Below are 55,213 nucleotides of genomic sequence, written 5' to 3' on the forward strand. Positions count from 1 at the left end.
CCGGGAACCGCCCGGCGGGGCGCAGTGCTGTGGTCTGGCAGAACGCCGCGGGTCAGGCCTCGGACCCGGCGGACTCGGCCTTCTTGCGGTCCTGGGCGTCGCCCTCCTCGATCACGGCCTGCGCCACGGCGGCCATGGTCATCCGGCGGTCCATCGAGGTCTTCTGGATCCAGCGGAACGCGGCCGGCTCGGTCAGCCCGAACTTGGTCTGCAGCACGCTCTTCGCCCGGTCCACCAGCTTGCGGGTCTCCAGCCGCTGGGTGAGATCCGCGATCTCCTCCTCCAGCGTCCGCATCTCGGTGTACCGGGACACCGCCATCTCGATCGCCGGCACCAGGTCGCTCTTGGAGAACGGCTTCACGATGTACGCCATCGCCCCGGCGTCCCGGGCCCGGTCCACCAGCTCGCGCTGCGAGAACGCGGTCAGCATCAGCACCGGTGCCAGGTGCGCCTCGTGGATCTGCTCGGCCGCCGAGAGGCCGTCCAGGACGGGCATCTTCACGTCCAGGATCGCCAGGTCCGGCTTGAGCTCCTCGACCAGCCGCACCGCGGTCGCACCGTCACCCGCCTCACCGACGACGGTGTACCCCTCCTCCTCCAGCATCTCCTTCAGGTCGAGACGGATCAGCGCCTCGTCCTCGGCGATGACAATTCGGGTGATCTGGGGCAGGTCGGGCTCAAGCGGCTGGGGCTGCTCGTCGGCGGTGCTCACGGGGCTCCTCGTTCCGGCGGGGTGCTGCATGCACGAGCCTACCTAGACACGGTATGTTTGAGACGCACAGGGTCGGGGGCAACCTTCGATTCTGGGGATGCCCCGGTAGCCCAGCGGGAGAGGCACGGTGCTCAAACCACCGACAGCGTGGGTTCGAATCCCACCCGGGGCACTTCACCTTCGATTTGAAGGATTCGCCACCGTTGGAGATCTTCATCACTTCGGGTGAAGCTCTCCCACTTCCCGGTATTCGGGACGGTGATCGCAGAATCTCGGCCGCATGTACGACTTGGCCACCCGGGAACGGGCGCTCGCACTGCACCGCTCCGGCCTGACCCTCAGCCAGGTGAGCCGGGCCACTGGTATCTCCCGCTCCGCGCTGCGGCAGTGGACCAGGAGGATCACCCCGCTCCCCGGGAAGACGGCCGAATGCCCGGCCCGCTCTCTGTCCGACCTTCCGCCGGCGCCGTACGCCTACCTGCTAGGTCTCTACCTGGGCGACGGCTGCATCAGTGAAGGCCGCCGGGGCGTCCACACCCTCCGGATCGCCTGCGCCAAGGCCTGGCCAGGCCTGATCGAGGAGGGTGCACTGGCGATCGCCGCCGTGCTGCCCTCCAACCGCACGTGCCGGGCCGAGGTGGAAGGGTGCGTGTATGTGGTCAGCACCAGCAAGCACTGGCCCTGCCTGTTCCCCCAGCACGGGCCCGGCAAGAAGCACGAGCGTCCGATCGTCCTCGAGGGCTGGCAGCAGGACATCGTGGACGCCCATCCGTGGGAGCTGCTCCGGGGCCTGCTGCACTCCGACGGGTGCCGGATCACCAACTGGGCCACCAGGACGGTCGGCGGGGTCACCCGGCGCCACGAGTACCCGCGGTACTTCTTCACCAACACCTCGGCCGACATCGTCCGGCTCTTCACCACCACCCTGGACGCCGTCGGCGTCGGCTGGACCGCCGTCCGGCGGCCCACCGGGGCGGTCAACGTCTCCGTCGCCCGGCGGGCGTCGGTGGCGTTGCTGGACGAGCACGTCGGGCCCAAGCGGTGACGGCGCGGCCCTCCCCCCGGAGGGCCGCGCCGTCGGTCGGCGGGGTGTCAGTTGACGGGGCCGCTGTCCTTGACGCCGGTGGCCGGGAAGGTGGCGGTGGCGGGGGCCGCGGTGTTGTCGGGGTCGGTGACCGAGAAGGTGTAGTCGCCGTCGGTGGCGCCCTGGAAGACGAACCAGGCGACCTGGTCCTGGCGGGTGGGGCGGTCGGGGTAGATGGCCTCGATCGGGGCGACGGTGGGGCCGACCTCCTGGCCGTTCGGGAGCTTGAGGCGCAGGGTGGCGCCGTCGACGGCCATCCCGGCCGGGCCGACCTTGCCGTTCAGGTCGAAGACGACCTTCAGGGCGCGCTGGCCGAGGGTGAGGGCGCCGTCGCCGCTGCCGCCGCCGACGTCCGCGCGCAGTTCGGCGGACTTGAGCGTGAGCCCGAGGCGGCCGGAGGTGAGGGTGGCCGCGGCGGGGAGCTTGAGCTCGACGGGCGCGAGGGTGACGGCGGGGCGGCCGCCCTTGCCGAGCGGGACGGCGGCCTGGGCCTGGCCGGACTCGCCGAGGACGAGTGAGGCGCCGTCGTAGCCGAAGGTGCCGTTGCCGGTGAAGGTGATGGGCAGCGGGTTGGTGGCGCCGGGGGTGGGCGGGGCGGCGGTGCCGACGTCGCCGCGGACGGGGGTGCCGCCGAGGTCGAGGGCGATGTCGGGCCAGTAGTGGACCGGGCTGGTCCGGAAGGTGTTGGTGACGGTGGTGGTGAGGACGACCTTGTAGCCGTTGCCGTCGGGGTCGGGGGTGTAGGCGGCGGTCTTGACGTCGAACCGCAGGCCGCCCCAGTAGGCGGTCCTGTCGATGGTGACGGTGCCGGCGGCGGCCTTCCCGGCCGGGCTCGCGGTGGTGGCGGCGGCGTTCGGGGCGGCGGTGGTGGCGGCCGGGGCGGCGGGTGCGGCGTCGGAGCTGCCGGTGGGGTCGCAGGCGGTGGCGAGGCCGGCGGCGAGGAGGGCTGCGGCGAGGGCGAGGGTGGTGGATCTGCGCGGTCTGCTGCTGCTCATGGCGGGTTGTCCCCTTGTGGGCGGCCCTGCTGCCGGGCCGGTCGAGGGGAACGTACCCGGGTGGGCGGGGTGTGCGGGGCGCTGTGACCGGATGGGGACGGTTCCGGTGCCCGCCCGCCGTGATCGGTGCGGGAACGTGAAGCCGCCGGCGGTGGGAGGCCGGACGCACGAGGGCGCCGCCCCCTCCCAAAGGGGCGGCGCCGGCGGGGTGTTGCGGTGAGGTCCTGCGGTGGGGTGGTGCGGGGTGCGGGGCGGTCAGTTGTCGAGTTCGCCGACGTGGTGGACGCGGACCAGGTTGGTGGAACCGGCCAGGCCGGGGGGCGAACCGGCGGTGATGATGACGATGTCGCCCTTCTGGCAGCGGCCGAGGCTGAGCAGCTGGGCGTCGACCTGGGCGACCATCTCGTCGGTGGTGGGGACGAACGGGCCGAGGAAGGTCTCCACGCCCCAGGTGAGGGCGAGTTGGCTGCGCACGGGCGGCTCGTAGGTGAAGGCGAGCACGGGGATGGGTGAGCGGTAGCGGGTGAGGCGGCGGGCGGTGTCGCCGCTCTGGGTGAAGGCGATGAGGTACTTGGCGTCGAGGAAGTCGCCGATCTCGGCGGCCGCGCGGGCGACTGCTCCGCCCTGGGTGCGGGGCTTGTTGCGTTCGGTGAGCGGGGGGAGGCCGGCGGCGAGGATGTCGGCCTCGGCGGCTTCGATGATGCGGCTCATGGTCTTGACGGTCTCGACCGGGTACTTGCCGACCGAGGTCTCGCCGGAGAGCATCACGGCGTCGGTGCCGTCGAGCACGGCGTTGGCGACGTCGGAGGCCTCGGCGCGGGTGGGCCGGGAGGCGTTGATCATGGAGTCGAGCATCTGGGTGGCGACGATGACCGGCTTGGCGTTGCGCTTGGCCAGTTTGACGGCGCGCTTCTGGACGATCGGGACCTGCTCCAGGGGGAGTTCGACGCCCAGGTCGCCGCGGGCGACCATGATGCCGTCGAAGGCGTCGACGATGGCTTCGAGGTTGTCGACGGCCTGCGGCTTCTCGATCTTGGCGATGACGGGGAGGGTGCGGCCCTCCTCGGCCATGATCCGGTGCACCTCGTCGATGTCCTTGGCGGTGCGGACGAAGGAGAGGGCGATCAGGTCGGCGCCGGTGTTGAGGGCCCAGCGCAGGTCGGCGACGTCTTTGTCGCTGAGCGCGGGGACGGAGACGGCGACGCCGGGGAGGTTGAGCCCCTTGTGGTCGGAGATGAGGCCGCCCTCGATGACGATGCAGTGCACGCGGGGGCCGTCGACGTGGGTGACTTCGAGGCAGACGCGGCCGTCGTCGATGAGGATGCGTTCGCCGCGGGAGACGTCGGCGGCGAGGCCGGGGTAGGTGGTTCCGCATCGGTCGCGGTCGCCCTGGACGTCCTCGACGGTGATCGTGAACTCGTCGCCGCGTTCAAGAAGTACCGGTCCGTCGGCGAAGGTGCCCAGCCGGATCTTCGGGCCCTGGAGATCGACGAGGATGCCGACGCTGCGGCCGGCCTCGTCGGAGGCCTTGCGGACCCGGCGGTAGCGTTCCTCGTGCTCCAGTTGGGTGCCGTGGCTGAGGTTGAATCGGGCGATGTCCATTCCGGCGTCGACCAGGGCTTTGATCTGGTCGAACGAGTCGGCGGCCGGCCCGAGGGTACAGACGATTTTTGCTCGGCGCATGTCTCTAGAGCGTAGGCATTACCGGTGCGTAACAACGAAGTTCCGCCGGGCCGCGTGGTGGCAGTTGCAGAAAGTTTTGATTAACAAACTGACACATCGTGACGTGCTGTGCGGAGAGTTGGAGTTCTCTCCGATGGACGGACCGCCGCGAGCTGCACCGACACTCCGGCGGGCGGCTCCGGAGCGGTGGTGCGGGTGAGGACGGCCCCGGCCGGTTGACGCACCGGGGTTCGGGCCCGGTCACCCGGCGCGGTCGGCGCGTCACGCCGGGGTCGCCAAGATCTCACCTGCTGGAAACGTCCGGGGGCTGGCCCCCGCACGTTCGGGCGGGCAGACTTCTACGCGCGTCACGACCTGGTCCCGCCAGTGCAACTGACGGACCGTCCGCCCCACGTTGGAGTCGTTCATGCCCCTGAACCGCCGTGATTTCGTGACCCGCTCCGCCGCCACCGCGGCCGGCGCCGCCCTGGTCGGCGCCGTCCCGGTGGCCGCCGCCACCCCGGCCGCCGCCCAGGGCGCCGACGAGGTGGCCGGACGGGCGCCGGCCAAGGAGACCTTCACCGTGATGGGCACCACGGACCTGCACGGCCACGTGCTCAACTGGGAGTACTTCACCGACTCCGAGTACGACGACAAGGCGCACAACGACGTCGGCCTGGCCAAGATCTCCACCCTGGTGAAGCAGGTCCGCGAGGAGAAGGGCTGCCACCGCACCCTGCTGATCGACGCGGGCGACACCATCCAGGGCACCCAGCTGTCGTACTACTACGCCCGGGTCGAGCCGATCACCGGCAAGCGCCCGCCCAAGCACCCGATGGCCGCCGCGATGAACGCGATCGGCTACGACGCGGCCGCGCTCGGCAACCACGAGTTCAACTACGGCATCCCGCTGCTGCGCGCCTACGAGAAGCAGCTGGACTTCCCGCTGCTCGGCGCCAACGCGCAGGACGCGAAGAGCGAGCGCCCGGCCTTCGCGCCGTACGTGATCAAGGAGCTGCACCTCGGCCACGGGCGGCCGCTGCGGGTGGGCATCCTCGGGCTGACCAACCCGGGCATCGCGATCTGGGACAAGGCCAACGTCTCGGGCCAGCTGGTCTTCCCCGGCATCGTCGAGATGGCCCGGAAGTACGTGCCGCGGCTGCGCGCGGCGGGCGCCGACGTCGTGGTGGTGGCCTCGCACTCGGGCATGGACGAGGTCTCCTCGTACGGCGACCAGCTGCCCTGGCCGGAGAACGCCTCGGTGCAGCTGGCCGAGACCGTGCCGGGGGTCGACGCCGTGCTGGTCGGCCACGCGCACAAGGAGATCCCGCAGCGGCTGGTGGTCAACAAGACCACCGGGAAGACCGTGGTGCTCTCCGAGCCGCTGTGCTGGGGCGAGCGGCTGACCTGCTTCGACTTCGAGGTGGAGTACCGGCGCGGCGCGTGGTCGGTCACCGCCGTCACCTCGCGGGTGCTGAACTCCAACACGGTGGCCGAGGACCCGGCGATCGTGAAGCTGATCGGCGCCCAGCACAAGAAGGTGGTCGGCTACGTCAACCAGGTGATCGGCACCAGCAAGACCGAACTGTCCATCGCCGAGGCCCGGTTCAAGGACGTCCCGATCATCGACCTGATCGGCCGGGTGCAGGCGGACGCCGTCAAGGCGGCGCTGGCCGGGACCTCGTACGCGGCGCTGCCGGTGCTCGCGCAGGCCGCGCCGTTCAACCGCACCGCGCTGATCCCGGCCGGCGAGGTGAAGCTGCGGGACGCCGCCGGGCTGTACATCTACGAGAACACCCTGGAGGCCCGGCTGCTCACCGGCGCCCAGATCAAGGACTACCTGGAGTACTCCGCCCGGTACTTCGCCCAGCTGGCGCCGGGCGACCCGGTCAACCTGGACACCCTGACCAACCAGCTCAACATCCCGGACTACAACTACGACTCGGTCTACGGGGTGTCCTACGACATCGACCTGACCCAGCCGGTCGGCTCGCGGATCACCGGCCTGTCGTACGAGGGCAAGCCGGTCGACCCGGCCGCCCAGTTCGTCCTCGCGGTCAACAACTACCGGGCCAACGGCGGCGGCAACTTCCCGCACGTCGCGGCCGCCACCAAGGTCTGGTCGAACTCCGACGAGATCCGCAACACGATGATCGCCTGGGTGAAGGCCAAGGGCGTGATCGACCCCACCGAGATCAGCGGCGGCACCTGGCGCCTGGTCCGTGCGGGCGTGCCGCTGTTCTAGACCGGACGGCGCGGCCCGGGACGGCGCAGCGGGGCCCGGTGGACACCACGTCCGCCGGGCCCCGTTCCGTGGTCCGGGTGTCCTGGTGGTCTCCGGGTGGCCCGGTCAGTCCAGCAGGCCGGACAGGGTGACGTAGAGGACCACCCGGTCCTCGGTGGCCCGGACGCCGACGCACAGTTCGCGCCGGTCCAGCAGCAGGCCGTTGGGCCGGCAGCTCTCCTCAGGCCGGCCGAGGGCGCGGGCGGTCTCGGCCGGGGACAGTCCTGCCGTGCTGCCCACGACGACCAGCCGGAAGCAGCTCCCGGTGCCGCAGCCGGTCTGCTGCGAGAGTTCGACCAGGCCGGGCGGCAGCGGCGGGACGTCCCGGGCGGACGGCGGCCCGGACGGCTCGGCGGTCGTGAGCACGTACAGCAGCGCGCCGAGGAGGGTGACGGCGAGCTGGGAGGCGAGCAGTCCGGCGGCGACCCGCCGACGGTGGATCCAGCGGCCTCCGCCGGGGCCTTCCTGCTGCTGTTCGAGCAGTACGCCCCCGACGGTCAGTGCCACCGCCACCAGCGCGTACAGCAGGTGTGCGTCGGCCCGGCCGACCACGGTCCAGCCGTGCTGCACGGCGACGAGCGCGCCCGCGGCGGCCACCAGGGCGACGGCGACCACCGGACCGGTCTGCCGGGTCCTGGCCAGCAGCCACCAGGCGACGGGCGGGACGGCGGCGAAGAGCAGGCCCAGCGCGCTCCACATGGCGGGTGACCCCCGGGGACGGATGACGGCAGTTCGGACGGATGACGGCAGTACGGGGGTGGGACGCCGGGCGGCGGCCGTCCGGTTGCACGGGCGGCCGCCGCCGGGGCAGTGGGCCCTTGGCCGTCAGGCGGGTTCCGGGGTGCCGCCGCTGCCGGTGCCGGTGCCGGTGCCGAGGCCGAGGCGTTCGAGGAGCAGCAGCGCCGGGACGGCGGCCAGGCTGAGGCCGCCGAGCAGGGCCCAGGGCCAGGCGGGGCCCCGGGCGAGCAGCAGGGTGAGCAGGAACGGGGCGGCGGTCTGGCCGGCCGTCCAGGAGAGCTGGTAGACGGCGAGGTAGCGGCCGCGCAGGCGGGGGTCGGCGAGGCGGACGGAGAGTTCCTCGGAGAAGGGGCCGGCGACGGTTTCGGCGAGGTTGTAGATCAGCATGGCGAGGTGGGCGCCGGCCAGTGCGGCCCAGCCGGGTGCGGCGGCGAGCAGGGCGAACAGGGCGAAGGCGAGGGCGTTGAGCAGTGATCCGGCGATCAGGACGCGGGTGGCCCGGCGGTGGCCGAGGCGGCGGGTGACGGCGGTCTGGGTGAGGACGATCTGGGCGCTGTTGAGGACCAGCAGCCAGCCGGCCAGCCAGGCCTGTTGGTGGAGGCCTTCGGTGAGGTAGAGGGCGAGCAGCAGGCTGAGGACGAGGGAGGCGAAGACGAAGCTGAGGTTGATCGCGACGAGCAGCAGGTAGCGGCGGTCGCGCAGGACGGTGCGGTAGCTGCCCTGGTGGCCGGTGCGGGTGGTGGCGGGGGTGTTGAGGGGTCGCCAGGTGGCGAGCAGGGCGGCGGCGAGGGCGAAGCTGGCGGCGTTGAGCAGGACGGTGGCGCGCAGACCGGTGGTGCCGCCGGTGGCGAGCAGCAGGGCGCCGAGGGCGCCGCCGACGGCGAGGCCGCCGTTGCGCAGGGCGCCGATCAGGGCGAACCAGCGGGGGCGGTCGCCGGGTTCGGCGGCGAGGACGACCAGGCCGGTGCTGGCGGTCCAGTAGGCGGCGGTGCCGGCCTGGGCGAGCAGGACGACGGTGATGATCTGCCAGGTCTGGTGGGCGGCGAGGAAGCCGGTGTGGGCGAGGGCGGAGAGCAGGTTGGCGGCGGCGGCGACCCGGCGGGCGCCGTAGCGGTCGATGACGGGGCCGGTGAGCAGGGCGACGGGGAGGGCGAGCAGCCGGGCGAGGCTGATGGCGGCGCCGATGGCGGGCAGGCCGAGGGTGGTGGTGCGGGCGAAGTAGACGACGGTGAAGGCGAGCAGGAGTCCGCTGCCGAGGCTGTCGACGAGGTGGGCGCCGAGGAGGTTACGCTGCCGTGCGGCCTTGGGCCGGTGGGTGCGGGGCGGGGTGTCGAGGGTCGCGCTGGTCATGCTGTCGATCGTCGGGCGGTGTGCGGGTGGGGCCCAGGGATTTCGTTCTGGTGGAATCCTCGGTGGAGTCCTGGGAGGGGTGGATGCTGACGTTGGAGTTCTCGGCGCAGGATGTGGCGCTGACCCGGTTCTCGTCCTCGCCGCTGTGGGAGGTGGTGAACAGCGTGCAGGTGTTGAAGGAGCCGGGGGCGCACGCGGTGCACCTGCCGTGGGTTCGGCAGGCGCGGGAGGCGCTGGCGGGGGTGGGGTTCGGGCTGCTGGAGCAGTTGGTGCCGGTGCCGACGGTGTACACGCCGGACTTCCTGACGCCGGTGCCGGAGGGTTGCGCGCCGACGTTGGAGGAGGAGTTGGCGCGTCTGGTGGCGACGGATCCGGCGCAGGTGCGGGTGGACCTGGGGCGGATCGAGGGCCGGTTGCCACCGTTGGTGGCGCGGTTGCGGGCGGATCCGGGGGCGGGGCTGGCGCGGCTGGCCGGGGAGGTGCGGGCGTACTGGGCGGCGGTGTTGGAGCCGCACTGGCCGCGGATCGTCCGGCTGGTGGAGGGTGAGGTGCTGCGGCGGGCGCGGCAGATGTCGGTGGGCGGGCCGGCGGCGCTGTTCGAGGATCTGCATCCGCGGGTGTCGTGGGCGGCGGGGACGTTGCGGGTGGCGCACCGGTGGTTCGCGGCGGAGCGGGTGCTGGAGGGGGGCCGGGGGCTGGTGCTGGTGCCGTCGGTGTTCGCCTGGCCGGGGGTGTATTCGCAGTCGAATCCGCCGTTGCAGCCGGGTCTGGTGTACGCGCCGCGCGGGGTGGCGACGCTGTGGGAGCGGCCGGTGGCGGTGCCGGGTGGTCTGGCGGCGGTGCTGGGGCGGGCGCGGGCGCTGCTGCTGGTGGAGTTGGCGGCTCCGGTGTCGACGTCGGAGCTGGCGGAGCGTACGGGTCTGTCGGCGCCGAACGTGTCGCACCATCTGACGGCGTTGCGCGGGGCGGGTCTGGTGGCGCGGCACCGGACCGGGCGGACGGTGCTGTACCTGCGGACGGCGGTGGCGGAGTCGCTGGTGGCGGCGGGCGGGTAGGGGTGCGGGGGCGGCCCGGGACCGGGCCGCCCCGGTGGGCGGGCAGCGCCTAGAACGGGAAGCGGCTGCGCTCGTGCTGGATGGAGATCCACTTGAGGGTGGTGAAGGCCTCCACGGTGGCGTCGCCGTTGAGGCGGCCGACGCCGGAGCTCTTCTCGCCGCCGAAGGGGACGATCGGCTCGTCGTGGATGGTGCCGTCGTTGATGTGGATCATGCCGGTCTCGATCCGCTGGGCGAGCTTGACGCCGCGCTCGACGCTGCCGGTGTGGACGGCGCCGCTGAGGCCGAACGGGGTGTCGTTGGCGATCCGGACGGCTTCGTCCTCGCCGTCGAAGGGGAGTACGACGACGACCGGGCCGAAGAGTTCCTGGTGCAGGATGGGCGCGTCGGCGGGGACGTCGGTGAGGACGACGGGGTCCATCAGGGTGCCGACGGTGGCGCCGCGCAGCAGGACGGTGGCGCCCTGGTCGACGGCGTGGTCGACCTGGGCGGTGACCGAGTCGGCCTGGGCGGAGTTGATCAGCGGGCCGATCTGGGTGGCCGGGTCGAGCGGGTCGCCGACCTTGAGGCCGGCGATCTTGGCGACGAACTTGGCGGTGAACTCCTCGGCGACGCTGCGGTCGACCAGCACCCGGTTGGCGGCCATGCAGACCTGGCCCTGGTGGGCGAAGCGGCTGAACACGGCGGCGTCGACGGCGTAGTCGAGGTCGGCGTCGTCGAGCACGATCAGGGCGCTGTTGCCGCCGAGTTCGAGGACGGTGCGCTTGAAGTGGCCGGCCGCGACCTGGGCGACGTGGCGGCCGACCTTGTCGGAGCCGGTGAAGGCGATCACCTTGGGGACCGGGTGCTCGAGGAAGGCGTCGCCGATCTCGGCGATGTCGGTGAGCAGGACGTTGAGCAGGCCGGCGGGGAGCCCGGCCTCCTCGAAGATCTTGGCGATCAGGGTGCCGCCGGTGATCGGGGCGTCCTGGTGCGGCTTGAGGACGACGCCGTTGCCGAGGGCGAGGGCCGGGGCGACGGCCTTGAGGGAGAGGAAGAGCGGGAAGTTGAACGGGCTGATCACGCCGACCACGCCGACCGGCAGCCGGTAGAGGCGGTTCTCCTTGCCGTCCACCGGGGAGGGCAGGATCCGGCCTTCGGCGCGCAGCGAGAGCTGCATGGCCTCGCGCAGCATGTCGCGGCAGAGGGAGAGTTCGAAGCCGGCCTTGAGCCGGGTGCCGCCGAGCTCGGCGATGATCGTCTCGGTGATCTCCTGCTCGCGGTCCTCCATGATCCGAAGCGCGCGTTCGAAGACCAGCCGCCGGGTGTAGGGGTTGAGCTTCCCCCAGTCCTTCTGGACCCGTTCGGCGGCGCGGTAGGCCTGGTCGACCTCCTCGACGGTGGCGACCGTGATGGCGGCCAGTTTCTCGCCGGTGTACGGGTTGAGGTCGACGATGTCCCAGGAGCCGCTGCCGGCTCGCCACTGGCCGTCGATGTACTGCAGCGACAGTTCCTCGATGTAGGACATCCGCTCCCCTTCACTGGGCACCCGGGGATCCCGGGTCCAACTGACGAGACATCATCGTACTGATGTGTCAGTCGTCTTGGGGGTCAGTCCTCCTGGAGGATGGTGTGCAGCAGGGCCGCCGTCCGCTCCGGGGTGAGGCTCTCGGCGCGCAGCCGCTGCAGCGCCGCGGCGTACTCGGCGACCTCGGCGGGGCGGTCCAGGTAGAGGGCGCCGGTGAACTGTTCCAGGTAGACCAGGTCCGGCAGGTCCCGCTCGGGGAAGCTCAGGACGGTGAACGAGCCGCTCTCGGCGGCGAGCCCGCCGCCGCCCAGCGGCATCACCTGGAGGGTGAGGTGGGGGTGGGCGGCGAGTTCGACCAGGCGGTGCAGTTGCCGGCGCATCACCTCGGGGCCGCCGCAGGGGCGGCGCAGGGCGGCCTCGTCCACGATGATCAGCAGTTCGGCGGCGGGCCGGGCGTCCAGCAGCCGCTGGCGGCGCAGCCGTACGGCGACCCGCCGGTCGATCTCGGCGGCGGGGGTGGCCGGGTTGCCGAGCCGGATGACGGCGCGGGCGTACTCCTCGGTCTGCAGCAGGCCGGGGACGAACTGGAGTTCGTAGCTGCCGATGGTGCAGGCGGCCTCCTCCAGCCCGAGGTAGGCCTGGAACCAGCCGGGTACCGCGTCGCCGTAGGACTGCCACCAGGCGGGGGCGTTGGCCTCCTGGAGCAGTCCGAGGACGGCGGCGCGGCTGTCGTCCTCGTGGACGCCGTAGAGGGTGAGCAGGTCGGCGACGTCGCGGGCCTTGAAGCCGACCCGGCCGAGTTCCATCCGGCTGATCTTCGACTCGGAGGCGCGGATCGAGTAGCCGGCCTGTTCCCGGGTGACGCCGCTGGCCTCGCGGAGCCTGCGCAGCCGGGAGCCGAGCACCATGCGCCGTGCGGTCGTCCCGCTGCCCGCCTGCTGGCCGCTCATCCCGGACCCACCTCCACCGGTCGAACCCGCGTTCTTCACCTGCGGCATCCTTTCATCCGGGAGCGCCGCAGGAACAGGAATGGACGAAAAATCAACTTCTTGACCGCGAGCGGCTTGCGGGCGCCGGAACGACGGGGTGACGGAGCAGCGGGCGACGGGCAGCGGAACGGCGCGGGCAGCAGAACGGCGCCTGCCCCATACCTGGTCGGGGAATGGGCAGGCGCCGCATACCGGCCCGGCGGCTCTGACGGGTCACGGGTACTGCAGCCGGGCCCGAGGGGGCGCCCGGCGGATCGGGTTGAGGGTAGGGGTGCCGTCAGACCGTCAGCGGACGGTCGGTCGGGCGGATCGGAGCGGGAAGCGGGGTCTTGCCGCCCAGGAACCTGTCCACCGCGGCAGCGGCGGAGCGGCCCTCGGCGATGGCCCAGACGATCAGGGACTGACCGCGGCCGGCGTCACCGCACACGTAGACACCGTTCACATTGGTCCCGAACTTCCCGTCCCGGGCAATGTTACCCCGGGCGTCGAGCTCGACGCCCAGCTGCTCGACCAGGCCGTTCTTGACGTCGGTGCCGGTGAAGCCCATGGCCAGGGTGACCAGCTGGGCGGGGAGCACCCGCTCGCTGCCCGGCACCGGCTCGAACCGGCCGTCCTTGAACTCCACCTCGACCAGGTGCAGCTCCTGGACGTTGCCGTCCTCGTCACCGGTGAAGTGCGTGGTGTTGACGGAGTAGATCCGCTCGCCGCCCTCCTCGTGCGCGGAGGTGACCTTGTAGGTCATCGGCATGGTCGGCCAGGGCTGGTGGCCGGGCCGCTCCTCGGCGGGACGCGGCATGATCTCCAGCTGGGTGACCGAGGCCGCGCCCTGGCGGTGGGCGGTGCCGACGCAGTCCGCGCCGGTGTCGCCGCCGCCGATGACGACCACGTGCTTGCCCTTGGCGCTGATCGGCGGCTCGACGAAGTCGCCCTCCTGCACCTTGTTGGCCAGCGGCAGGTACTCCATCGCCTGGTGGATGCCCTTGAACTCCCGGCCGGGCACCGGCAGGTCGCGGGCGGTGGTGGCGCCGGCCGCCAGCACCACGGCGTCGAAGCGCTCGCGCAGCTGCTGGCCGGTGATGTCCTCGCCCACGTGCACACCGGTGCGGAACCGGGTGCCCTCCGCGCGCATCTGCTCGATGCGGCGGTTGATGTGGCGCTTCTCCATCTTGAACTCGGGGATGCCGTAGCGCAGCAGGCCGCCGATCCGGTCGGCGCGCTCGTACACGACCACGGTGTGGCCGGCCCGGGTGAGCTGCTGGGCGGCGGCGAGGCCCGCCGGGCCGGAGCCGACCACGGCGACCGTCTTGCCGGACAGGCGCTCCGGGACCTGGGCGGCCACGCCGCCGCGGTCCCAGGCCTTGTCGATGATGGTGACCTCGACGTTCTTGATGGTCACCGCGTCCTGGTTGATCCCCAGCACGCAGGCCGACTCGCAGGGAGCCGGGCACAGGCGGCCGGTGAACTCCGGGAAGTTGTTGGTCGCGTGCAGCCGCTCGATCGCGCCGGTCCAGTCGTCCCGGTAGGCGAGGTCGTTCCACTCGGGGATGAGGTTCCCGAGCGGGCAGCCGTTGTGGCAGAACGGGATGCCGCAGTCCATGCAGCGGCCGGCCTGCTCGGTGATGATCGGCAGCAGGCTGCGCTCGACGTAGACCTCGTTCCAGTCCCGCAGGCGCACGTCCACCGGACGGCGCTCGGCCAGCTGCTTGGGCGTGGTCAGGAAGCCCTTGGGGTCAGCCATGTGCCGCCTCCATCATCTTGCGAGTGGTCTCGGACTCGGAGAGTCCGTCGCGCTCAGCGGCGTCCTTGGCGGCGAGCACTGCCTTGTAGTCGGTCGGCATGATCTTGGAGAAGCGGCTGACGCCGCTGCCCCAGTCGGCCAGGAGCTCGGCGGCGACGGTGGAGCCGGTCTCCTCGTAGTGCAGCTGCACGGTCTCGCGCAGCCACTCCCGGTCGTCGGCGGTGGGGGCCTCGATGCCCACCATGCCCTCGTTGACGTTGGCCGGGCGCAGGTCCAGGACGTACGCGATACCGCCGGACATGCCCGCTGCCAGGTTGCGTCCGGTCTCGCCCAGGACCACGACCCGGCCGCCGGTCATGTACTCCAGGCCGTGGTCGCCCACGCCCTCGACCACCAGGGTGGCCCCGGAGTTGCGGACCGCGAACCGCTCGCCGGCCTTGCCGCGCAGGTGGATCCGGCCGCCGGTGGCGCCGTAGCCGATGGTGTTGCCGGCGATCACGTGGCTCTGCGCGTCGGCGCCGATGGCCGCCGCCTCGCGGGCCGGGCGGACGATCAGCACGCCGCCGGACAGGCCCTTGCCGACGTAGTCGTTGGCGTCGCCCTCGAGGCGCAGCGTGATGCCGCGCGGCACGAAGGCGCCGAAGGACTGGCCGGCCGAGCCGGTGAAGGTGACGTCGATGGTGCCCTCGGGCAGTCCCTCGCCGCGGTACCGCTTGGTCACCTGGTGGCCGAGCATGGTGCCGACCGTGCGGTTGACGTTGCGGATCGGCAGCTGGATGCGGACGGCGTCGCCGCGCACCAGGGCGTCCTCGGCCAGTTCGATGAGCTGGTTGTCGAGCGCCTTGTCGAGCGCGTGGTCCTGCGCGGTGGTGTGGTGCAGGGCCGCGCCCTCGGGGAGCTCGGGCACGTGGAACAGCGGCGCCAGGTCGAGACCGGCGGCCTTCCAGTGGGTGATCGCGTCGGCGGCGTCGATGTGCTCGGCGTGGCCGACCGCCTCCTCGATCGAGCGGAAGCCCAGCTCGGCGAGGATCTCGCGGACCTCCTCCGCGATGAACTCGAAGAAGTTCACCACGAACTCGGGCTTGCCGGAGAAGCGCTCGCGCAGCACCGGGTTCTGGGTGGCGACGCCGACCGGGCAGGTGTCCAGGTGGCAGACGCGCATCATGATGCAGCCGGAGACCACCAGCGGGGCGGTCGCGAAGCCGAACTCCTCGGCGCCGAGCAGTGCGGCGATGACCACGTCCCGGCCGGTCTTCAGCTGGCCGTCGGTCTGCACCACGATCCGGTCGCGCAGCCCGTTCAGCAGCAGGGTCTGCTGGGTCTCGGCGAGGCCGAGCTCCCAGGGGCCGCCCGCGTGCTTGAGCGAGGTCAGCGGGGAGGCGCCGGTGCCGCCGTCGTGGCCGGAGACCAGCACCACGTCCGCGTGCGCCTTGGAGACGCCGGCCGCGACGGTGCCGACGCCGACCTCGGAGACCAGCTTCACGTGGATGCGGGCCGCCGGGTTGGCGTTCTTCAGGTCGTGGATCAGCTGGGCGAGATCCTCGATGGAGTAGATGTCGTGGTGCGGCGGCGGGGAGATCAGGCCGACGCCCGGGGTGGAGTGCCGGGTCTTCGCGACCCACGGGTACACCTTGTGGCCGGGCAGCTGGCCGCCCTCGCCGGGCTTGGCGCCCTGCGCCATCTTGATCTGGATGTCGTCGGCGTTGACCAGGTACTCGGAGGTGACGCCGAACCGGCCGGAGGCGACCTGCTTGATCGCCGAGCGGCGCTCCGGGTCGTACAGGCGCTCCGGGTCCTCGCCGCCCTCGCCGGTGTTGGACTTGCCGCCGAGCCGGTTCATCGCGATGGCCAGCGTCTCGTGCGCCTCCATCGAGATGGAGCCGTAGGACATCGCGCCGGTGGAGAACCGCTTGACGATCTCGGAGACCGGCTCGACCTCGTCGACGGAGATCGGGGCCCGGCCCTTGCCGTCCAGCTTGAACAGGCCGCGCAGCGTCATCAGCCGCTCGGACTGCTCGTTCACCCGCTCGGTGTACTGCTTGAAGATGTCGTAGCGGCGGGTGCGGGTGGAGTGCTGCAGCCGGAAGACGGTGTCCGGGTCGAACAGGTGCGGCTCGCCCTCGCGGCGCCACTGGTACTCGCCGCCGATCTCCAGCGCGCGGTGCGCGGCCGGGATGCCGGAGGCCGGGTACGCCTTGGCGTGCCGGGCGGCGACCTCCTTGGCGAGCTCGTCCAGGCCGATGCCGCCGAGCTTGGTGGTGGTGCCGGAGAAGTAGCCGTCCACCAGCTCCTGGGACAGGCCGATCGCCTCGAAGACCTGCGCGCCGCGGTAGGAGGCCACGGTGGAGATGCCCATCTTGGACATCACCTTCAGCACGCCCTTGCCGAGCGCCTTGATCAGGTTCTTGATGGCCTTGGCCGGCTCGACGCCCTCGATGAAGACGCCCTGCGCGACCAGGTCCTCGACCGACTCCATCGCCAGGTACGGGTTGACCGCGCCGGCGCCGTAGCCGACCAGCAGCGCCACGTGGTGCACCTCGCGGACGTCACCGGCCTCGACGATCAGCGACACCTGGGTGCGCTGCTTGGTGCGGATCAGGTGGTGGTGGACCGCGGAGGTGAGCAGCAGCGAGGGGATCGGGGCGTGCTCGGCGTCCGAGTGGCGGTCGGAGAGGACCACGATGCGGGCGCCGTCGGCGATCGCCGCGTCGGCCTCGGCGGCGATCTCCAGCAGGCGGGCGGCGAGGCCGGCGCCGCCGCTGGAGACCTTGTACAGGCCGGACAGCGTGACGGCCTTGAGGCCGGGCTGGTCGCCGTCCACGTTGATGTGGATCAGCTTGGCCAGTTCGTCGTTGTCGATCACCGGGAAGGTGATGCCGACCGAGCGGCAGTGCGAGGGCTTGGCGTCCAGCAGGTTGCCCTCGGGGCCGAGGTTGCTCAGCAGCGAGGTGACGAGCTCCTCGCGGATGGCGTCCAGCGGCGGGTTGGTGACCTGCGCGAACAGCTGCACGAAGTAGTCGAAGAGCAGCCGCGGCTTCTCGGAGAGCGCCGCGATCGGCGAGTCGGTGCCCATCGAGCCGAGCGCCTCGCCGCCGGTGCGCGCCATCGGCGCGAGGATGACCCGCAGCTCCTCCTCGGTGTACCCGAAGGTCTGCTGACGGCGGGTGACCGAGGCGTGGGTGTGGTGGATGTGCTCCCGCTCGGGGAGCTTGGCCAGCTGGATCTGCCCGCCGGCCACCCACTCCTCGTACGGGTGCTCGGCGGCGAGCCGGGCCTTGAGCTCCTCGTCCTCGACGATGCGGTGCTCGGCGGTGTCGATCAGGAACATCTTGCCGGGCTGCAGCCGGCCCTTCTTGACGATCGTCTCCTGGTCCAGGTCGAGGACGCCGACCTCGGAGGAGAGCACCACCAGGCCGTCCTCGGTGACCCAGTACCGGGCCGGGCGCAGGCCGTTGCGGTCCAGCACGGCACCGATCTGGGTGCCGTCGGTGAAGGTGACGCAGGCCGGGCCGTCCCAGGGCTCCATCAGGTTGGAGTGGTACTGGTAGAACGCGCGGCGGGCGGGCTCCATGGTGGCGTGGTTCTCCCACGCCTCCGGGATCATCATCAGCACGGCGTGCGGCAGCGACCGGCCGCCGAGGTGGAGCAGCTCCAGGACCTCGTCGAAGGAGGCCGAGTCGGAGTGGTCCGGGGTGCAGATCGGGAAGATCCGGCTGAGGTCGCCGTCGATCAGGTCGGTGGCGAGCTGGGACTCCCGGGCGGTCATCCAGTTCCGGTTGCCCTTGACCGTGTTGATCTCGCCGTTGTGCGCGACGAAGCGGTACGGGTGGGCCAGCGGCCAACTCGGGAAGGTGTTGGTGGAGAAGCGCGAGTGCACCAGGCCGAGCGCGGAGGCGTAGAGCCGGTCCGACAGGTCGGGGAAGAAGGGCTCCAGCTGGCCGGTGGTCAGCATGCCCTTGTAGACGATGGTGCGGGCGGAGAGCGAGGGGAAGTACACCCCGGCCTCGCGCTCGGCGCGCTTGCGGACCACGAACGCGACCCGGTCCAGCGCGATGCCGGACTTCTCGCCGTGGCTGACGAACAGCTGCCGGAAGCGCGGCATCACCGAGCGGGCGGTGGCGCCGAGCAGGTCGGGGGTGACCGGGACGTCGCGCCAGCCGAGCACGGTGGCGCCCTCGGCGGCGGCGATCTCCTCGATCTGCGCGACGGCGAGGTCGGCGGCGGCCTCCTCCTGCGGGAGGAAGGCGATGCCGACGGCGTAGGAGCCGGCGGCCGGCAGCTCGAAGCCGACCTTGGAGCGCAGGAAGGCGTCCGGGATCTGGGTCAGGATTCCGGCGCCGTCGCCGGAGTCGGGCTCGGAGCCGGTGGCACCGCGGTGCTCCAGGTTGCGCAGCACGGTCAGCGCCTGCTCGACGACGGTGTGGTCGGCGATGCCGGTCAGCGTGGCGACGAAGCCGACGCCGCAGGCGTCACGCTCGTTGCGAGGGTCGTACAGGCCCTGAGCTACAGGTCGCGCATCCGGAACGAGCGCGTAGGGCCGGGCGGCGGCCTGCTGGGGCTCGTTGGCGGAGTGCGTGGATGCAGACAGCATCGGCTCTCCCGTCGTCGTCATTGGCAAGAAGCTGAGCAATAGGGACGACGTTGGCCCTGATGCGATTTCGTGCAGGTTACATGATGCCGGATATCCCGAGAAGTGGAATATTGCGTCCACATCGCGGACACAATCCGCAGGTCAGACGCCGTTTCCGGGGGGCGGCCCGGGGCTGGGGAGTCAGGCTCCGGTGCGCGCGTTGCCACCAGTGTGCCCGGCGCGCCCCGGAGCGAAACAGGGCCGAAATGCGCCGGCCACACGGCCGCTCCGCGCCCGCCTGCGAATCCATCCCGACAGGTGGTCGGCGGGATGGGATTCCTCGGACGGCTACGCCTGCGGCCGAGACTAGGCCAGGCGAAAGCCGGTACCCATGTGCGGAACATCACGCATCATCCGGCATACCCATGCAACCTCATGTGTCATCGCACAGCCGCGGACCGGCGGCATCACCCCAGGTGGCCGCCGATCAGGTGGCCCAGCAGGAAGGTCACCCCGGCGGCGGCACCGCCCAGGACCAGCTGGCGCAGTCCGCTGAACCACCAGCTGCGGGCGGTCACCCGGGCGACCACCGCGCCGCACAGGAACAGCCCGACCGCCGCGACGGCCAGCGCCGGCCACAGCGCGCGGGCGCCCAGCAGGTACGGCAGCAGCGGCAGCAGCGCGCCCACCGCGAAGCAGGCGAACGAGGAGGCGGCGGCCACCAGCGGCGACGGCAGGTCCTCCGGGTCGATGCCGAGCTCCTCGCGGGCGTGCACGGCGAGGGTCCGCTCCGGGTCCACCGACAGCTGCCGCGCGACCTCGTGGGCCAGCTCCGGCTCCACGCCCTTGGCCACGTACAGCTGGGCCAGTTCCGCCAGCTCGCCCTTGGGGTTGCGGCGCAGCTCCAGGCGCTCGGCCTCGATCTCGGCCTCGACCAGCTCCCGCTGGGAGGCGACCGAGGTGTACTCCCCCGCCGCCATCGAGCAGGCGCCGGCCGCGAGCCCGGCCAGCCCGGTGATGATCACCGCGCTGCGGCCCACGTCACCGCCGACCACCCCGGTCATCAGGGCCAGGTTGGAGACCAGCCCGTCCATCGCGCCGAACACGGCCGGGCGCAGCCAGCCGCCGTTGACGTCGCGGTGGTGGCCCTCCTGGGGTATCCGCGGGTGCCCTTCGACGGCGGGTTCGGTGACGGTCACGCTCATGCTGTCCTCGGCCTCCTGGCGAGCTTCCCTCCCCCCGGCAGCCGCAGCCGGGTACGCCGAAGCGCCGTGAGCCGGGCTGCCCGCAGGGCTCTCGTGACTCGACGTTAGCCATCTGACCTGCAAGTTTCCAGCAAAGTAAGGCTGTCCGAACACGCCTTCGGCCGCCTGCGCCACGGTGGGTGCAGACGGCCGAGGAGGGCGGAGCGGCTGGTCAGGAGGGGTGGTCGGAGCTCTTCCCGGGCTTGTGCGCGGCGTCCGCGGGGGTGTCCCCGGGCCTTTCGGCGGGCCCGTCGGCGTCCTCGGACCCGGCGGGCGAGGCCTCGGGTGCGGCGCCGGCGGCGGGGGCGGTGCCGGCAGCCTCGGCGCTCTCGGCCTCGGCCCGGGCGGCCGGGTCGATGGAGTCCGGCGCCTCGCGGCCCGGGCGCTTCCTGCCGACGATCACCAGGTAGGCGACGGCCCCGGCGAAGACCAGGATCGAGGTCCAGTCGTTCAGCCGCAGGCCCAGGATGTGGTGGGCCTCGTCGATCCGCAGGTACTCGATCCAGAACCGGCCCACCGTGTACGCGGCGACGTACAGCGCGAAGGCCCGGCCGTGGCCGAGGGTGAACCGGCGGTCGGCCCAGATCACCAGCAGGGCGACACCCACGCACCACAGCGACTCGTAGAGGAAGGTCGGGTGGTAGGTGCCGGTGACGACGGTGCCGTCCGGCAGCGTCTTGTCGATCTCCAGGCCCCACGGCAGCGTGGTCGGCTTGCCGTACAGCTCCTGGTTGAACCAGTTGCCCCAGCGGCCGCAGGCCTGGGCCAGCGCGATGCCGGGGGCGATGGCGTCGGCGTACGCGGGCAGCGGTACGCCCCGGCGGCGGCAGCCGATCCAGGCGCCGACCGCGCCGAGCGCGATGGCGCCCCAGATGCCGAGGCCGCCCTCCCAGATCTTGAAGGCGTTCCACGGGTTCTTGCCGTCGCCGAAGTACAGCTGGTTGTCGGTGATCACGTGGTAGAGCCGGCCGCCGACCAGGCCGAACGGCACCGCCCAGACCGCGATGTCGCCGACGGTGTGCTTGCCGCCACCGCGGGCGACCCAGCGCTTGCTGCCGAGCCACACGGCCACGACGACACCGATGATGATGCAGAACGCGTAGGCGCGCAGCGGGACCGGTCCCAGGTACAGGACGCCCCGCGACGGGCTCGGAATGTAAGCGATATCCATGACAGGGTCGACGCTACCGTGTCCCACCCGCCACTTCGGCACCGCTGCCGGTCACAGCTTGGCCAAACAGCGGGCCGCCGCACCCGGGGCACCGGGTGCGGCGGCGGACGGCGCGGCGGTCAGGGTGAGGGCGGGGTGTTGCTCTCGGCCGCGGTGCTGGTCGGTGCGGGGCTCTGGCCGCCCGAGCCGGTGGTGCCGAGGGTCTTGCCCTGGTTGGCCTCGTCGACCCACTTCACCAGGTTGTCCGGGCTGATCTGCTCGTCCCCCTTCTTCGGGTAGACCGGGGTGCCGTTGAGCAGGACGGTCGGGGTGGACTTGTAGCTGGACTTGTCGAAGTCCTGCTGCACCGCGGACACCCAGCCGCCGTACTTGTTGTCGTTGACGCAGGCCTCGAAGGTGGGCGTGTCCAGGCCGGGGACCTGCTTGGAGAGCTCGATCAGGGTGGCCTTGTCGCCGAAGGCGTCGCTGGTCTCGTCCGGCTGGTTGCGGTACAGCACGTCGTGGTAGTCCCGGAAGTGGCCGGCGTCCTGGGCGCAGGCCAGCGCGTTGGCGCCGTACTTGGAGCCGCTGCCGCCGAGCGAGCGGTCGATGAAGGACACCACGTGGTAGTTGACGTACAGCTTGCCCTGGTCCTCCAGCTGGTCGATGGTGGGCGAGAACTGGCGCTCGAACGAGCCGCAGGCCGGGCAGCGCGGGTCCTCGTACACGGTGAGCACCGAGGGCGCGTCGGCGGGGCCGGCCGGGATCACCAGGCTCTTGTCGCCGATCGCGCCGGCGGGGGCGGCGACCGGGGTCTCCGGCTTGGAGCGCTGGTTCTGCACCACCACGCCGACCACCACGGCGACGGCGATCACGGCCAGGACCGCACCGCCCACCACCAGTTTCTTCTTGCGCCTGTCGCGCGCCTCCTCGGCAGCGCGCGCCTCGATCATCCGGTCGCGGGCGTTGCGCTTGCCTTCGCGGTTCTTCTCACTCATGGGTGCTGTGTCCATGTTCCAAGGGGGGTCGATCGGTCACCGGGGGTGGGTGGCGGGCGCGGGGCCTAGGCGGCGAGCCAGGCGTCGGCGGAGAGCTTCGTCCGCGGCCGGTAGATCAGCCACGCGGCCAGCAGCAGGAAGCCGGAGTCCCGCAGGATCTCCTGCAGGTACTCGGTCTTCGAGGCGTCCACCGTGCCGCCGCCGCCGAAGCAGCCGCAGTCGATGGAGATGCCGCGCGCCCAGGCGGAGGCGATCCCGCTGATGAAGGCGAGCAGCAGCAGGGCGGAGATCACGGCGACGATCCGGGTGCCGAGACCGATCAGCAGCAGCAGCGCGAGGGCCAGCTCCAGGAAGGGCAGGCCGTAGCCGATCGGTTTGACCAGCGATTCGGGGAGGATCTCGTAGGCCCGGACGGCCTGGGCCGCCTCGGCCGGATCGGAGATCTTCGCCAGCCCGGCCCAGCCCCAGACCACGGCGAGGGCGAGCCGGACCAGCAGGCCGAACCACTCGGCGGCCGGGCCGTCCACCGCCCGGCGCAGGCCCGTGGCCGCGCCCGGCCCGGCGGTCTGCTGACTGGCCATCACGGGCCCCCTCCTACGATCGCACCCGCCACCCGGCGGGCACGGCGTCCTGCCTGATGAACCGTAGGGGAAAAGGGGGAGTTCCTCCAGTTTCACGAATTAAGCCGAATGAGGGAGGTTAGGCGGTCAAATGTCCGATTCGAACTAAGGCTTTCGGGTGGCGCAGCGGCTCTGCCGGGTGAGTTCCTCCAGCGGCCGGCGACCGTCCGGGAGGGAGCGGTCGGCGCGCACCTCGGCGGCCAGCCGGGCCGCCTCCCCGCACAGGTACGCGTCCTGCCTGGCCCGCTCCTCGCCGCTGCGGGCGAGCGCGTGTCCCACCGCCGCGTCCACCCCCACGCAGGCGCTCAGCGCCAGGGCGGCGGCAGCGGCGCGGAGCAGGACGGAGCGCTGGGGACAGGGCACGGGCGGTCCTTCCGCGGGGGCTGGATCGTTCGGGTGCTGCACGAACCGTGGCGGCCGACAGCCACCGTGGACACGTCCCTCCGCTCAACGCCGGTCAACCCCGGCCGATGCGTGTCGGCTCCGCTGTTCACCCGTTCGGCTTGCCGGAGCGTCAGCGGGCGGCCGGCGCGAGCCGGTCGGCGAGCCCCGCGGCGTCCGCGAGGAACCAGACCTGGCGTCCCCCGTTGCACTCGCGGACGAAGTCGGCCAGCGCGGTGCCGGTGGCGGTGTGCGGCGAGATGTCGCCGAGCACGGCGAACCCCAGGCGGTAGGTGGCGAACTTCTGGACGATCCGGCCGGCCAGCCCGGTGCGCAGCCGGAAGAAGTCGTCGGGCAGCCGCCCGGCCGGGACGGCCACCCACTGGGCGCCCAGCCCGAACGCCTCGCCAATCAGGTCCAGGGCGTCCTGCTCACCGGCCAGCGGCGGCCCGTCGGGCGCGCACAGCAGGACGGGCGTGCCGTGCAGGTCGTGCAGGGTCTCGGGCATCGGGTCGGTCCTCTTCTCGGTCGGGGGCGGCAGATCGGGGTGCCGGTCGGGGCCGGGCTCCGGTCGGGGCCGGGCGCGCCGGTCCGGGCGGTCCGGGCGGTCCGTCAGTCCGGCTGGTCCGTCAGCACGGCGACCAGGCGCAGGAGTTCGGCGGTGTCCGCCACCCCTCCGATCACGATGATCTTCGCCTCGGCGCGTTCCGCGTCGTGGACGGTCTCGACCCGCACCGGCTCGCCGCCCGCCGGCCGGCTTCCGAGCGAGGCGGTGAGCAGCGTGCTCAGCCGCTGCACGGCCGCCGCGTCGATCGCCTCGATCCGCAGGACGGCGGTCACCTCACTGCGGCGGGCGGGCCGCGCGGGCTCCGGTGCGGGCAGCGGCCGGCCGGTGAAGGCCTCCAGGTCCTCCCGCGCGATCCGGTACTGCTTGCCGATCCGGACCGCCCGGAGCCGGCCGTCGCGGACGTAGCCCCGCACCGTCCGCACGTGCAGGCCCAGCAGGTCGGCCACCTGTTCCACCGAGTAGAGCTCCTGCGACATCGGGCCACCCTTCGGACTGTTCCATCACTCCCCAAAATACCATCGTTCGAGGATTGATAGGGAAGTTTGGGGAACAATACGGAGCAACGACAACGGCCCGGCGGTCCGCGCGGGGCGCGGACCGCCGGGCCGTCGAGGCCGTACGGGTGGTGCTGGTAGTAGGACTACGGGTGCTGCGGGTCAGCCGCGGCGGACGCCCGCCGCCAGGTCGGCGGCCAGCGCCCGGACCGCCGTCAGGCCGGCCTGCTCGTCGCCGTCCGCGTCCAGCAGCCGCTGGACGAAGGCCGAGCCGACGATCACGCCGTCGGCGAACCGGGCCACCTCGGCCGCCTGGTCAGCGGTGGAGACCCCGAGGCCGACGCAGACCGGCAGGTCGGTGGCGGCCCGGGTCCGGGCGACCAGGTCCTCGGCGAGGTTGCCGACCTGGGCCCGGGTGCCGGTCACACCCATCACCGCGGCGGCGTAGACGAACCCGGAGCCGGCCGCGGTGACCTCGGCCAGCCGCTGGTCCTTGCTGCTGGGTGCGACCACGAAGACGGTGTCCAGACCGTGCTCACCGGCCGCCTTGCGCCACTCGTCGGACTCCTCGACCGGCAGGTCGGGCAGGATGCAGCCCGCTCCCCCGGCCGCCGCCAGGTCGGCGGCGAACCGGGCCACGCCGTACCGGTCGACCGGGTTCCAGTAGGTCATCACCAGCACCGGGGCGTCGGTGTGCGCGGCCACCTCGGCGACGGTGCGCAGCACGTCCTTGATCTTCACTCCGGCCCGCAGCGCGATGTCGTCGGCGGTCTGGATGGTCGGGCCGTCCAGCACCGGGTCGGAGTGCGGCAGGCCGACCTCGACGATGTCGCAGCCGCCCTCGATCAGCGCGTGGATCGCCTTGATGCCGCCGTCCACGGTCGGGAAGCCGGCCGGCAGGTAGCCGATCAGCGCGGCCCGGCCCTCGGCCTTGGCGGCGGCGAGGGTGGTGCTCAGCTTGGTCTGCGTCATGGTCACTTGCCCCCGTCGGCGGCGTTGTCGTCGTAGAGGCCGAAGTACTGCGCGGCGGTGTGCATGTCCTTGTCGCCGCGGCCGGAGAGGTTGACCAGGATGGTCGCCTCCGGGCCGAGTTCGCGGCCGAGCACCAGCGCGCCGGCCAGCGCGTGGGCGCTCTCGATGGCCGGGATGATGCCCTCGGTACGGGACAGCAGGCGCAGTGCCTGCATCGCCTCGTCGTCGGTGACCGGACGGTACTCGGCCCGGCCGGTGTCCTTCAGCCAGGCGTGCTCCGGGCCGACGCCGGGGTAGTCCAGGCCCGCCGAGATGGAGTGGCTCTCGATGGTCTGGCCGTCCTCGTCCTGCAGGACGTAGGTGCGCGAGCCGTGCAGCACGCCCGGGTCGCCCTTGGTCAGGGTGGCCGCGTGCTTCGGGGTCTCGGCGCCCTCGCCGGCCGCCTCGCAGCCGATCAGGCGCACCCCGGCGTCCGGGATGAACTCGTGGAAGATGCCCATCGCGTTGGAACCGCCGCCGACGCAGGCGACGACCGCGTCGGGGAGCCGGCCGGTGCGCTCCAGCACCTGCTCGCGGGCCTCGATGCCGATCACCCGGTGGAAGTCGCGGACCATCATGGGGAACGGGTGCGGGCCCGCGACGGTGCCGAACAGGTAGTGGGTGGAGTCGACGTTGGCGACCCAGTCCCGGAACGCCTCGTTGATGGCGTCCTTGAGGGTGCGGCTGCCGGACTTCACGGCGATGACCTCGGCGCCGAGCATCCGCATCCGGGCCACGTTGAGCGCCTGCCGCTCGGTGTCGACCTCGCCCATGTAGATGGTGCAGTCGAAGCCGAACAGCGCGCAGGCGGTGGCGGTGGCCACCCCGTGCTGCCCGGCGCCGGTCTCGGCGATGATCCGGGTCTTGCCCATCCGGCGGGTCAGCAGGGCCTGGCCCAGCACATTGTTGATCTTGTGCGAGCCGGTGTGGTTGAGGTCCTCGCGCTTGAGCAGGATGCGGGCGCCGCCCGCCTCCGCGGAGAAGCGGCGCACGTCGGTCAGCGGACTGGGCCGCCCGGTGTAGTCCTTGAGCAGCGCCTCGAGCTCGGCGGCGAAGGCCGGGTCGGCCTTGGCCTTCTCGTACTCGTCGGCGACCTGCTCGACCGCGGCGACCAGGGCCTCGGGGATGAAACGCCCGCCGTAGGCGCCGAAGTAGCCGCGGGCGTCCGGGACCTGGGTACCCGGCTGGTAGTTCTCGGACATGCGAAGTCCTTGAGGTGCGTGGTGAACGGGATGGCGTGCGGTGACGTCGGTCGGTGACCTGGCGGTCAGCCGTGCGTCCTGCGCCATCGGCGGCCGGGCACCTGTCCGGGCTCGCAGCCGATCACGTACCGCACCCGCCGGCCCAGCACCCGGCGCGCGGGCGCGCGGCAGCCGCGCGGGCGGCAGCCGGGGGCGAGACGGGAGGCGAGTGACATGGTGTGCGGGTCAGCCCCGCCCGTTGTTGCGCAGCGCCGGGTGGGCGCCGGCCGCGACCAGGTCGGCCACGGCCGCCTTCGGGTCCTTGCCGGTCACCAGGGACTCGCCGACCAGGACCGCGTCCGCGCCGAGGTTGGCGTAGGAGATCAGGTCGTGCGGGCCGCGGACGCCGGACTCGGCCACCTTCACGATGTGCGCCGGGATGGCGTCCACCACGTTGCCGAAGGTGTTGCGGTCGACCTCGAGGGTCTTGAGGTTGCGGGCGTTGACGCCGATGATCCGCGCGCCGGCGTCGACCGCACGGGCGATCTCCTCCTCGTCGTGCACCTCGACCAGCGGGGTGAGGCCGATCGACTCGGCCCGCTCGATGAGCGAGACCAGGGCCGGCTGCTCGAGCGCGGCGACGATCAGCAGCGCCAGGTCGGCGCCGTGGGCACGGGCCTCCCAGAGCTGGTAGGCGGTGACGATGAAGTCCTTGCGCAGGACCGGGGTGTCGACCGCGGCGCGGACGGCGTCGAGGTCGGCGAGCGAACCGCCGAAGCGGCGCTGCTCGGTCAGCACGCTGATCGCGGCGGCGCCGCCGGCCGCGTAGTCCTTGGCCAGGGCGGCCGGGTCGGCGATGGCCGCCAGCGCGCCCTTCGACGGGCTGGAGCGCTTGACCTCGCAGATCACCCGGACCCCGTCGCCCTTCAGGGCGGCGACGCCGTCCTTGGCGTCGGGTGCCTTGGCCGCGAGCTCCTTGAGCTCGTCCAGGGTGACCCGGGCCTGTCGCTCGGCGAGGTCCTCGCGGACCCCGTCGATGATCTCGTCGAGCACACTCACGCGAGCGCCCCCATCATTTTCTGCTGGCTCTGAGCCGACAGGGTGGGCCCTGCCGGGTCTTGCAGTCGGTCTGACCTCGGGGGGCGGGCCCGCTGGGACCGGTGAAGATCCGGTGCCGGTCCACCCTCGTCGGTCCTTCGATGGTATCGGGCGCGGGGGGCGCGAGGTGCATCGGACCAGCTCGCGTCTCGCGGAGCGGACCCCGTTCGTACCGGCGCGTACCCCCGGCGTGCACGCCCAGGACGTGCGCCGGTCCCGCACTACGGCCGCCCGACACCGCGCCCTGGCGGCGGGCGGCTTCAGAGCGGCAGCGGCGCCAGTCCGGCCCCGATCGGGAGGTTGCGCACCACGGTGAAGACCACCAGCAGCAGCACCAGCAGCACGGTCTGCCGGGCCCCGAAGGAGAACCGGGGGGCAGGCACACCGGTCAGCGCGGCCCAGGCCCAGCGCAGCCAGAACACCGCCAGCACCACGGCCAGCACCATCACCAGCAGGTTGTCGTGACCGGCCGCATTGAGATCACCCCTGGTCAGCGCGTGGACACAGCGCAGGCCGCCACAGCCGGGGCACCACCAGCCGGTGGCCCGCAGCACCGGGCAGACCGGGTAGTGGCCGGGGGCGTTGGGGTCGACCGCGGCGACGTACGCGGTCGGCAGGCCGACCGTCACGAGGGCGGCCAGCGGACGGCCGAGCCTGCGGAGCGGGGATGCCTGCGGGGCCGGGGCGGCGGGAACGTTCACGGAAGCGATTGTGCCGCCCGGGCGGGCCGCCCCGGCAGAGGCCGGACGGCGGGCGTGGCGGGCCCGCCGTCCTTCGAACTCCCGTGCCGGCCGGGCGGACCGGCCGCGCGGGTCGGCCGCGCGGGTCGGCCGCGGACCGGCCGTGCAGTGGGGTCGGGTCAGGCGGCCGCGACCGGGGTCCGCTCGACGGCCGGCTCGGCCGGCGCGAAGTGCGGGCTCGGCTGCTTGCCCATGCCCGCCATCGCCATGGCCTTGCCGACCACGCCGGCGGCCACGACGACCACGAGACCGGCCCAGAAGAGCAGGACGTTGGGGATGATCATCGCGACACCGCTGATGGTGAAACCGATGAAGGCGATGGTCACGCCGGTCCAGGCGGCGGGAGTGTGGCCGTGCGCTGCTGCCGACATCTGCTGGTGCTCCTTGAGTCCTCGGGTCCCGGCCGGGCCGCCGCGTGGCGCTCGACGGGTTGACGGGTTCCATTGTGCCGGGCCTTGACGGCGAGCCCCAAAGGGGGGCCCGGTAGCCCTCGTCACACTCCCCGGGCGTTTCAGCCGGTCGGGTCCTCGCCGCGGTCCAGCGCCTTCCACAGGTCGGCCGGGGAACCCGCCGTGCGGGGCGCGGCCGCGCCCTTGCGGACGGGCGCCTCGTAGCGGGCGCCCATGGCGGGCCACGACCGGCCCGAGCGGACGGTCAGCAGGCCCGCCAGCGCCAGCAGCAGCGCGCCGGCCAGAGCGACCCACGGCCAGCCGGAGTGGGTGATCTGCTGGGCCTGCGCGTCGGCCAGCGCCAGCTTGCGGGCGGCCTCGGTGTGCAGCCCGGCCGTGTCGGTGGCCCCGAGCACGGCGCCCGCCGCCGCCCCGAGCCCGGCCAGGACGGTCAGCACGCCGACGGCCGTACGGGCCCGGCCGCGCACCGCGAACACCGCCACCGCGGCGGCCAGCGCCACCAGCGTGAGCCCCCCGGGCAGCCCGGTCAGCGTGGCACCGGTCGCACTCACCGCCAGCCGGCCGCCGTCCAGCCCGGTCACCGTCCCCTCCGCCCAGGTCCGCCCGACGGCGGTGAGCACCAGGACGGCGCCGAGCGCGGTCAGCAGCAGCATCAGGGACAGGCTGCGGCGGTCGGTGGGGCGCGGAGCGGTCTGTTCGGTCACCCGTCCACTATCCCCGACCCGGGCACCGGCCCCCTCAGGCGGGGTCCCGCGGGAAGCCGTCGGTCCGGATCACGACCTCCCGGCCTTCGAGCGGGACCGTCAGGTCCTCGCCGAACGGCACCCGCCCGGTCTCGCGGTACACCCCCGACCGCTGCGGGGCCGAGTGCACCGTGCAGACACCCTCGCGCGGGTCGATGACCACGCAGACCGGGATGCCGCACTCGGCGTACAGCCGCAGCTTCTTGACGAAGTCGTTGTCCTGGCTCGACGGCGAGGCGACCTCCAGGACGGCCTCCAGGTCGTGCCACTCGTAGCGCCCGCGGATGTTGTGCTCGGCGTCCGGAGCGACGATGGCCAGGTCCGGGGCGTAGCCGTACAGGGCGGACGGGAAGTCGACCATGACATCGGAGAGGATGTCGCCCCGCCCGGCCAGCTGCTGCTCGATCTGCGGGGCGGCACGAAGGATGACCTTCCACTGACTTTCGCCCTGGGGCGTCATGATGATCTTCCCGTCCGTGATCTCGACGCGGTAGCCGTTCGGGAAGTTCGTGCCCTCCAGGACGTCCCAGGCACTCTCCGTGGTCATCGCGGTCACGCCGTCAGCCTCCTTCTCCGAGCCGACACCCCTGCTGTCCTCACGATAGCGGCGCGCGAAGGGTGTTGGCGGTGGCGACCGCGCGCAGGACGGCGGCCGCCTTGTTGCGGCACTCGGCGTCCTCGCTCGCCGGGTCGGAGTCGGCGACCACGCCAGCGCCGGCCTGGACGAAGGCGGTGCCGCCGCGGATCAGGGCGGTGCGGATGGCGATCGCGGTGTCGGAGTCGCCGGCGAAGTCCAGGTAGCCGACGCAGCCGCCGTACAGGCCGCGGCGGGTGGGCTCCAGCTCTTCGATGATCTGCATCGCCCGCGGCTTGGGCGCCCCGGAGAGGGTGCCCGCCGGGAAGCAGGCGGTGAGCACGTCGAAGGCGGTCCGCCCGGCGGCGACCTTGCCGGTGACGGTGGAGACGATGTGCATCACGTGGCTGTAGCGCTCGATCGCCATGAAGTCGACCACCTCGACGCTGCCCGGCTCGCAGACCCGCCCGAGGTCGTTGCGCCCGAGGTCGACCAGCATCAGGTGCTCGGCCCGCTCCTTGGGGTCGGCGAGCAGTTCCGCGGCCAGCTCCGCGTCCTCGTGCGGGGTGGCGCCGCGGTGCCGGGTGCCGGCGATCGGGTGCACCATCGCCTCGCCGTCGGTGACCTTGACCAGCGCCTCCGGGCTGGAACCGACCACGTCGAAGCCGCCCTCCGCGGTGCCGTCCGGCCCCGGGAAGCGGAACAGGTACATGTACGGGCTGGGGTTGGTGGTGCGCAGCACCCGGTAGACGTCCAGGGCGCTGGCCGGGCAGGGCGCCTCGAACCGCTGCGAGGGGACCACCTGGAACGCCTCGCCGGCCCGGATCCGCTCCTTCACCTCCTCCACCGCCTTGCGGTACGGCTCGCCGCCGAACGGCGAGCGGGCGTCGGCGGCGGTCGGGGTGAAGGTGGCGAGGCCGGGGTCGACCGGCTTGCGCAGGTCGGCCTCCATCGCGTCGAGCCGGGCGAGGGCGTCCGCGTGGGCCTCGTCGACGCCGGAGGCGAGGTCGTTGTGGTTGACCGCGTTGGCGATCAGCACCACGCTGCCGTCGACGTGGTCGAGCACGGCCAGGTCGGTGGCGAGCAGCATGGTCAGCTCGGGCAGCCCCAGGTCGTCCGGGGTCAGGTCGGGCAGCTTCTCCAGGCGGCGGACGATGTCGTAGCCGAGGTAGCCGACCAGGCCGCCGGTGAGCGGCGGCAGGCCGTCGTCGGCGGGCCGGGGGGTGTGCAGGGCGGCCAGTGCGGCGCGCAGCACCTCCAGCGGGTCACCGGTGGTGGGGATGCCGACGGGCGGTGTGCCGAGCCAGCGGGCGTCGCCGTCGGGGCCGACGGTCAGGGTGGCGGCGCTGCGCACGCCGACGAAGGAGTACCGGGACCAGCTGCGGCCCTGCTCGGCGGACTCCAGCAGGAAGGTGCCGGGCCGTTCGGCGGCGAGGCTGCGGTACACGCCGATCGGGGTGAGGCCGTCCGCGAGGAGCCGGCGGGTGACGGGGATGACCCGGGTGTCTGCGGCGAGCTTGCGGAAGGCCTCAAGGTCCATGGGGTGCGGCACCGTTCGAAGTTGGGGCGGGCGGGACTGGGAGAAGGTTACCGAGCGGGCAGCAGCACGTCGGCGTCGAAGCAGGTCCGCTCGCCGGTGTGGCAGGCCGCGCCGACCTGGTCGACCTTGACCAGCAGGGTGTCGCCGTCGCAGTCCAGGGCGACGCTCTTGACGTGCTGGAGGTGGCCGGAGGTGTCGCCCTTGACCCAGTACTCGCTGCGGCTGCGGCTCCAGTAGGTGCAGCGGCCGGTGGTGAGGGTGCGGTGCAGTGCCTCGTCGTCCATCCAACCGAGCATCAGCACCTCACCGGTGTCGTACTGCTGGGCGACGGCGGGCAGCAGGCCGTCCTCGGTCCGCTTGAGGCGGGCCGCGACGGCCGGGTCGAGGGCGGTGGTGCCGGGGGCGGCGGGCGTGGTGGACATACCACCATTGTGGCAGCCGGGGTGCGGCGGCCGGGTCCGGTGGTGCCGCGGCGGCGGGTCAGGGGCTCTCGCAGCCGTCCGGCCACACCAGCTGGACGAACAGGCCGGCCCGCCGGGCGTCCTCGATCACCCGGGCGCCCGCGCCGTCCGGACGGCCGTCCCAGACCGCGATCAACTCGTCGACCATGCCGACCAGCGCGCGGCCGGTGTCGTCGCCGAGCCCGCCGAACGCGACCGGGGCCAGCCGGTGCACGGCGGCGGCGCGGCCGAGCAGCCGGTGTCCGGTACGCCCGGCGGGATCGGTCGGCTCGGCGGGCGTGGTGGAGGCGGCGGAGGCCGGGACGATCGCCTCGATCCTGCCGCCGTGGTCGAGCACCGCCTGCGCGAACCAGCGCTCCGGCCCGGGCGCCAGGCAGCCGACCCCGACCAGCTCGTAGGCGCCGTAGGCGGTCACCAGGCGCCAGAGCTCGCCGCGGATGAGCATCTCGGAGATCTCCGAGAGTCCTTCGTGTCCGATGATTCCGACGCGCATCAACAGGGTCCCTTGATCCGGGTCGTGCCGCAGCCAGCTTAGTGCCGTGGCCCGGTGCCGCCTCCGGCGGCCGCTGTGCGCCGGAGTGCCCGGGTGCGCCCGGCCGGGGCCGGGACGCATCGGGCCGCGAGGGGCCGCGACGGGGCGGGGGCCGCCCGGCACGGCAAGGCCTCGGGCGGGTGCGGCGGGCCCGGCCGTCCGTCAGGGCCCGGCGCGGCGGGCGCCGTTGGCACACGATCCCCGGCGGTCGGCGGCGGCGCTGCGGTAGTTTTGGCCACCGACCGAGGCGAACGCCAGTGCGGTGGACGCCGTCAGCGAGCCGGCCGCGACGGCGGTCGGACACCGGACCGAGGAGACCTTCGGGTGAGCACCTACCAGCAGTCCCCCGGGGCGGCACCCGGCCGCGACGGCGCCGGCGCACCGGCCGGCCACCCGGCGCTGCAGCAGACCGCCGCCCCGCACCTGCACCCCGGGGAGGCCCTGGCCGGTGTGTTCCCGGTGCGCCTCGACCCGCTGCTGCCGCTCTACTTCTCCCGGGAGATCGCCGCCCACGAGATCGCCTGGGCCCCGGCCCGGGTCGCGGTGCGCGCGCTGCGCCGGTTCTGGCGCGGCCTGTGGACGTACTTCCTGCCGCGGTGGCTGGTGGAGATCTTCATCCCGGACCTGATGTACCGCCGGCCGTACGGGCTGCGCCTGGAGCGCCGGCTGTACCGGGCGCTGCGGCGGCCGCTGCACGGCGGTTCCTGGAGCGGCGGCCGGGAGAGCCTGGCCGGGCGGTTGTGGACGGCGGTGCGGACCACGCCGGGCGAGAAGTTCCGGGCCGACCACGACCTGTTCACGCTGGTCCTGACGGACCGGCGGCTGCTGGTGCTGAGCCGCACCTGGACCTTCGAGCGGCACGAGGCGTACCGGGCCGTGCCGCTGTTCGAACTGCCCGTCGGCAGCTTCGCGCTGCGCGGGAAGGTCCCCGGTTCCTGGTTCACCTTCCGGGCCGACCTGGCCTTCTCGGACGGCTCGTGGATCGCGCTCGACCTGGACCGGGAGGACAACGCCGAGCAGTTCACCGCGGCCATGGCCCGGTACTCGGCCTGGTCCTGACCGACGGCCGTCGGCCGGCCCGGACCGCGGGGGTCCGGGCCGGCCGGGGACCTCGTCACTGTCAGCCGAAGGCCTGCTCGATCCGGGCGCGGTCCACCCGGTAGGGAGCGGGGTCGTGCGCGAGGCCGACGTCGTGCAGCAGTTCGCCCTCGACGGCGTTCTTGTTGGTCTCGCCGGTCAGGCCCTCCTTCGCCACCGCCCAGGCGGACTGGCCGGCCGCCCGGCCGAGCCCGCCGCCGGAGAGCTCGCCGCGCTGCACCGGGTCGTCGTCCTCGATGCCGAGCGCCGACCGCAGACCGTCCTCGGCCTTGCCGGTGACGTAGTTGTCGCCCTGCTTGACGGCCTGTCGGGCGGCGAAGTCCTTGAGACCGTCGCCGACCCCGGACAGCGACCGGTTCTGCCAGGCCTCCTTGCCCAGCTTCCCGAGGCCCTCGCCGCCCTCCTCGAAGTCCCGCAGGCCCTGCGCGGCGGTGCGGACGTTCTTGAGCTCCGACAGCGCGGTCCTGGCGGTCCGGATGTTCCTGACCGCCTTGACGGCGGTGCCGAGCTCCTTGAGCGCCTTGAGCAGCTTCTCCAGGTTGGTGGCCAGCTCGGTGGAGACGCGGCCGACCCGGGCGACGAAGACCGCGATCTCCGCCTCGGTGATCAGGGCGTCCACGACCAGGCCGATGCCGAGCGTGAGGACCGCGACGACGGCCTCCGCGGCCAGCGAGGCGATCAGCACCTCGATCGCCTCGCTGATGATCTCGATGACCATGCCCTCGGCCATCGCGCACTCCTGCGCGGCCGAGTTGATGATCTGCGCGGTCTGCAGCATCTCCTCGGCGGTGGCGTCGAGCGCCTCGGCCACCTCGCCCATGTGGCGCCCGAAGGCGTCCGAGGCGGACCCCTGCCAGGCGCCGGCCAGCGAGACGGCGCCGGAACGCAGTTCCTCGGCCACCATCTGGACGGCCTTCGCCTGGGCCTGCCACTCCTCGGCGGCGGCGTTCAGCTGGTCGAGGTCACCCGTGACCTTCTCCAGCATGTCCATCAGGCCGGACTTCTCCAGCGCCCACTCGACCGCCTCGTCCAGCGCGCCGCCGAGGCCGCCGCGGGACGGGTGGGCCGCGGGCTCCAGCGGGGCCATCGGCGCGGCCGGCTGTGCCTGCGCCCAGCCGTACGCCCCGCTCGCCGCCGGCAGCAGCGCGCCCGGCATGGCGCCCGGGTACGGTCCGGCGGAGCCGTAGACCGACCGGTCCCCGGCGAAGCCACCAGGCTCGCCGTAGGAGCTGCCGTCACCGTACGCGCCCTCGCCGTACGCGCCCTCGCCGTAGGCACCGGGCTCGCCGTACGCACCGCCCTCGCCGTAGCCGCCGGGCTCGCCGTAACCCCCCGGCTCACCCCCGGCCTCCCCGGCGCCCTCCTCGGGGCTGCCGAAGATCTTGTTGCCGGCCCACTCGCCCGCCTTGTCGCCGAGCTGGGCCCCGGCCGCTTCGCCGGCCGACCGGCCCATGCCCACGTACCAGGGCTCGGCCGGACCGTCGGCTCCCGGGTCGCCGTCGCCCGGGGTGGTGTCCCCCGTGCCGTCCCCGGCGGTGTCGCCGCGCGGGGTGGTGCCGTCCGGGTGGCCGGTGGTGCCGGTGGTGCCGGTGGGCTCCTCCGCGCCCGGCTGGGCGGGTCGGCGGGTCGGGGTGCCGCCCTCGTCGTCGGCCTGGCCGGCCGGGCGGTGGGTGGGCTCCGGGGCCGGCGGCGGGGTGTGGGCGGGGGCCGGGGCCGGCGGATGCGCGGGCGGCGGCGGGGTGCGGGTGGTGGGTGCCGTCGGATGGTGCGACGGGCCGTGCGAGGGTGAGTGCGAACCCGGGTGCCTGCTCACCGGCCGCCCCCGAGACCCGAGCTGATCATGCGATCGTGCTCGGCGTAGTTCTGTGCGGTGTAGGCGAGCCCGTCCGCCGTGCTCGCCAGCGCCTGGACCAGGTCGGCGACGTTCTGCCGGCCCGCGGAGGCGTGCTCCTGGTAGGTGTGCGCCAGGTTCTGGGCGTTGGGCAGGTGGCCGAAAGCGCTCGCCGAGATGGTGATGCCGGATACCGCCGCCTGGATCTGGTCGAGCTGCTCGACCTGGTCGGTGACGGTTGACGCGTATCTACCGATAGCTTCGGGATCCACCCGAAACCCGCTGTCCCCCATGGCAGATGCCTTTCCTCTTCCGGTGATGAAGCGGCTTATCGTACTGACATGCCATCGGGTCCGGTCACCGAGGGGGACCTCGGGCCGACCCTGCGTCAGCTACCGACGGAGCCGCGTCAGCCACCGGCGGACCCTCGCGTCACCGAACCCGTGGCGCCGCCCGCGCCGCACCGCGAGAATGGTCGCCCACCCTGGCGGCGACCGGTCGGCGTCGCGGGGCGACCGAGGGGAGCAGTCCGGATGGAGAGCCAGACACCGGCCCGGCCACCGCGCCGCGTCAGGACCGCCGTCATCGCACTGGTGGCGCTGGCCCTGGTGGCCGCGGCCGCGCTCTGGCTGTGGCCGGACGGACGGAAGAAGGCCGCCGCTCCCCCGCCGCCCCCCGCGTCGAGCCCGGCGGACAGCCCCTCGCCGAGCCCCTCGAAGGTCCTCCCCTACCCCTACTTCCTGCCGGGCACCTGCCTGGACCACCCGCAGTTGAGCACCACCGTCACCCGGGCCGAGGAGCGGCCGTGCACCCAGCCGCACGACGGCGAGGCCATCGTCAACGTGGTGCTGCCGGACGGGCTCACCAGCGACACCCAGATCGGCCGCGCCCTGCGCGAGCTGTGCGCGGCGCCGCTGGCCGAGTGGCAGCAGCGGCAGGGCGGCGGCGGCCCGTACTTCGGGTTCCCGCTCGGCCCCTACCTGGCCTTCTACCAGCAGGGCATGCACGACGCGACCTGCACCCTGACCGCCAGCGACCGGCAGGGCGGCAGGAAGCTGACCGGCAGCCTGCACTGACCGCCGGTCAGCTCCCCACCACCCGTACCGGGTCCGTCACTCGGGCATCATGCCCATCTGCCGCATCATGCCGACCGAGTCCCAGGACCACCAGCCTTCCTTCACCTTGCCGTCCTCGAACCGGAACATCGTCATCCCGGCCGCCTCGATGGTCTTGCCGCTCGCCGGCATCCCCATGAACTCGCCGGTGTGGGTGCCGCGCCACATCCAGCGGGTGGCCACCTGGTCGCCGTCGGCGAGCTGGCCCTGGATGTCGAAGGTGAAGTCGAAGGACTTCCGGTAGCCCTCGATCATCGCCTTGACGGCCTCCGGACCCACGGTGTCGCCGGCCATCGACGGGTCGTGGTCGCGGTAGTCCGGGGCCATCAGCTCGTCGATCGCCGACATGTCGCCCGCCGCGGTGTCGACCAGCAGCCGGCGGACCGTCGCCATGTTGAGCTGGTCCTCGCGCATCACGTCGAGGTCGGTGAAGGTGGGCGGCTCCTCGCAGAGCGCCACCATCTCCCGGAAGATCCGGTCGGTCTCCGGCAGGACGGAGTTGCGCATCGCCGCCTCGTACGACGGGAACTCGACGATCTCGACGATGTGCTTCGCGTCCGCCCGGTCGGTGCCGACCGTCGCGTGGGTCGCGGTGCGGCGGCCCGCGGTCTGCTCGATCCAGTCGTCCATCAGCCGGTTGAGCTGGTCCGGCTGCTCCGTCCGGCACTCGACGATCTGTAGAAAGGTCATCGCGGAACCTCCCGATCACACCCCCTGACTGCCTGCGTCCGCGGATCGCGCTGCCTCCCACTCTCCTCCCGGCCCCGGGCCATCACAAGGCGGGACCGGGGCCTGCCCTGCGGGCGGCACACGGCCATAGGGTGGGCGGCATGGCGACGACGTACGCACGGGTGGAACGGGAACGGCTGGCCTCGCTGCTGGCGGCGGCGGGTCCCGGGGCGGCGACGCTCTGCGGCGGCTGGCGGACCAGGGAGCTGGCCTCGCACCTGGTGCTGCGCGAGCACCGGCCGGACGCCGCGGCCGGGATCCGGCTGCGGCCGCTGGCCGGGTGGAACGCCCGGGTGCAGGCCTCGATCGCCGCCAGGCCGTACGAGGAACTGCTGCGCACCTTCCGGGCGGGCCCGCCGCGGCTGTCGCCGTTCGCGCTGCCGGGGGCGGACGAGGCCGCCAACCTGGTCGAGTACTTCGTCCACGCCGAGGACGTCCGGCGGGCGGCCGACGGCTGGCAGCCGGGACAGGACGACGGGCGGCCGCCGGTCGAACCGGGGCTCGCCGAGGCGCTGTGGCGGCGGCTGCCGGCGGTCGCCCGGTTCGGGGCCGGGGTGCGGCTGCCGGTACGGCTGGAGTTCGAGCGGCCGGACGGCCGGACGGCGGCCGTCGCGCACCGGACCGGGCCGACGGTACGGGTCCGCGGCGAGAGCGCCGAGCTGATGCTGTTCGCCTTCGGGCGCGGCGCCCGGGCGGCCGTCGAGGCGCAGGGAGCGCCGCAGGCGGTGGCGCTGCTCGCGGGGGTACTGCCGCTGCCGTGACCGGCGGGTCCCGCCGGATTGTCAGTGGGGTGTGCCAGCCTGACAGCGACCGGGGACGTGTCCTGCGTCACAGCGGTGACGCGCGGCCCCGGCCTGGCCCGAAGGAGCACCCGCACATGGTCACCACCGACTTCCGGACCGGCTCGCCCAACTGGCTGGACCTCGGCAGCCCGGACCCCGAGGCCGCCGCCGCCTTCTACGGCGCGGTCTTCGGCTGGTCCTTCGCCTCGGCCGGTCCGCAGGCCGGCGGGTACGGCTTCTTCCAGCAGGGCGGGCTGACGGTCGGCGCCCTCGGGCCGCTCACCGAGCCGGGCGCGGTGTCGGCGTGGACGCTCTACTTCCGGACGCCCGACGCGGACGCCACCGCCAAGGACGTCGAGCAGGGCGGCGGCACGGTCCGGATGGCGCCCGGCGACGTCTTCGACGCCGGGCGGATGGCCGCGTTCACCGACCCGACCGGTGGGCAGTTCGCCGTCTGGCAGCCGGCCAGGACCAAGGGGCTGGACGAGGTCGGCTCTCCGGGCAGCTTCGTCTGGGCCGAGCTGCACAGCACCGACGTCCCGCGGGCGCTCGCCTTCTACCGGGACGTGTTCGGCTGGCGCACGCAGGAGTTCGAGGGGTCGAGCGACTACGTGGTGCTGTCCACCGCGGACGGCGACCAGCAGGAGGCCGGGTTCGGCGGCGCGGCGCCGCTGCACGCCGAGCTGTCCCCCGGCTGGCTGCCGTACTTCGCGACCGAGGACCCGGACGCGGTGGTGGCCGCGGCCACCGCGGGTGGCGGCTCGGTGGTGGTGGCCGCGGCGGACGTGCCCGGCGCCGGGCGGCTGGCCGTCCTGAAGGACCCGTTCGGGGCGGCGTTCGCGGTGCTGCGGCCGGATCCGCGGATGTGAGGGGGCCTGCGGCGGGGAAGGGGCCTGGGGAGGGGAAGGGGCCTGGGGAGGGGAAGGTACCGGCCGGGGTCCTTCCGGAGTCGCGCAGTTCCCCGCGCCCCTGGGGAAGGTGCCGGGTGCGGTGGGGACGGAGACGCTCCGGGCCCGCTTCTTCCGGGTTCGCGCAGTTCCCCGCGCCCCTGTTCCCCGCCGCCCCCGGGGGCCGGGTCAGCGGACGGGGTGGCCGGTCTCGCGGAGGGACTGCTTGACCTCGCCGATCGTCAGGTCGCCGAAGTGGAAGACGCTGGCGGCGAGCACCGCGTCCGCACCGGCGTCGACGGCCGGCGCGAAGTCGGCGAGCTTGCCGGCGCCGCCGGAGGCGATCACCGGGATCGAGACTGCCTTGCGGGCGGCCCGGATCAGCTCCAGGTCGTAGCCGTCCTTGGTGCCGTCCGCGTCCATCGAGTTGAGCAGGATCTCGCCCGCGCCCAGCTCGGCCGCGCGCGCGGCCCACTCGATCGCGTCCAGGCCGGTGCCCCGACGGCCGCCGTGGGTGGTCACCTCGAAGCCGGAGGGGGTCACCGTGCCTTCGGGGCAGCGGCGGGCGTCCACCGACAGCGCCAGCACCTGCCGGCCGAACCGCTCGGCGATCTCCCGGATCAGCTCGGGCCGACTGATCGCGGCGGTGTTGACGCCGACCTTGTCGGCGCCGGCCCGCAGCAGCTTGTCGACGTCGTCGGCGGTCCGTACGCCGCCGCCGACGGTGAGCGGGATGAAGACCTGCTCGGCGGTCCGGCGGACCACGTCGTAGGTGGTGGCCCGGTCGCCGGAGGAGGCGGTGATGTCCAGGAAGGTCAACTCGTCGGCGCCCTGGGCGTCGTAGAGCTTGGCGAGCTCGACCGGGTCGCCGGCGTCGCGCAGGTTCTGGAAGTTGACGCCCTTGACGACCCGTCCGGCGTCGACGTCCAGACAGGGGATGACTCGTACGGCGAGGGTCACTGCGTGCCTTCCAAGGAGGTTGCCAGCCCGGGACGGTAGGCCTCGATCTCGACCTCGACCATCATCCGGGAGTCGATCAGGCCCTCGACCACGACCATGGTGGCGACCGGGCGGACCGTGTCGAACAGCTGCTTGTGTGCGCGGCCGGCCTCGTCGCAGTCCCGGACGTGGGTCAGGTACATCCGGGTGCGGACCACGTCGGCGGCCGAAAGCCCGTACTCGGCGAGCGCCTTGAACGCCACCTCGAAGGCGGCCAGGGTCTGGTGGTACGGGTCGCCCTCGTGCTGGACCATGCCGTTCTCGAAGGCGGTGGTCCCTGCGACGAGGACGGTGTCCCCGACCGCGACGGCCCGGGAGAATCCGAACTGCTCCTCCCAGGGGGAGGAGCCGGAGACTCGGTGCGAACGCGGCGCGGCCGGGGTATCGGTCATCGGGACACAGCCTCCAGGGCCTCTTCGAGGGTGAACTTCTGCTCGTAGAGGGCCTTGCCCACAATCGAACCCTCGACACCTTCGGGTACCAGGGTGGCGATGGCGCGCAGGTCGTCGAGCGAGGAGACGCCGCCGGAGGCGACCACCGGCCGGTCGGTCGCGGCGCAGACGTTGCGCAGCAGCTCCAGGTTGGGGCCGGTCAGGGTGCCGTCGCGGTTGACGTCGGTGACCACGTAGCGGGCGCAGCCCTCGGAGTCGAGCCGGGCGAGCACCTCGTAGAGGTCGCCGCCGTCGCGGGTCCAGCCGCGGCCGCGCAGGGTGGTGCCGACCACGTCCAGGCCGACCGCGATCTTGTCCCCGTGCTCGGCGATCACCTTGGCGACCCACTCCGGGGTCTCCAGGGCGGCGGTGCCGAGGTTGACCCGGGTGCAGCCGGTGGCGAGGGCGGCGGCCAGCGAGGCGTCGTCGCGGATGCCGCCGGAGAGCTCGACCTTGATGTCGAGGCGGCCGGTGACCTCGGCCAGCAGCTCGCGGTTGGAGCCGGTGCCGAAGGCGGCGTCCAGGTCGACCAGGTGCAGCCACTCGGCGCCGGCGTGCTGCCAGGCGAGCGCGGCGGCGAGCGGCTCGCCGAAGGAGGTCTCGGTGCCGGAGGCGCCCTTGACCAGGCGGACGGCCTGGCCGTCGCGGACGTCGACGGCGGGGAGGAGTTCGAGGCGGCTCATCGGTGGAAAGGCTCCTGGCTCAGAGGGTGTTGACCCAGTTGGTCAGCAGGGCGGCGCCGGCGTCGCCGGACTTCTCGGGGTGGAACTGGGTGGCCCACAGCGGGCCGTTCTCCACCGCCGCGACGAACGGCTGCCCGTGGGTGGTCCAGCTGACCAGCGGGGCGGCGATGGACTCGTTGGTGACCTGCAGCTCCCAGTTGCGCACCCCGTAGGAGTGCACGAAGTAGAAGCGCTCCTGGGGGTCGAGTCCGGCGAACATCCGGCTGCCCGCGGGGACGTCCACGGTGTTCCAGCCCATGTGCGGGACGATCGGTGCGTCCAGCGGCTCGACGGTGCCGGGCCACTCGTCGCAGCCGGCGCTCTCCACGCCGTGCTCGACGCCCCGCTCGAAGAGGATCTGCATGCCGACGCAGATGCCGAGCACCGGGCGGCCGCCGGCGAGCCGGCGGCCGATGATCACATCGCCGCGGACCGCCTTGAGGCCGCGCATGCAGGCCTCGAAGGCGCCGACGCCGGGGACGAGCAGCCCGTCGGCGTTCAGGGCGGTCTGGAAGTCGGAGGTCACGGTGACGTCCGCGCCGGTGCGCTCGACGGCGCGCTGGGCGGAACGCAGGTTGCCGGAGCCGTAGTCGAGGACGACGACGTTCTTGGCCATCAGGTTTCTCTGGTCTCTTCCGTCGCTGGTCTGTCGCTGGCCTAGAGGCGCATCACGCCGGAGGCCAGGCACAGCGCGGCACCGATCGCGAGGACCGCGATCAGGCTCTTGGACTGCTTCTGCTTCCAGAACGAGTACACGCCGCCGGACAGGAAGAGCCCGGCGATGATCAGCAGTGTTGCGGACTTGCTCACAGCGCACCCTTGGTCGAGGGGAGGATGCCCGCCGCGCGCGGGTCGCGCTCGGAGGCGTAGCGCAGAGCACGCGCGAGTGCCTTGAACTGGCACTCGACGATGTGGTGCGCGTTGCGACCGTACGGGACGTGCACGTGCAGGGCCACCTGCGCCTGGGCGACGAAGGACTCCAGTATGTGCCGGGTCATGGTGGTGTCGTAGCTGCCGATCATCGGCGCCATGTTCTCCGGCTCGGTGTGCACCAGGTAGGGACGGCCGGAGAGGTCCACGGTGACCTGGGCCAGCGACTCGTCCAGCGGCACGGTGCAGTTGCCGAAGCGGTAGATGCCGACCTTGTCGCCGAGCGCCTGCTTGAAGGCGGCGCCGAGCGCGAGGGCGGTGTCCTCGATCGTGTGGTGGGTGTCGATGTGCAGGTCGCCGTCGGTCTTCACGGTGAGGTCGAAGAGTCCGTGGCGGCCCAGCTGGTCGAGCATGTGGTCGTAGAACCCGACGCCCGTGGAGATCTCGGTCCTCCCGGTGCCGTCGAGGTCGATCTCGACCAGGACGGAGGTCTCCTTGGTGGTGCGTTCGACGCGGCCGGTACGGGACATGCGGGTTACAGCTCCTTGATGGAATAGCGGACGGCGTCGAGGAAGGCGTCGTTCTCGGCGGGGGTGCCGGCGGTGACGCGCAGCCACCCGGGAACGCCGTTGTCCCGGACCAGCACGCCCCGGTCGAGGATCGCCCGCCAGACCGCGTGGGTGTCGGCGAAGCGGCCGAACTGGATGAAGTTGGCGTCGGAGTCGGTGACCTCGAGGCCGAGGCCGCGCAGCGCGTCGACCAGCCGGTCGCGCTCGGCCTTCAGCTGCTCGACGTAGCCGAGCAGGGTGTCGGTGTGCTCCAGGCAGGCCAGCGCGGTGGCCTGGGTGACCGCCGACAGGTGGTAGGGCAGCCGGACCAGCTGGACGGCGTCGACCACGGCCGCGTCGGCGGCCAGGTAACCGAGCCGCAGGCCGGCCGCGCCGAACGCCTTGGACATGGTGCGGGTGACCACCAGGTTGGGGCGGCCCGCCAGCAGCGGCAGCAGCGAGGCGCGGTGCGAGAACTCCACGTACGCCTCGTCGACGACCACCAGGCTCGGGCGGGCCGCCTGCGCGGCCTCGTACAGCGCGAGCACGGTGTCCGCGGCGACCGCGGTGCCGGTCGGGTTGTTCGGCGAGCAGACGAAGACCACGTTCGGCCGGTGCTCGGCGATGGCCCGGGTGGCGGCGTCGAGGTCGATGGTGAAGTCGTCGCGCCGCGGGCCGGAGATCCACTCGGTGCCGGTGCCCCGCGAGATCAGCGCGTGCATCGAGTACGAGGGCTCGAAGCCGAGCGCGCTGCGGCCGGGTCCGCCGAAGGTCTGCAGCAGCTGCTGGAGCACCTCGTTGGAGCCGTTGGCCGCCCAGACCTGCTCGCGGGTGCGGGCGAAGCCGGTGGTGGTGGTCAGGTAGGCGGCGAGGCCCTCGCGCAGCTCGACCGCGTCCCGGTCGGGGTAGCGGTTGAGGTGGCGGGCGGCCTCGGCGACCCGTTCCGCGATCCGGGCCACCAGCGGCTCCGGCAGCGGGTACGGGTTCTCGTTGGTGTTGAGCTGGACGGGCACGTCGAGCTGGGGTGCACCGTACGGGGACTGGCCGCGCAGCTCGTCCCTGATGGGGAGGTCGTTCAGGTTCACGTACCGGGTACCGTCCAGTCGAAGCGGGCCTTGATCGCGTCACCGTGGCCGGGCAGGTCCTCCGCCTCGGCCAGGTTGACCACGTGCGCGGCGACGTCCGCCAGCGCCTCGCGGGAGTAGTCCACGACGTGGATGCCGCGCAGGAAGGACTGCACCGACAGCCCGGAGGAGTGGCAGGCGCAGCCGCCGGTGGGCAGCACGTGGTTGGAGCCGGCCGCGTAGTCGCCGAGCGACACCGGGGCGTACGCGCCGATGAAGATCGCGCCGGCGTTGCGCACCCGGGCGGCGACCGCGCGGGCGTCCCGGGTCTGGATCTCCAGGTGCTCGGCGGCGTAGGCGTTGACCACGGCGAGGCCCTGCTCCAGGTCGTCCACCAGCACGATGCCGGACTGCCGGCCGGCCAGCGCCTCGGTGACCCGCTCCCGGTGCCGGGTGACGGCGGTCTGCGCCTTCAGCTCGGCCTCGACCTCCTCGGCCAGCGCGAGCGAGTCGGTGACCAGCACCGAGGCGGCCATCGGGTCGTGCTCGGCCTGGCTGATCAGGTCGGCGGCGACCTCCCGTGCCGAGGCGGAGTCGTCGGCGAGGACGGCGATCTCGGTCGGACCGGCCTCGGCGTCGATCCCGATCCGGCCCTTGAGCAGGCGCTTGGCGGCGGCGACGTAGATGTTGCCCGGGCCGGTGACCAGGTTGACCGGCGCGCACTCCTCGGTGCCGTAGGCGAACATCGCGATGGCCTGCGCCCCGCCGGCCGCGTACACCTCGGTGACGCCGAGCAGCGCGCAGGCGGCCAGGATGGTCGGGTGCACGGAGCCGCCGAAGGCCTTCTGCGGCGGCGAGGTGACGGCGATGCCCGGCACCCCGGCCTCCTGGGCCGGCACCACGTTCATCACCACGGAGGACGGGTAGACGGCCAGGCCGCCCGGCACGTACAGGCCGACCCGGTCGACCGGCACCCAGCGCTCGGAGACGGTGCCGCCCGGCACCACCTCGGTGGTGTGGTCGGTGCGGCGCTGCTCGCGGTGGACCAGCCGGGCGCGGCGGATCGACTCCTCCAGCGCGGCCCGGACCTTCGGGTCCAGCCCCTCCAGCGCGGCGTCGATCCGGTCCTGCGGGACCCGGGTGGTCTCCAGCTTCACGCCGTCGAACCGCTCGGTGATCTCGATCAGCGCCGCGACCCCGCGATGGCGTACGTCCTCGCAGATCGGCCGCACCTTCTCCAGGGCGGCTTCCACGTCGAACTCGGCACGGGGCAGCACGTCGCGCGGGTCCGAGGAGGAGCCGCGCAGGTCGATTCGAGAGATCACAGGCCCAAGTGTAGGGAGTGGCCGAAACAGGCGGCCCGGCATTTCAGTCCGTGATACGAAAGCCGAGACAGCTGAAGATCTTCGGGGGGAGAGCGCGTGGACCAGGCACCGGCCAACTGGACCGTGACCGAGCAGCGGCTCTGGCAGGCCTTCCGGCAGGGCAGCGTGCACGATCTGCGGGTCGGCGACGACACCGTCGACGACGCCGCCGGACCGGCCGTCTGGGGCCCGGAGCGCACCGTCCGGTCCGAGGTGATCGCCCGGCTGCTGCTCGCCGGTCCGGCCCCCGCGCCCGGGCGGGTCGCCTCGCTCAAGCTCAGCGGCGCGCTGATCACCGGGCCGCTGGTGCTCGCCGGGGCCGACATCGGCCACTACATCGAGCTGCACCACTGCCGGTTCGAACGGAAGGTGCTGATCTCCGAGGCGCGGGCCGGCACCGTCCGGATGATCAACTGCCTGATACCCCGGCTCGAGGCGTCCCGGCTGGCCACCGAGGGCGACCTGCACCTGGCCCGCTGCCACCTCCCGCAGGGCATCCGGCTCACCGACGCCAAGATCGGCACCGACCTGCTGCTCAACCAGGCCGTCATCGGCTCCGACCGGCACGGCCGCGCGGTCTCCGCCGAGGGCCTCACGGTCAGCCAGGACCTGGAGGCCGACCGGCTCACCGCGCACGGCGAGGTCAGCCTGCGCTCGGCCCGGATCGGCGGCCGGCTCTCGCTGCGCGGCGCCCAGCTGCACGCCGCCGCCGACGACCGCAACTGCCTCAACCTGGCCCACATCACCGTCGGCCACACCCTCTACCTCGGGGGCTCCCTCGACGGCGGCTGGGCCGACTCCCGCACCATCTACGGCGACGGCTACGGCGCCCCGATCCCGCCCGGCACCCCCAGCACCCCGCTGCGGGCCCACGGCGGCGTCCGGCTGGTCGACGGCCGGTTCGAGAACGCCTGCCTGATCACCAACGCCGAGTTCCACCTCTCGCCGCTGCAGGAGCTCTCGCTGCGCCGGATCCAGACCCCCGAGCTGCGGATCACCTGCCCCACCCCGCCCGGCGGCAAGGTCTCGCTCTCCCGCGCCCGGGTCGGCAACCTGGTCGACACCCCGCAGAGCTGGCCGCGCAACGGCCTGGTCGGCCTGACCGGCTTCACCTACGAGTCGCTCCGCCCCGACCGGCCGTTCACCGTGCAGGAGCGGATCGCCTGGCTGGAGGGCGCGCTGGCCGAGTACCGGCCGGAGCCGTACGAGCAGCTGGCCGCCGCGCTGCGGCGGGACGGACGCGACGAGGACGCCCGCGAGGTGCAGTACGCCAAGCAGCGCCGCCGCCGGGCCGCCCTGCCGCTGCCGGGACGGCTCTGGGGCCTGCTGCAGGACTTCACCGTCGGCTACGGCTACCGCCCCGGGCGGGCCGCGCTGTGGCTGGTCATGGCCTGGGGGCTGGGCACCGGGTACTTCGCCGAGCACCCGCCGCCCCCGCTGAAGGCCGACGAGGTCCCCGCCTGGAACGCGCCGCTGTACGCGCTCAGCAAGGTGATCCCGGTGGTCGACCTCGGGCAGAGCGGCTGGAACCCCGACCAGCACGGACAGTGGGTGGCCGCCGCCCTGGTGATCACCGGGTGGGTGCTCGCCACCACCGTCGTGACCGCCGCGACCCGCCTGCTCCAGCGCGGCTGACCGCCGCCCGCGGCGGCGCCGGGGCGGGCGGGGGCGGTGACGGACGGCCACGGACGGCCGACTCGGGCGGCCCGTCGCACAAACGGCGGGGCGGGACCGGCGGCGCGGCAACTACGCTGTGCGCCGTGACTGAACGGCTGCCGCTCTTCCCGCTGAACACGGTCCTCTACCCGGGACTGGTGCTGCCCCTGCACGTCTTCGAGGACCGCTACCGCCGACTCGTGGCCGACCTCCAGGAGCAGCCCGAGGACCGGCCGCGCCGCTTCGGCATCGTCGCGATCCGGGACGGCCGCGAGGTGGCCCCGGTCCGCGAGAGCGACGAACCCGCCGGCCCGCTCGACGGCCTGGGCACCGTCACCGGGGACCCGCTGGAGGCCATCCACGACACCGGCTGCGTCGCCGACATCAGCTCGCTGCGCGAGCAGCCCGGCGGCCGGTACGAGCTGCTGGTCACCGGCACCACCCGGTTCCGGCTGAAGTCGGTCGACGCCGGCGGCCCGTACCTGACCGCCGAGACCGAACCCCTCGCCGAGCAGCCCGGCGAAGGCGCCGGTGCGCTCGCGGCCGGCGTGGTGCGGGCCTTCCGCGCCTACCAGAAGCGGCTGGCCGGCGCCCGCGAGGCCAGCCTCGCCGGCGAGCAGGACCTGCCGGGCGACCCGCAGGTGCTCTCGTACCTGGTCGCGGCGGCCGCCGTGCTGCCCGCGCAGGTCAAGCAGCTGCTGCTGGCCTGCCCCGACACCGCGGGCCGGCTCTCGCTGGAGCTGGAGCTGCTGCGCCGCGAGACCGCGCTGCTCACCCAGCTGCCCTCGCTGCCCGCGGTCGACCTGACCCGGCAGGCGTTCAGTCCCAACTAGCCGGTGCGGGCTGGCCGGTTCGGCCGGACGGCCGCGGGCGCCCGGCCGCACATCCGAGTCCCTGGAGGGGAGCGCAGCACCGATGGCGAAGAAGGCGAAGAAGGGTGGGCAGGGCACACCCGCGACGGTGGCCCTGGATGCCGCCCGGGTGGAGTTCACCGTGCACGCGTACGAGCACGACCCGGCCGCGGAGACCTACGGCGGCGAGGCCGCCGAGGCGCTGGGGGTCCCGGCCGGGCGGGTGTTCAAGACGCTGGTGGCCGAGGTCGACGGGGCACTGACCGTGGGCGTCGTACCGGTCTCCGGCAAGCTCGACCTCAAGGCGCTGGCCGCCGCCGTCGGCGGCAAGCGGGCGGCGATGGCCGACCCCGCCGCGGCCGAGCGCAGCAGCGGGTACGTGCTCGGGGGCATCTCGCCGCTCGGGCAGCGCCGGCCGCTGCCGACCGTGCTGGACGCGAGCGCGCTGGACCACCCGACCGTCTTCGTCTCGGCCGGCCGCCGCGGCCTGGAGGTCGAACTGGCCCCGGCCGACCTGATCCTCCTCACCTCGGCCCGGACCGCCGTGATCGGCCGCTGAACCCGGCGGGCTCGACACCTCACGCCGTCGCCACGGCGGACCCACCACAGGGAACGGCCACCCGGGCACCGCACCGGCGAGGCATCGCCAAGCCCCGCCCGGGACCTCGCACCAGCACAGCGCCCTCGCGGGCAGCGGCGTCAGCCCGCGGCACACAACGGCCACCGGCCACCGGCCCCGCACCGGCGAGCCACCGCCAGGAGCGCCGCGCACCCTCCCGGCCGGCTGCGCCGCCGACCTGCCGGGCTGCGACGGCCGGGCGGTCGCTGCCCGGCCGGCACCGGTCGGCCGTCCCTGCTCCGGGCCTCACTGCTCCGGCGGGCGGGCCTGGTCCTGGTACGGCGGTGCGGGCGGCTGCGGGGCACTGCCGTAGGGCAGCGCGGGCGGCGGGCCGGGCGTGGCGCCGGGGGCGCCGGGGAGGGTCCACTGCGGACCGGTCGCCCAGTACGGCAGCGGCTCCTGCTCGCGCTTGCCGAACGCGGCCGACAGGGCCAGCAGCAGCACCATCGCCGTCATCGGCCAGACCAGCAGCGCGCCGTGCGCGCCGAGTTCCAGCGGCGCGCTGAAGGTGCCGCCGTCACCGACCTGCCGGGCGTGCGCCTGAAGGTCGGCGGTCGGGCCGAGCGCCGCACCGAGCTGCCAGGCCGCCACCGAACCGGCCAGCCCGCCGACGGCGAGTCCGACCGCGACCGCGATCCCGCCACCCCGGCCGCGGGTCAGCAGGAACGCCGCCACCGTGCTCAGCACCCCGGCACCGAGCGCCAGCAGTGCGAAGACGCCGTCCGCGGCGGCCCGCTGCTCGCCCTCGGGGTCCATGTAGAGGATCTGGTTCCCGCTGACCTGGAACATCACCCGGGGCGCCAGCCAGCACCAGAGCAGGCCGAGCAGCACGCCCAGCACCGCCCCGGCCACGGCGGTCACGGCGCCGATCCGCAGCTCGGGCAGCAGCACGGGCCGGCTCTCGCCCCGGTGCCCGCCGGGCTCGGCCGGTCCGGTCGGCGCGTCGGGGTGGGGCTGCGGCGGGGCGTACGGGTCCCCGGCGGAACCCGGCCCGCTTCCTGCACCCGCGGGTGTGTTCGGTACGGTCACCCGTCCATCGTTTCACGACCGGGCGGCCGGGCTCAGGTCAGCCCGTCAGCGAGTGGCCCGCCGGTACGCCCAGGTGGCCAGCGTCAGCGAGACCAGGCCGACCGCGGCGCACACCGACAGGTCCCCGGCGACGGCCGCCCAGTCGGGCCGGCCGCTGAACGTCCGGGCGAACGCCTCCACACCGTACGTGGACGGCAGCAGGTCGCGCAGCCACTGCACGGCCGCCGGCATCCGGGCGGCCGGCAGCACCCCGAGCAGCAGCGCGGCGGACATCCCGAGCTGGCCGAGCAGGGTCGCGATCTCCTGCTTGGGCGCCAGCAGCCCGCAGGCCGCGCCGAGCCCGGCCAGTGCCGCCCCGGCCAGCGGCACCACGGCCAGCAGCACCCAGAGGTTGGCCACCGGCAGCCCGAACAGCCAGGCGCCGAACCCGGCCGTCACCAGGGTCCCGGGCAGCGTGAACGAGGCGAACGCGCCCGCCGCCCCGAGCACCACGGCGGCCGGGGGCACCGGCAGCGTCGCGTAGTGGTCGAGGCCGCCGGTGGCGCGCAGCCGTCCGAAGTACTGGGCGAGCAGGTTGAGCGCCACGAAGGCGACCACCAGCACGGCGGAGCCGGCCACCACCGAGCGGGCCGCCGGGTTGTCGCCCGGGTCGACCACGCCGCGCATCATCACCAGGATCCCGACGGACTGGAAGGTCGCCACGAACAGCAGCGGGATCCGGGCCACCCGGGCCCGGGCCAGCTGCGCCTGGTAGACGGCGGCCAGTGCGGGCAGCAGCCGGGCGGCCGGTGCCAGCGGGGCCGGGTCGGCCGCGGCGGGGGCGGCGGCGGGTGCGGGGGCATCGAGCAGGGTCACCCGGTCACACTCCAGGTACGCGCGTCGGTGGGGTCCTCGGTCCGGACGGCCGCTGCGGTGGCGATCACTTGGCCAGCCCCCCGCTCCGGCCGCCGAGCCTCAGGTAGGCGTCCTCCAGGCTGGGGGTGGCCAGGGTGAAGTCGTCCAGGGCGGCGAAGGCGGGGCCGGTGGTGACGGCCGCGACCAGTTCCCGGGCGTGTTCGGGGGTGGTGCGCACGGTCCAGCGGCGCCCGGTGCGTTCGGCGCGCTCGGCCAGCCGGGCGACGGCGGGGACGTCCAGCGGGGCGTCGGTGCGCCACACCAGGTCCAGCCGGACGTCACCGTCGACCAGGGCCTTCAGCCCGCCGGGCGTGTCGCAGGCGATCACCCGGCCGGCGTCGACCACGGCGACCCGGTCCAGGACGGTCTCCGCCTCGATCACGTTGTGGGTCACCAGCAGCACCGTGGTGCCGCGCTCGGCGCGCCGGCGGTCGACGGCCGACCAGACCGCGCGCCGCGCCACCGGGTCCATGCCGGTGGTGGGCTCGTCCAGGACCAGCAGCGGCCGCTCCCCCACCAGCGCGGCGGCGAAGCAGGCCAGCCGGCGCTGGCCGCCGGACAGCTTGGCCAGCGGACGGCCGGCGATCGGCTCCAGCCCCAGTTCGGTGAGCACGTCGGCGGACTCGGCGCGGGCCTGCGCGCGGGTCAGGCCGCGCAGCCGTCCGGTGGTCTCGGCGGCCAGCGCGACGGTCAGCTCGTCCAGCGCCGTGGACTCCTGGCCCAGGTAGGCGAGCAGCCGGGCGGCCCGCTCGGGGTGGCGGACGATGTCGTGGCCGAGGATGTCGATGCTGCCGCCGTCCGGGCGCAGCAGGCCGGTGAGCTGGCGGACCAGGGTGGACTTGCCCGCGCCGTTCGGGCCGAGCAGGCCGAAGATCTCACCGCGGTGGACGGTCAGGTCGACGCCGTCGTTGGCCCGGATCCGGGTGGCGCCGCCGTCGGCCGCGCCCGCCGGGGCGGCGCTCCTGCGCAGCCCGGGGCGACGGCCGCCGGGGTAGCTCTTCACCAGACCGCGCACCGTGCAGCAGGGCCCCGCCGAATCGCGGCCGGGCCCGGCCGGATCGGCGTGCGGCGAGGCCTGGGGTGCCTGCCGGTCGGTGTCGCTCACGGTCGAAGACTCTACGCGCTGGCGGTGCGGATCCGGACAACGGGGTCAATCCGTCCGCCGGGCGTCGCCGTCAGTCCCCGGCGCCCCGGCCGTCGTGCGCGGCGGCGCCCGCGGCGGTCTGCCGGGGGCCCTCGCCGACGGCCTCCCTGGCCGGCGGGACCGCCGCCTCCCCCGGCTGCCCGTGCGGCTGCTCCTGCGGGACCCGGGCGGCGAACTCCTTCCAGAACCCGGCCCGGATCGCGTACCGGTCGTGCTCGTCGATCTGGTCGTCCTTGTGCGCGAGCAGGCCGAACCGGGCGGCGTAGCGCAGCAGCTCGCCGTCCAGGCGGTGCGGGATCCGCGGGTAGTCGCGCCAGAGCACGCCGAGCCGGTCGCGGGTGCCCTGCCGGTCGACGGCGCCCAGCCGGTCGGCCGCGCACAGGCGGTCGCACCAGCGGCGGGCGAAGACCTGCCCGACCTCGTGGGCGTCGCCGCCGATGCTGGTGATGTCCTCCTCGCGGTCGGCCCAGCGCTGCTCGGCGCTGGTCAGCTGGGCGAGCGTGGGCAGGCCGTCGGCGGCGGTGGTGGCGACCGCCTCGGCGGCCGGGCGGTCGACCCAGCCGCGGTCGGAGGACCAGCGCAGCACCGGGCCGCCGAGCGTGGCGGCGGCCGCGGGGGCGGTGGCGCGGACCGCGAGGTCCTTGGGGGTCGGGATCATGCGCAGCGCGGCGGCGGCGGGGCGGGTCCGGGTGGCGGCCGCGGGGGCGGTGGCCGGTTCGGCGCCGACCGCCATGATCTCGGCGATCTCGGCGATCTCGGGCGCGGGGGCCGGCGCGGGGAACGGCGACTGGAACAGCGGCTGTTCCTTCAGCCGGGCCCAGCGCTCGATCCACTCCCGGTCCAGCACCCGGCGCTCGTCGGCCTCGCCGACCAGGTCCTCGGACTGGTTGAAGTCACCGTCGGCGGCCTGCAGCGCCCACAGGTGGACGGCGACGCCGTGCTCCTTGGCCGACATCACGCCGGGCAGCAGGTCGCCGTCGCCGGTGACCAGGACCACGTCGGCGCAGGCGTGGTTGCGGGCCAGTTCGGACAGTTCCGCGTGCATCGCGGCGTCCACGCCCTTCTGCACCCACCGGCCCTCCGCCCGGGTGAGCGCCCCGAGCCGGACGGTGACCCGGGGCAGCACCCGGAGCCTGCGGTGTTCGGGCAGCGGGCGGCGTTCGGGGGCCGCGTCGAACCAGTAGATCCGCAGCAGCGGCAGTCCCGTCTCCGCCTCGGCGCGTTCGCGCAGCGCCGAGATCAGCACGGTGTGGTCCACCGCCACCCGGGAGCGTCCGGGCTCTCCGGCGAGCAGGCTGGCGGCGGCGCCCAACAGGTAGCCGGCATCGACCAGAACGACACAACGGTCCACAGCTCCGCACCTCTTCTCGGGTCGGCCGGGCGGCGTGGGGGGCCGACCCTGGCGGTCCGTGCGGCTATTGGGCCTTCCTTTACCCCGGGTACGCCGGGCGAACCACCCGAATCCACCGGGCGGCGCAGCACCCCTGGTGAGCGCGCGGAACCCGGTCGTCCCGGAGCACGAACGGGCCCGCCTCGGCGCCCGGCCTCGCCGCGCAGTCCCGTCCGGCACCGGCGGGCACTGCCTCGGCGGTCGGGTCCCGCGAGAATCGTCAACCCCGCTGCATCCGAGCCGACCGGACATATCATCAGCTCTTGGTCGGGACGGCGTCGGCTCGGCCGGCATTCGAGTGGCAAGAGGACGGACGCGGCGATGAGCACCCCGTACGGGAAGGCTGCCCGGGAGGCACTACGGGCGCAGGCCGGGCGATCACTGGCGACGGCCGCCGTCATCCTTGCCGCCGTCATCGCGGTACCGGTCTCCCTGTACGTCGTCCGAGCCGAGCCGCAGGGACTGCCGGGCTTCGACGCCACGGGACGGTGGACCTCCGGTTCCGAGGTGATCGAGCTGCTGCCGGACGGGCAGCTCGGCACCGTTTCATTGGCCGACTCGACCTGCATCGGAAGCGCCGCGACGTCGGACGCTCCCGTCCCGCGGACCGGTACCTGGAAGAAGTCGCGCATGGACGACGTCGGGGCCGGCGTGACCGTCACGCTCGACGGGTTCTTCCGCAACGGAACGTCCTACCCGACCTTCCTCCAGCTCCTGGATGAAAACGGGGTGCCGGTTCTCCACCCTGTGGACGCCCGCAGCGGCCACCCCGTTTTCACCCTCGACCGTCAACCGCGGGAGAAGAAGTGAAGCTGCGGACCGGACGCGGGCCCCTCGCCGCCGTCGCGGTCGCGGCTGCCGCCGCCGCGACGCTGGTGGGGGTGCAGTACGTGCCGTCGCCCTCCCACCGCGAGCCCGTGTACGACCCGACGGGGTGGTGGGTGTCGGGGGTCGAAGTGCTGGAGATCCTGCCCGGCGGCCGGCTCGGTGAGGTGGGTGTCGGGGACACCATCTGCCGGGGCGACCTCACCAGCGAGGACGCTCCGCTTCCCCACCGGGGCAGTTGGCGGAAGTCGAGCGAGGAGCACGCCGGCATCGGGGTGGAGGTCTCGTTCGAGCGGTTCTACGCCGACGGCGGCACCTGCGTCGCGTACCTGCAGTTCCTGGACGCCGGCGACGACGGCGAACCCCGCCTCCATCCCACCGCCACCCGGCCGACCCACCCGTCGTTCCGGCGTGCGCCCGTCGGCTGAGTCCCGGGACGCCGGTCGGCCCGGCCCCGGGCGGGGTCGGGCCGACGGTGTGACGGTGTGACGGAAGAAAGCCTGTGCCTGAGGCTCAGCCGTTCAGTTCGGCCGCCACCAGCTCCGCGATCTGGACGGCGTTGAGGGCCGCGCCCTTGCGGAGGTTGTCGTTGGAGAGGAACAGCGACAGGCCGTGCTCGACCGTCTCGTCGGCGCGGATGCGGCCGACGTAGGTGGGGTCCTGGCCGGCGGCCTGGAGCGGGGTGGGGATGTCGGAGAGCTCGACGCCCGGGGCGCCCGCCAGCAGCTCGACCGCCCGCGCCGGGCTGATCGGACGCTCGAAGCGGGCGTTGACCTGGAGCGAGTGCCCGGTGAAGACCGGGACGCGGACGCAGGTGCCGGCGACCTTGAGCTCCGGGATGCCGAGGATCCTGCGGCTCTCGTGGCGGAGCTTCTGCTCCTCGTCGGTCTCGTTGGAGCCGTCCTCGACGACCGAACCGGCCAGCGGGATCACGTTGAAGGCGATCGGCCGCTTGTAGACGCCGGGCTCCGGGTACTCGACGGCCGAGCCGTCGTGGGTGAGGGCGGCCGCGCCGTCGACCACCTTGCGGGCCTGGTCGTGCAGTTCGGAGACGCCGGCCAGGCCGCTGCCGCTGACCGCCTGGTAGGTGGCGACGACGAGGGCGGCCAGTCCGGCCTCCTCGTGCAGCGGGCGCAGCACCGGCATGGCGGCCATGGTGGTGCAGTTGGGGTTGGCGATGATGCCCTTGGGGCGTTCGGCGATGGCGTCCGGGTTGACCTCGGCGACCACCAGCGGGACCTCGGGGTCGCGGCGCCAGGCGGAGGAGTTGTCGATCACCACGGCGCCGGCCGCGGCGACCTTGGGCGCGAGCGCCTTGGAGGTGGAGCCGCCGGCCGAGAAGATCACGATGTCCAGGCCGCTGTAGTCGGCCGTGGCCGCGTCCTCGATGGTGATCTCGGTGTCGCCCCACGGCAGCGTGCGCCCGGCCGAACGGGCCGAGGCGAACAGCCGCAGCTGCTCCACCGGGAACTCGCGCTCCGCCAGAATGCTGCGGACCACTCCGCCGACCTGGCCGGTCGCCCCTACGATGCCGATCCTCATCCGACTGCTCCTCCGGTTTCGTGCTCGATCAGCTTGCGCCTGATCGGGTTGCGCTTGATCACTGCCGCACCCTGCCCATCATGCCTTGTCACCGCCGCCCGGCGGCGAGTCGTCCTACAGTGTGGGCTGCGGGCGCTCAAGAGCGGCCAGCGCGGCGAGTGCCGCCTCGACCGACTCCTTGGCCGCGGGCAGCAGCGGCAGCCGGACGTCCGGGGTCGGGATGCGCCCCTGGGCGTGCAGCACGCCCTTGACCACGGTGGGGTTGGGCTCGGCGAACGCGGCGGCCGACAGCCCCGCCAGCCGGTGCCCGAGCTCGCGGGCCTCGGCCGCCCGGCCTGCCCGCCAGGCCGCCGCCAGCGCGACGAACCGGTCGGTCGCCAGGTGCGCGGAGGCG

At 73.3% G+C, this 55,213-nt stretch carries 56 protein-coding genes and 1 tRNA gene (1 of these 57 cut by a window edge); 13 read left to right on the forward strand and 44 right to left on the reverse strand.

Translation table 11 applies throughout. From position 1 onward, the window contains the following. Positions 1-52 precede the first annotated feature (52 nt). Positions 53-712, reverse strand: a complete 660-nt coding sequence (locus AC2TEW_RS17855; RefSeq protein WP_484624347.1) for an ANTAR domain-containing response regulator — start codon at positions 710-712, stop codon at positions 53-55. Between the two features lie 99 nt (positions 713-811). Between AC2TEW_RS17855 and AC2TEW_RS17860 the strand changes: the two genes are divergently transcribed. Together AC2TEW_RS17860 and AC2TEW_RS17865 are read left to right on the forward strand one after the other, a co-directional pair. Continuing rightward, positions 812-884 (forward strand) — tRNA-Leu (locus tag AC2TEW_RS17860). A gap of 108 nt (positions 885-992) precedes the next feature. Next, complete coding sequence (locus AC2TEW_RS17865; RefSeq protein WP_484624348.1) at positions 993-1,757, forward strand: helix-turn-helix domain-containing protein; 765 nt, start codon at positions 993-995, stop codon at positions 1,755-1,757. Positions 1,758-1,804: 47 nt separating this feature from the next. Here AC2TEW_RS17865 and AC2TEW_RS17870 read toward each other — a convergent pair whose 3' ends face one another. Both AC2TEW_RS17870 and pyk read right to left on the reverse strand, forming a co-directional pair. Then, positions 1,805-2,791, reverse strand: a complete 987-nt coding sequence (locus tag AC2TEW_RS17870; RefSeq protein ID WP_484624349.1) for a hypothetical protein — start codon at positions 2,789-2,791, stop codon at positions 1,805-1,807. 255 nt (positions 2,792-3,046) lie between these two features. Then, positions 3,047-4,474, reverse strand: a complete 1,428-nt coding sequence (pyk, locus tag AC2TEW_RS17875) for a pyruvate kinase (protein ID WP_484624350.1) — start codon at positions 4,472-4,474, stop codon at positions 3,047-3,049. A gap of 406 nt (positions 4,475-4,880) precedes the next feature. Between pyk and AC2TEW_RS17880 the strand changes: the two genes are divergently transcribed. Then, positions 4,881-6,698 carry a bifunctional metallophosphatase/5'-nucleotidase gene (locus tag AC2TEW_RS17880; protein ID WP_484624351.1) on the forward strand — a complete coding sequence of 606 codons (1,818 nt, stop codon included), beginning with the start codon at positions 4,881-4,883 and terminating at the stop codon, positions 6,696-6,698. Positions 6,699-6,803: 105 nt separating this feature from the next. Here AC2TEW_RS17880 and AC2TEW_RS17885 read toward each other — a convergent pair whose 3' ends face one another. Beyond that, positions 6,804-7,436, reverse strand: coding sequence for an MFS transporter (locus AC2TEW_RS17885; RefSeq protein ID WP_484624352.1), 633 nt, complete (start codon positions 7,434-7,436; stop codon positions 6,804-6,806). A gap of 126 nt (positions 7,437-7,562) precedes the next feature. Then, positions 7,563-8,825: an MFS transporter gene (locus AC2TEW_RS17890; protein WP_484624353.1), complete on the reverse strand. Its 1,263-nt coding sequence runs from the start codon at positions 8,823-8,825 to the stop codon at positions 7,563-7,565. Between the two features lie 83 nt (positions 8,826-8,908). Between AC2TEW_RS17890 and AC2TEW_RS17895 the strand changes: the two genes are divergently transcribed. Continuing rightward, positions 8,909-9,880, forward strand: a complete 972-nt coding sequence (locus AC2TEW_RS17895; protein WP_484624354.1) for an ArsR/SmtB family transcription factor — start codon at positions 8,909-8,911, stop codon at positions 9,878-9,880. Positions 9,881-9,929: 49 nt separating this feature from the next. Here AC2TEW_RS17895 and AC2TEW_RS17900 read toward each other — a convergent pair whose 3' ends face one another. The 22 genes from AC2TEW_RS17900 to AC2TEW_RS18005 all read right to left on the reverse strand — a co-directional run bounded on the left by AC2TEW_RS17900 (position 9,930) and on the right by AC2TEW_RS18005 (position 32,390). After that, positions 9,930-11,387, reverse strand: a complete 1,458-nt coding sequence (locus tag AC2TEW_RS17900; RefSeq protein ID WP_484624355.1) for an aldehyde dehydrogenase family protein — start codon at positions 11,385-11,387, stop codon at positions 9,930-9,932. A gap of 83 nt (positions 11,388-11,470) precedes the next feature. Continuing rightward, positions 11,471-12,337, reverse strand: coding sequence for a Sco1979 family transcriptional regulator (locus AC2TEW_RS17905; RefSeq protein ID WP_484624356.1), 867 nt, complete (start codon positions 12,335-12,337; stop codon positions 11,471-11,473). Between the two features lie 316 nt (positions 12,338-12,653). Further along, positions 12,654-14,114: a glutamate synthase subunit beta gene (locus AC2TEW_RS17910; protein WP_033820219.1), complete on the reverse strand. Its 1,461-nt coding sequence runs from the start codon at positions 14,112-14,114 to the stop codon at positions 12,654-12,656. Next, entirely contained in the window at positions 14,107-18,705 is a 4,599-nt protein-coding gene (gene gltB, locus AC2TEW_RS17915; RefSeq protein WP_484624357.1) for a glutamate synthase large subunit, read from the reverse strand. Before gltB ends, AC2TEW_RS17910 begins: the two co-directional genes overlap by 8 nt. Positions 18,706-19,151: 446 nt before the next feature. After that, the gene (locus tag AC2TEW_RS17920) at positions 19,152-19,889 is read right to left on the reverse strand and encodes a VIT1/CCC1 transporter family protein (protein ID WP_484624358.1); all 738 of its coding nucleotides are present in this window, start codon (positions 19,887-19,889) and stop codon (positions 19,152-19,154) included. A gap of 211 nt (positions 19,890-20,100) precedes the next feature. Beyond that, positions 20,101-21,099, reverse strand: a complete 999-nt coding sequence (lgt, locus tag AC2TEW_RS17925) for a prolipoprotein diacylglyceryl transferase (RefSeq protein ID WP_484624359.1) — start codon at positions 21,097-21,099, stop codon at positions 20,101-20,103. Positions 21,100-21,218: 119 nt separating this feature from the next. Further along, positions 21,219-22,076 (reverse strand): DsbA family protein, encoded by an 858-nt coding sequence (locus AC2TEW_RS17930; protein WP_484624360.1) that lies wholly within the window; start codon positions 22,074-22,076, stop codon positions 21,219-21,221. A 65-nt stretch (positions 22,077-22,141) separates the two neighbouring features. Continuing rightward, positions 22,142-22,657: a MauE/DoxX family redox-associated membrane protein gene (locus AC2TEW_RS17935; RefSeq protein ID WP_484624361.1), complete on the reverse strand. Its 516-nt coding sequence runs from the start codon at positions 22,655-22,657 to the stop codon at positions 22,142-22,144. A gap of 144 nt (positions 22,658-22,801) precedes the next feature. Continuing rightward, a complete protein-coding gene (locus tag AC2TEW_RS17940) occupies positions 22,802-23,059 on the reverse strand; it encodes a hypothetical protein (protein ID WP_484624362.1) in 258 nt (85 codons plus the stop codon). Positions 23,060-23,210: 151 nt separating this feature from the next. Beyond that, a complete protein-coding gene (locus AC2TEW_RS17945) occupies positions 23,211-23,585 on the reverse strand; it encodes a DUF4180 domain-containing protein (protein ID WP_484624363.1) in 375 nt (124 codons plus the stop codon). Between the two features lie 104 nt (positions 23,586-23,689). Then, positions 23,690-24,121 carry a helix-turn-helix domain-containing protein gene (locus tag AC2TEW_RS17950; RefSeq protein ID WP_484624364.1) on the reverse strand — a complete coding sequence of 144 codons (432 nt, stop codon included), beginning with the start codon at positions 24,119-24,121 and terminating at the stop codon, positions 23,690-23,692. Positions 24,122-24,301: 180 nt separating this feature from the next. Further along, positions 24,302-25,111, reverse strand: coding sequence for a tryptophan synthase subunit alpha (trpA, locus tag AC2TEW_RS17955; protein WP_484624365.1), 810 nt, complete (start codon positions 25,109-25,111; stop codon positions 24,302-24,304). 2 nt (positions 25,112-25,113) lie between these two features. Next, the gene (gene trpB, locus AC2TEW_RS17960; RefSeq protein ID WP_484624366.1) at positions 25,114-26,352 is read right to left on the reverse strand and encodes a tryptophan synthase subunit beta; all 1,239 of its coding nucleotides are present in this window, start codon (positions 26,350-26,352) and stop codon (positions 25,114-25,116) included. 65 nt (positions 26,353-26,417) lie between these two features. Beyond that, entirely contained in the window at positions 26,418-26,567 is a 150-nt protein-coding gene (trpM, locus tag AC2TEW_RS17965) for a tryptophan biosynthesis modulator TrpM (RefSeq protein WP_368666561.1), read from the reverse strand. Positions 26,568-26,577: 10 nt separating this feature from the next. Next, positions 26,578-27,390: an indole-3-glycerol phosphate synthase TrpC gene (trpC, locus tag AC2TEW_RS17970; protein ID WP_484624367.1), complete on the reverse strand. Its 813-nt coding sequence runs from the start codon at positions 27,388-27,390 to the stop codon at positions 26,578-26,580. 299 nt (positions 27,391-27,689) lie between these two features. After that, complete coding sequence (locus tag AC2TEW_RS17975) at positions 27,690-28,130, reverse strand: DUF2752 domain-containing protein (protein WP_484624368.1); 441 nt, start codon at positions 28,128-28,130, stop codon at positions 27,690-27,692. Positions 28,131-28,288: 158 nt separating this feature from the next. Next, on the reverse strand, positions 28,289-28,540 hold the full coding sequence (locus AC2TEW_RS17980; RefSeq protein ID WP_484624369.1) for an HGxxPAAW family protein: 252 nt from the start codon (positions 28,538-28,540) through the stop codon (positions 28,289-28,291). Positions 28,541-28,680: 140 nt separating this feature from the next. Continuing rightward, complete coding sequence (locus AC2TEW_RS17985) at positions 28,681-29,283, reverse strand: TIGR02234 family membrane protein (protein ID WP_484624370.1); 603 nt, start codon at positions 29,281-29,283, stop codon at positions 28,681-28,683. 34 nt (positions 29,284-29,317) lie between these two features. Next, on the reverse strand, positions 29,318-29,869 hold the full coding sequence (locus AC2TEW_RS17990; RefSeq protein ID WP_484624451.1) for a Uma2 family endonuclease: 552 nt from the start codon (positions 29,867-29,869) through the stop codon (positions 29,318-29,320). Between the two features lie 49 nt (positions 29,870-29,918). Continuing rightward, positions 29,919-31,436, reverse strand: a complete 1,518-nt coding sequence (locus AC2TEW_RS17995) for an anthranilate synthase component I (RefSeq protein WP_484624371.1) — start codon at positions 31,434-31,436, stop codon at positions 29,919-29,921. Between the two features lie 47 nt (positions 31,437-31,483). Next, positions 31,484-31,858, reverse strand: a complete 375-nt coding sequence (hisI, locus tag AC2TEW_RS18000) for a phosphoribosyl-AMP cyclohydrolase (RefSeq protein ID WP_033820233.1) — start codon at positions 31,856-31,858, stop codon at positions 31,484-31,486. Between the two features lie 58 nt (positions 31,859-31,916). Further along, complete coding sequence (locus tag AC2TEW_RS18005; RefSeq protein WP_484624372.1) at positions 31,917-32,390, reverse strand: hypothetical protein; 474 nt, start codon at positions 32,388-32,390, stop codon at positions 31,917-31,919. 363 nt (positions 32,391-32,753) lie between these two features. On the opposite strand from AC2TEW_RS18005, the gene AC2TEW_RS18010 reads away from it, so the two are divergent. Continuing rightward, positions 32,754-33,488, forward strand: a complete 735-nt coding sequence (locus AC2TEW_RS18010) for a hypothetical protein (RefSeq protein WP_484624373.1) — start codon at positions 32,754-32,756, stop codon at positions 33,486-33,488. 61 nt (positions 33,489-33,549) lie between these two features. Here the strand turns inward: AC2TEW_RS18010 and AC2TEW_RS18015 are convergent, their stop codons facing one another. Both AC2TEW_RS18015 and AC2TEW_RS18020 read right to left on the reverse strand, forming a co-directional pair. Continuing rightward, entirely contained in the window at positions 33,550-35,340 is a 1,791-nt protein-coding gene (locus AC2TEW_RS18015) for a WXG100 family type VII secretion target (RefSeq protein ID WP_484624374.1), read from the reverse strand. Beyond that, a complete protein-coding gene (locus AC2TEW_RS18020; RefSeq protein WP_484624375.1) occupies positions 35,337-35,630 on the reverse strand; it encodes a hypothetical protein in 294 nt (97 codons plus the stop codon). The genes AC2TEW_RS18015 and AC2TEW_RS18020 overlap by 4 nt, the downstream gene beginning before the upstream one ends. Positions 35,631-35,891: 261 nt before the next feature. Between AC2TEW_RS18020 and AC2TEW_RS18025 the strand changes: the two genes are divergently transcribed. Further along, the gene (locus AC2TEW_RS18025) at positions 35,892-36,434 is read left to right on the forward strand and encodes a hypothetical protein (protein WP_484624376.1); all 543 of its coding nucleotides are present in this window, start codon (positions 35,892-35,894) and stop codon (positions 36,432-36,434) included. Between the two features lie 36 nt (positions 36,435-36,470). Here the strand turns inward: AC2TEW_RS18025 and AC2TEW_RS18030 are convergent, their stop codons facing one another. Beyond that, a complete protein-coding gene (locus tag AC2TEW_RS18030; RefSeq protein ID WP_484624377.1) occupies positions 36,471-37,163 on the reverse strand; it encodes an ester cyclase in 693 nt (230 codons plus the stop codon). 140 nt (positions 37,164-37,303) lie between these two features. Here AC2TEW_RS18030 and AC2TEW_RS18035 point away from each other — a divergent pair, with 140 nt between their 5' ends. Both AC2TEW_RS18035 and AC2TEW_RS18040 read left to right on the forward strand, forming a co-directional pair. After that, positions 37,304-37,963, forward strand: a complete 660-nt coding sequence (locus AC2TEW_RS18035; protein ID WP_484624378.1) for a TIGR03085 family metal-binding protein — start codon at positions 37,304-37,306, stop codon at positions 37,961-37,963. Positions 37,964-38,079: 116 nt separating this feature from the next. Continuing rightward, positions 38,080-38,853 (forward strand): VOC family protein, encoded by a 774-nt coding sequence (locus tag AC2TEW_RS18040; RefSeq protein WP_484624379.1) that lies wholly within the window; start codon positions 38,080-38,082, stop codon positions 38,851-38,853. Positions 38,854-39,060: 207 nt separating this feature from the next. On the opposite strand, the gene hisF is transcribed toward AC2TEW_RS18040, so the two are convergent. Genes hisF through hisD form a run of 8 tightly spaced genes read right to left on the reverse strand, consistent with a single transcriptional unit; the run spans position 39,061 to position 44,830 of the window. Next, on the reverse strand, positions 39,061-39,831 hold the full coding sequence (hisF, locus tag AC2TEW_RS18045; protein ID WP_484624380.1) for an imidazole glycerol phosphate synthase subunit HisF: 771 nt from the start codon (positions 39,829-39,831) through the stop codon (positions 39,061-39,063). Then, positions 39,828-40,262: a RidA family protein gene (locus tag AC2TEW_RS18050; protein ID WP_484624381.1), complete on the reverse strand. Its 435-nt coding sequence runs from the start codon at positions 40,260-40,262 to the stop codon at positions 39,828-39,830. The genes hisF and AC2TEW_RS18050 overlap by 4 nt, the downstream gene beginning before the upstream one ends. Continuing rightward, positions 40,259-40,984, reverse strand: coding sequence for a bifunctional 1-(5-phosphoribosyl)-5-((5-phosphoribosylamino)methylideneamino)imidazole-4-carboxamide isomerase/phosphoribosylanthranilate isomerase PriA (gene priA, locus AC2TEW_RS18055; RefSeq protein WP_033824737.1), 726 nt, complete (start codon positions 40,982-40,984; stop codon positions 40,259-40,261). The genes AC2TEW_RS18050 and priA overlap by 4 nt, the downstream gene beginning before the upstream one ends. Positions 40,985-41,003: 19 nt before the next feature. After that, positions 41,004-41,639, reverse strand: a complete 636-nt coding sequence (hisH, locus tag AC2TEW_RS18060) for an imidazole glycerol phosphate synthase subunit HisH (protein WP_484624382.1) — start codon at positions 41,637-41,639, stop codon at positions 41,004-41,006. A gap of 41 nt (positions 41,640-41,680) precedes the next feature. Next, the gene (locus AC2TEW_RS18065) at positions 41,681-41,833 is read right to left on the reverse strand and encodes a CG2302 family histidine operon protein (protein ID WP_033824735.1); all 153 of its coding nucleotides are present in this window, start codon (positions 41,831-41,833) and stop codon (positions 41,681-41,683) included. Continuing rightward, the gene (gene hisB / locus AC2TEW_RS18070) at positions 41,830-42,423 is read right to left on the reverse strand and encodes an imidazoleglycerol-phosphate dehydratase HisB (protein ID WP_033824734.1); all 594 of its coding nucleotides are present in this window, start codon (positions 42,421-42,423) and stop codon (positions 41,830-41,832) included. Before hisB ends, AC2TEW_RS18065 begins: the two co-directional genes overlap by 4 nt. A 5-nt stretch (positions 42,424-42,428) precedes the next feature. After that, positions 42,429-43,526: a histidinol-phosphate transaminase gene (locus AC2TEW_RS18075; protein ID WP_484624383.1), complete on the reverse strand. Its 1,098-nt coding sequence runs from the start codon at positions 43,524-43,526 to the stop codon at positions 42,429-42,431. Beyond that, positions 43,523-44,830 (reverse strand): histidinol dehydrogenase, encoded by a 1,308-nt coding sequence (hisD, locus tag AC2TEW_RS18080; protein ID WP_484624384.1) that lies wholly within the window; start codon positions 44,828-44,830, stop codon positions 43,523-43,525. The genes AC2TEW_RS18075 and hisD overlap by 4 nt, the downstream gene beginning before the upstream one ends. A 96-nt stretch (positions 44,831-44,926) precedes the next feature. On the opposite strand from hisD, the gene AC2TEW_RS18085 reads away from it, so the two are divergent. The 3 genes from AC2TEW_RS18085 to ybaK all read left to right on the forward strand — a co-directional run bounded on the left by AC2TEW_RS18085 (position 44,927) and on the right by ybaK (position 47,935). Further along, the gene (locus tag AC2TEW_RS18085) at positions 44,927-46,504 is read left to right on the forward strand and encodes an oxidoreductase (RefSeq protein WP_484624385.1); all 1,578 of its coding nucleotides are present in this window, start codon (positions 44,927-44,929) and stop codon (positions 46,502-46,504) included. 125 nt (positions 46,505-46,629) lie between these two features. Further along, the gene (locus tag AC2TEW_RS18090) at positions 46,630-47,358 is read left to right on the forward strand and encodes an LON peptidase substrate-binding domain-containing protein (protein WP_484624386.1); all 729 of its coding nucleotides are present in this window, start codon (positions 46,630-46,632) and stop codon (positions 47,356-47,358) included. 82 nt (positions 47,359-47,440) lie between these two features. Further along, positions 47,441-47,935, forward strand: a complete 495-nt coding sequence (gene ybaK / locus AC2TEW_RS18095) for a Cys-tRNA(Pro) deacylase (protein WP_484624387.1) — start codon at positions 47,441-47,443, stop codon at positions 47,933-47,935. 306 nt (positions 47,936-48,241) lie between these two features. On the opposite strand, the gene AC2TEW_RS18100 is transcribed toward ybaK, so the two are convergent. From AC2TEW_RS18100 to AC2TEW_RS18115, 4 genes are all read right to left on the reverse strand, one after another. Continuing rightward, positions 48,242-49,024 carry a hypothetical protein gene (locus AC2TEW_RS18100; protein ID WP_484624388.1) on the reverse strand — a complete coding sequence of 261 codons (783 nt, stop codon included), beginning with the start codon at positions 49,022-49,024 and terminating at the stop codon, positions 48,242-48,244. Between the two features lie 45 nt (positions 49,025-49,069). Next, complete coding sequence (locus AC2TEW_RS18105) at positions 49,070-49,879, reverse strand: ABC transporter permease (protein ID WP_484624389.1); 810 nt, start codon at positions 49,877-49,879, stop codon at positions 49,070-49,072. A gap of 64 nt (positions 49,880-49,943) precedes the next feature. Then, complete coding sequence (locus tag AC2TEW_RS18110; RefSeq protein ID WP_484624452.1) at positions 49,944-50,933, reverse strand: ABC transporter ATP-binding protein; 990 nt, start codon at positions 50,931-50,933, stop codon at positions 49,944-49,946. Positions 50,934-51,093: 160 nt separating this feature from the next. Further along, positions 51,094-52,413, reverse strand: coding sequence for an NYN domain-containing protein (locus AC2TEW_RS18115; RefSeq protein ID WP_484624390.1), 1,320 nt, complete (start codon positions 52,411-52,413; stop codon positions 51,094-51,096). A 360-nt stretch (positions 52,414-52,773) separates the two neighbouring features. Here AC2TEW_RS18115 and AC2TEW_RS18120 point away from each other — a divergent pair, with 360 nt between their 5' ends. Both AC2TEW_RS18120 and AC2TEW_RS18125 read left to right on the forward strand, forming a co-directional pair. Further along, positions 52,774-53,262, forward strand: coding sequence for a hypothetical protein (locus AC2TEW_RS18120; RefSeq protein ID WP_484624391.1), 489 nt, complete (start codon positions 52,774-52,776; stop codon positions 53,260-53,262). Beyond that, entirely contained in the window at positions 53,259-53,705 is a 447-nt protein-coding gene (locus AC2TEW_RS18125) for a hypothetical protein (protein ID WP_484624392.1), read from the forward strand. Before AC2TEW_RS18120 ends, AC2TEW_RS18125 begins: the two co-directional genes overlap by 4 nt. An 85-nt stretch (positions 53,706-53,790) precedes the next feature. Here the strand turns inward: AC2TEW_RS18125 and AC2TEW_RS18130 are convergent, their stop codons facing one another. Together AC2TEW_RS18130 and AC2TEW_RS18135 are read right to left on the reverse strand one after the other, a co-directional pair. After that, the gene (locus AC2TEW_RS18130; RefSeq protein ID WP_484624393.1) at positions 53,791-54,819 is read right to left on the reverse strand and encodes an aspartate-semialdehyde dehydrogenase; all 1,029 of its coding nucleotides are present in this window, start codon (positions 54,817-54,819) and stop codon (positions 53,791-53,793) included. Positions 54,820-54,933: 114 nt separating this feature from the next. Further along, on the reverse strand, positions 54,934-55,213 hold the end of the coding sequence (locus tag AC2TEW_RS18135; protein ID WP_484624394.1) for a dihydrodipicolinate synthase family protein. It continues 614 nt past the right edge of the window; only the last 280 of its 894 coding nucleotides appear in the window; its start codon lies beyond the right edge, outside the window; it ends in the stop codon at positions 54,934-54,936.

It is taken from the genome of Kitasatospora sp. NEAU-CNBT7, assembly GCF_057220535.1.

What these genes read in the sequence shown, in the direction of transcription:
- gltB (WP_484624357.1), bottom strand. Translation starts at nt 18,705, where the DNA reads ATGCTGTCTGCATCCACGCACTCCGCCAACGAGCCCCAGCAGGCCGCC.
- AC2TEW_RS18030 (WP_484624377.1), bottom strand. Translation starts at nt 37,163, where the DNA reads ATGACCTTTCTACAGATCGTCGAGTGCCGGACGGAGCAGCCGGACCAG.
- AC2TEW_RS17905 (WP_484624356.1), bottom strand. Translation starts at nt 12,337, where the DNA reads ATGAGCGGCCAGCAGGCGGGCAGCGGGACGACCGCACGGCGCATGGTG.
- trpM (WP_368666561.1), bottom strand. Translation starts at nt 26,567, where the DNA reads ATGTCACTCGCCTCCCGTCTCGCCCCCGGCTGCCGCCCGCGCGGCTGC.
- AC2TEW_RS17870 (WP_484624349.1), bottom strand. Translation starts at nt 2,791, where the DNA reads ATGAGCAGCAGCAGACCGCGCAGATCCACCACCCTCGCCCTCGCCGCA.
- AC2TEW_RS17880 (WP_484624351.1), top strand. Translation starts at nt 4,881, where the DNA reads ATGCCCCTGAACCGCCGTGATTTCGTGACCCGCTCCGCCGCCACCGCG.
- hisI (WP_033820233.1), bottom strand. Translation starts at nt 31,858, where the DNA reads ATGTCCACCACGCCCGCCGCCCCCGGCACCACCGCCCTCGACCCGGCC.
- AC2TEW_RS18120 (WP_484624391.1), top strand. Translation starts at nt 52,774, where the DNA reads ATGAGCACCCCGTACGGGAAGGCTGCCCGGGAGGCACTACGGGCGCAG.
- AC2TEW_RS17945 (WP_484624363.1), bottom strand. Translation starts at nt 23,585, where the DNA reads ATGCCCGAGACCCTGCACGACCTGCACGGCACGCCCGTCCTGCTGTGC.
- AC2TEW_RS17990 (WP_484624451.1), bottom strand. Translation starts at nt 29,869, where the DNA reads ATGACCACGGAGAGTGCCTGGGACGTCCTGGAGGGCACGAACTTCCCG.
- AC2TEW_RS18025 (WP_484624376.1), top strand. Translation starts at nt 35,892, where the DNA reads ATGGAGAGCCAGACACCGGCCCGGCCACCGCGCCGCGTCAGGACCGCC.
- AC2TEW_RS17865 (WP_484624348.1), top strand. Translation starts at nt 993, where the DNA reads ATGTACGACTTGGCCACCCGGGAACGGGCGCTCGCACTGCACCGCTCC.
- AC2TEW_RS18050 (WP_484624381.1), bottom strand. Translation starts at nt 40,262, where the DNA reads ATGACCGATACCCCGGCCGCGCCGCGTTCGCACCGAGTCTCCGGCTCC.
- AC2TEW_RS18130 (WP_484624393.1), bottom strand. Translation starts at nt 54,819, where the DNA reads ATGAGGATCGGCATCGTAGGGGCGACCGGCCAGGTCGGCGGAGTGGTC.
- ybaK (WP_484624387.1), top strand. Translation starts at nt 47,441, where the DNA reads ATGGCGAAGAAGGCGAAGAAGGGTGGGCAGGGCACACCCGCGACGGTG.
- AC2TEW_RS17900 (WP_484624355.1), bottom strand. Translation starts at nt 11,387, where the DNA reads ATGTCCTACATCGAGGAACTGTCGCTGCAGTACATCGACGGCCAGTGG.
- priA (WP_033824737.1), bottom strand. Translation starts at nt 40,984, where the DNA reads ATGAGCCGCCTCGAACTCCTCCCCGCCGTCGACGTCCGCGACGGCCAG.
- AC2TEW_RS17885 (WP_484624352.1), bottom strand. Translation starts at nt 7,436, where the DNA reads ATGTGGAGCGCGCTGGGCCTGCTCTTCGCCGCCGTCCCGCCCGTCGCC.
- AC2TEW_RS17995 (WP_484624371.1), bottom strand. Translation starts at nt 31,436, where the DNA reads ATGGACCTTGAGGCCTTCCGCAAGCTCGCCGCAGACACCCGGGTCATC.
- AC2TEW_RS17950 (WP_484624364.1), bottom strand. Translation starts at nt 24,121, where the DNA reads ATGTCGCAGGAGCTCTACTCGGTGGAACAGGTGGCCGACCTGCTGGGC.
- AC2TEW_RS17890 (WP_484624353.1), bottom strand. Translation starts at nt 8,825, where the DNA reads ATGACCAGCGCGACCCTCGACACCCCGCCCCGCACCCACCGGCCCAAG.
- pyk (WP_484624350.1), bottom strand. Translation starts at nt 4,474, where the DNA reads ATGCGCCGAGCAAAAATCGTCTGTACCCTCGGGCCGGCCGCCGACTCG.
- AC2TEW_RS17895 (WP_484624354.1), top strand. Translation starts at nt 8,909, where the DNA reads ATGCTGACGTTGGAGTTCTCGGCGCAGGATGTGGCGCTGACCCGGTTC.
- AC2TEW_RS18005 (WP_484624372.1), bottom strand. Translation starts at nt 32,390, where the DNA reads ATGCGCGTCGGAATCATCGGACACGAAGGACTCTCGGAGATCTCCGAG.
- AC2TEW_RS17935 (WP_484624361.1), bottom strand. Translation starts at nt 22,657, where the DNA reads ATGGCCAGTCAGCAGACCGCCGGGCCGGGCGCGGCCACGGGCCTGCGC.
- AC2TEW_RS17920 (WP_484624358.1), bottom strand. Translation starts at nt 19,889, where the DNA reads ATGAGCGTGACCGTCACCGAACCCGCCGTCGAAGGGCACCCGCGGATA.
- hisH (WP_484624382.1), bottom strand. Translation starts at nt 41,639, where the DNA reads ATGGCCAAGAACGTCGTCGTCCTCGACTACGGCTCCGGCAACCTGCGT.
- AC2TEW_RS18035 (WP_484624378.1), top strand. Translation starts at nt 37,304, where the DNA reads ATGGCGACGACGTACGCACGGGTGGAACGGGAACGGCTGGCCTCGCTG.
- hisB (WP_033824734.1), bottom strand. Translation starts at nt 42,423, where the DNA reads ATGTCCCGTACCGGCCGCGTCGAACGCACCACCAAGGAGACCTCCGTC.
- AC2TEW_RS17910 (WP_033820219.1), bottom strand. Translation starts at nt 14,114, where the DNA reads ATGGCTGACCCCAAGGGCTTCCTGACCACGCCCAAGCAGCTGGCCGAG.
- trpA (WP_484624365.1), bottom strand. Translation starts at nt 25,111, where the DNA reads ATGACGCAGACCAAGCTGAGCACCACCCTCGCCGCCGCCAAGGCCGAG.
- lgt (WP_484624359.1), bottom strand. Translation starts at nt 21,099, where the DNA reads ATGGATATCGCTTACATTCCGAGCCCGTCGCGGGGCGTCCTGTACCTG.
- AC2TEW_RS17980 (WP_484624369.1), bottom strand. Translation starts at nt 28,540, where the DNA reads ATGTCGGCAGCAGCGCACGGCCACACTCCCGCCGCCTGGACCGGCGTG.
- AC2TEW_RS17930 (WP_484624360.1), bottom strand. Translation starts at nt 22,076, where the DNA reads ATGAGTGAGAAGAACCGCGAAGGCAAGCGCAACGCCCGCGACCGGATG.
- trpB (WP_484624366.1), bottom strand. Translation starts at nt 26,352, where the DNA reads ATGTCCGAGAACTACCAGCCGGGTACCCAGGTCCCGGACGCCCGCGGC.
- AC2TEW_RS18040 (WP_484624379.1), top strand. Translation starts at nt 38,080, where the DNA reads ATGGTCACCACCGACTTCCGGACCGGCTCGCCCAACTGGCTGGACCTC.